Genomic DNA, 57,671 nt, shown 5'->3' with positions numbered 1-57,671 from the left:
ACCCGTGGAGCGCGACCTCGTTCCTCTCCGAGATGGCGATGGGCAACCACTACCTCGGCGCGTACCTGGCCGACGGCACGCTCATCGGCTACGGCGGGCTGGCCGTCACCGGCCGCGACCCGGACTTCGAGGCGAGCGTCCACACCCTGGCCGTCGACCTCGGCTACCAGCACTCGGGCATCGGCAAGCGCCTGCTCCGCGCGCTGCTGGAACGCGCGGACGAGGTCCACGCCCCGGTGTTCCTGGAGGTCCGCACGGACAACGTGCCCGCCATCAGCCTCTACGTCGCGCACGGCTTCGAGAAGATCGGCCTGCGCCGCCGCTACTACATGCCATCCGGTGCCGACGCCTACACGATGGCCCGACCCGCTGTTGTGAGGGAAAACCCGTGACCGACAGGCTCATCCTCGGCATCGAGAGCTCGTGCGACGAGACCGGTGTCGGCATCGTCCGCCTCGGGCCGGACGGGTCGCTCGAACTGCTGTCCGACGAGGTCGCGTCCAGCGTCGAGCAGCACGCCCGGTTCGGCGGCGTCGTCCCCGAGGTCGCCAGCCGCGCCCACCTGGAGGCGATGGTCCCGACCATGCGCCGCTCGTTGGAGATCGCGGGCGTCGAGCTGTCGGACATCGACTCCATCGCCGTCACCGCGGGCCCCGGCCTGGCGGGCGCCCTGCTGGTCGGCGTCTCCGCCGCCAAGGCCTACGCCGCCGCGCTCGGCAAGCCCCTCTACGGCGTCAACCACCTCGCGGGCCACGTCGCCGCGGACACCCTGGAGCACGGCCCGCTCCCCGAGCGCTGCCTCGCGCTGCTGGTCTCCGGCGGCCACTCGCAGCTCCTGCTGGTCGAGGGCCTGGCCCACAAGATCACCGAACTCGGCTCCACCGTCGACGACGCCGCGGGCGAGGCCTACGACAAGGTCGCCAGGCTCCTCGACCTCCCGTACCCCGGCGGCCCGCCGATCGACAAGCTGGCCAGGACGGGCAACGGCTGCGCCATCGCGTTCCCGCGCGGACTCACCGGCCCGCGCGACGCGAAGTACGACTTCTCCTTCTCCGGCCTGAAGACGTCCGTGGCCCGCTGGGTCGAGAAGGCCGAACGCGCGGGCGAGGAGATCCCGCTCGCCGACGTGGCCGCGTCGTTCCAGGAGGCGGTCGCCGACGTCCTCACCATGAAGGCCATCAGGGCCTGCGAGGACCTCCGCATCGACACCCTCGTCATCGCGGGCGGCGTGGCGGCCAACTCCCGCATCTCCGGCCTCGCCGCCGAACGCTGCGCCGAGGCGGGCATCACCCTCCGCGTCCCCCGCCCGAAGCTCTGCGGCGACAACGGCGCCATGATCGCCGCCATCGGCGCCCACCTGGTCGCGGCAGGCGCCAAACCGTCCCCCATCGACCTCAGCACCACCCCCGGCCTGCCGGTGAGCACGATCCAGGTGTTCTGAGGTCAACTCGCCTGGCGGTGGTTCGCCTGCTGCTTCGCCAGGGCTCGGAGCGCCGGGTTCGGCGGACGCCTGCCCGATCGCGGCCGTGCTCTCCGAACGGGTGCCGAGTGCTCGGCCACGGCCTCCTCGATCCTGGTGAGGCGCTGGTTGATCATGGCGAGTTCGTCGTACTCGGCCGCCCGTGTGCCGTTCACGGCTTCTTCGATGATCTCCCTGACGAACGCCGTGTACCTGAGACCACGGCCCTGGGCGAGGGTCTTCAAGGCGTCGACCACGTCCGACGGCAGCCGCAGCGAGGTCGTCCGCATCGGCCGCGGATCCACCCACTCGCCCTGTTCCATCTCCGACGACGTGTCGTGGGTGTCGTAGTACGCCGCCAACGCCTCCAGTTCCTCAACCGGGCGTGGCAGGTGTTCGTTCTGCTCGGTCATCGTCATCGCGCCTTCCTCTGGAAGGTCTTCTTCTCGCCGGGGGTCATGTCACGTGCGGTCACGATGAACGCCTCACCGTGGTTCTCGGTGGCCACCACCAGCAGGTAGCGGCCTCGGTAGGTGCGGCACGAGCGTATTGCGTTCGCATTATCATGCTACTTCGAGGGTCTTTTCGACAGCGTTCACCTGTCCTGTCACGCCTGCGCCGAACAGTCCAGCCGCCCCTCCGTTGAAGCGTTGGCACTCAAGTGGGTAGAGTGCTAATCACACGGCGCCAGTACCGCCCCGACCCCCGCGACGGCGGGGTGGCAGGTGCCGTACCCACCTGCCAACGCTTTCAATGACCGTGGAGGTCAGCCCGGTGAGCGTGAACATCAAGCCGCTCGAGGACAAGATCGTCGTCCAGGCCAGCGAGGCCGAGACCACGACCGCTTCCGGCCTCGTGATCCCGGACACCGCGAAGGAGAAGCCCCAGGAGGGCAAGGTCATCGCGGTCGGCCTGGGCCGAATCGACGACAAGGGCAACCGCGTCCCCGTGGACGTGGCCGTCGGCGACGTCGTCATCTACTCGAAGTACGGCGGCACCGAGGTCAAGTACAACGGCGAGGAGTACTTGATCCTCTCCGCCCGCGACGTGCTGGCCGTCATCAACTAGTCGTTCGGCTGACACGCAAGCGCCCCGGCGACCCCTACCCGGGGCTACCGGGGCGTTTCGCACAAGAGAGGCTAGGCAATGCCCAAGCAGATCAGCTTCGACGAGGACGCTCGTCGGGCACTCGAGCGCGGCGTGAACAAGCTGGCCGACACGGTCAAGGTCACCCTTGGACCGGCAGGTCGCCACGTCGTCCTCGACAAGAAGTTCGGTGGCCCCACGGTCACCAACGACGGTGTCACCATCGCTCGCGAGATCGAGCTTGACGACCCGTTCGAGAACCTCGGCGCGCAGCTCGCGAAGGCTGTCGCCACCAAGACCAACGACGTCGCCGGTGACGGCACGACCACCGCCACGGTGCTCGCGCAGGCCATGGTGCGCGTGGGTCTCCGCAACGTCGCCGCGGGTGCGAACCCGACCGCGCTCGGCCTCGGCATCCAGGCCGCGGCCGACGCCGTCGTGGACGCGCTCAAGGCGAAGGCCACCCCGGTGAAGGGCCGCGAGAACATCGCGCAGGTCGGCACCGTGTCCTCGCGCGACGAGTCCATCGGCGCCCTCCTCGGTGAAGCCATCGAGAAGGTCGGCGAGGACGGCGTGATCACCGTCGAGGAGTCCTCGACGATGCTCACCGAGTTGCAGATCACCGAGGGTGTCCAGTTCGACAAGGGCTACATCTCGGCGCACTTCGCCACGGACCTCGAGGCCCAGGAAGCGGTCTTCGAGGACGCCCTCATCCTGCTGCACCGCGAGAAGATCTCGGCGCTGGCCGACTTCCTGCCGCTGCTGGAGAAGGTCGCCGAGTCCGGCAAGTCGCTCGTCGTGATCGCCGAGGACGTCGAGGGCGAGGCGCTGTCCACCCTGGTGGTCAACGCCCTGCGCAAGACGCTCCGCGTCGTGGCCGTCAAGGCGCCGTTCTTCGGCGACCGCCGCAAGGCGTTCCTGGACGACCTCGCGACCGTCACCGGCGGCCAGGTCGTCGCCGCCGAGGTGGGCCTCAAGCTGTCCGAGGTCGGCCTTGACGTGCTGGGCTCCGCCCGTCGCATCGTGGTGTCCAAGGACAACACGACCATCGTCGACGGCGGCGGCTCGAAGGCCGACATCGCCGGTCGCGCGGAGCTGCTGCGCCGCGAGATCGAGTCGACCGACTCCGACTGGGACCGCGAGAAGCTCCAGGAGCGGCTCGCGAAGCTCTCCGGCGGCATCGCCGTGATCAAGGTCGGCGCCGCCACCGAGACCGAGCTCAAGGAGCGGAAGCACCGCATCGAGGACGCGGTCGCCGCCACCAAGGCAGCGGTCGAGGAGGGCATCGTCCCCGGCGGCGGCTCGGCCCTCGTCCACGCGGCGAAGGTGCTCGACGGCGGCCTGGACCACACGGGCGACGAGGCGACCGGTGTCGCGATCGTCCGCGAGGCCCTGTCGTCCGCCCTGTTCTGGATCGCGACGAACGCGGGCCTCGAAGGCGCCGTCGTCGTGAACTCCGTCCGCGAAGGCGAGTGGGGCTACGGCTTCAACGCCGCCAAGCTGGTCTACGAAGACCTGCTGGACGCGGGCATCATCGACCCGGTCAAGGTGACGCGCTCCGCGGTCACCAACGCCGCGTCGATCGCCCGCATGGTGCTCACCACGGAGAGCGCCATCGTGGAGAAGAAGGAGCAGGAACCCGCTGCCGCGGGTGGCCACGGCCACGGGCACGGCCACTAGCTCCACCTGTCAGCGAGAAGGGGCGGCACCAGATCCTGGTGCCGCCCCTTTCACGTGCCCGAACCGCCGTTCGGGGTCGACTCCCTCGACAAGTCGACCGCGTCCCGGCTCCCGGCGCCGAACGTTCCGGCGCCTCGGATCAGGTCAGCGCCAACTGCCGCTTCCTCGACTTGATGATGTTGTCCCGTTCCGATTCCGACAGGCCTCCCCAGATCCCGTAGGGCTCCTGCACGGCCAGCGCGTGCCGCCTGCACATCTCCAGCACCGGGCAGGCGAGGCACACCGCCTTGGCCCGTGCTTCCCTCCGGGCCCGAGCCGGGCCTCGTTCCCCGTCCGGGTGGAAGAAGAACGCGCTGTCCATTCCGCGACAAGACCCGGTCATCTGCCAGTCCCACACGTCGGCGTTGGGTCCGGGGAGCCTTCGGGTGTCCGCCATGTCGAGACCGCCTCCTTGGCCCACTTTGCTGTGGACTGCTCCATTCGGCTTAATGTTGATCCACCGTAGAACCGCGCCAAAACTTGTTCAAGAGGTCTGGCTCGAGAAAGCCCGTTATTCAACCGATGGGTGATCACCCCGTGCCTGGGCATTCACCCCCCGGAGTTGCCGCGCGGGCTCCGCGACCGGACGATGGCCGCGTGATGACGCATCCGGAACACCCCGCCGCGCCGACCGGCGGTGAACGGGAAACCGGCGCGGCAGAAGAGGATCCGGCCGCCCAACTGGTGCTGTCGGTGGCGGCGGTGGCTCGTCGGCTCGGAGTCGCGCCCGCCACCCTGCGCACCTGGGACCGCCGGTACGGCCTCGGCCCCAGCGATCACACGACCGGGCGACACCGCCGGTACGCGCCGGGTGACATCGCCCGCCTGGAGCTGATGCAGCGGGCGCTGCTGCGGGGCGCGTCGTCGGCGGAGGCCGCGAAGTACGCGCTGGCGTCGCGGGTGCCCGTGCCACGGGCCCTGCACCCGCCGTCGCCCGCGCCGCTCCCGGTGCTGACCGGCGGCGAGGTGGAGGCGGGCACCGGCGGTCGCGGGCTGAGCATGCCGGGGGCGAGCCGTCGGGCGAGGGGGCTCGGCCGGGCGGTGCTCGCGATGGACTCGGTCGCCGCGCAGCAGATCTTGGCCGACTCGCTCGGCGAGGACGGCGTGGTCGCGACGTGGGACGAGGTGGTCCGCCCGCTGCTGGGCGCGATGGCCGCGCGGTGGGAGCACTCGGGCGCCGGGGTCGAGGTCTCGCACCTGCTGAACGAGTGCGTGCTGGCCGCGATGATCCGCGTGACGCCGGTGGTGACCACTCCGCGTAACCACCGGCCGGTGCTGCTCGCGTGCATGCCGGACGAGCGCCACAACATCCCGCTGTACCCGTTGGCGGCTGTCCTGTCGCAGCGCGGAGTGGGGATTCGTCAACTGGGGGCGGCCCTGCCCGCGGAAGCGCTGCGGTCGGCCGTGCGCCGCGTCGCGCCCGCCGCCGTGGTGCTCTGGGCGCAGCTCCCGCGCTACGCCGATCCGGGGGCGCTCGCGGCGTTGCCACGAACGAGGCAGCGGGTGCGCCTGTTCGTGGGCGGTCCCGGCTGGGAGCGCGGTGTCGTCCCCTCGACGGCGGAGCGGATCGATGACCTGGGCACGGCCGCCGCGGCGGTCGAACAGGCCGTCTGCTGACTGAGTCGTCCGGGAGCGGCACGATGTAACCGTGGAAGACCAGTTGAGACGTGCGGCGTTCGGGGACGAGCCGGGGACACCCGTCTGGAGCACCCTCCGGGACGGCTCGGCGCGCGAGCGCTGGCTGGCCGCGGTGGTGCTCGGCGGGCAGGGCCACTACGCGGCCGCGGCGACCGTCCTGGGCGCCCTGCTGCACGACCGGGACCGGGTGGTCGCCTCACTGGCCGCCTCGGCGTTCGCGTCGCACAGGCGCCAACTGGGCGGCCACGCGGTGGCGAGGGGGCTGGACGCCCGAGCGCTGGCGACCGCTCCGACCTCCGGTGCGCCCGACCCGGACGGGGTCGACGCGGCCGGTGCCCGCGCGGACGCGCTGCTCGGGTTGGCGGCGGACGCCATCGGCGCTGGTAGGACGGGCGAGGCGCGGCGGCTGCTCGCCGCGGTCGAGCCCCGCTGCTGGCGGACGGAGGTGCGCCGGGGGTGGGTGGCGGCGGAGATCGAGCTGGCGGAGGGTCACGCCGAGGCGGCCGTCGCGCCCGCCGAGGCCGCCGTGGAGGTCGCCCGCGAGGCCGGGGCGGTCCGCCACGTCCTCAAGTCGGAGGTCGTCCTGGGGACCTCTCTGGTCGTGTGGGGGACCGCCGACGGGGTGGCTCGCGGGGTTGAGCTACTAGAGTGTGACCTAAATCACATTACCAAACGAGACCTGTGGTCGTTGATCTGGCCGACGGCACTCGTGCTCGTCGACCACGACCCATTTGCGGCGGGTAAACCTCCCGTACGGGCTACCGAGGCTCTGAGCTGCGTGTTGCGCAGGGCTGACCCGATCGGTCGACGGCTGGCGCGGGACTCCCCCTGGGTGCCGACCGCGCTGCTCCGTTCCGGGGAACCCCCGAACGCAGACCCCCTGTCGAAGTTCTTGACGGATTAAGCACCGGATCGTGTCAAGGTTGGGCCTCCAGCGTCCGATAGGGGAGATGAAACGTCACTCGGCTGCAGGAAGGAGTCCCCGTGACTACGGTCCTTATTTGCGACGACCGGCGCAGCGTGCGGGAGGGCCTCACCCGTGTCATGTCGGCCGTCCCCGGGGTTAGTCGCATTGACTGCGTAGCGCACGGTGACGAGTTGTTGGCTCGCTTTTCACGCCAGCCAGTCGACGTCGTGCTGGTCGGTACCCAGCGCGCCGTCCCGACCGGTGTCGAAGCGACCCGGCGACTCGTCTCGGCCAACCCGCAGGCCAACGTCATCGTGTTCGGTGCCCCGGACGACGCGGGCAGCATCGCCGCCGCGATCGCGGGTGGCGCCCGTGGTTACCTCCGCTGGGACGCCTCGCGCCCCGAGTTGGTGGCCGCGCTGGCCCACACCCTCGCGAGCACGTCGGTGCCTGCGCCCCGTCAACCCTCGGACCCCGGCGTCCAGCTCACGGAGCGCGAGCTCCAGGTGCTGCGCGGCATGAGCCAGGGCAAGAGCAACGGTCAGATCGGGCGCGAGCTCTACCTGTCCGAAGACACCGTGAAGACCCACGCGCGGAGGCTGTTCCGCAAGCTGGGTGTCCGCGACCGCGCACAGGCGGTCGCCCACGGCTTCCGTCGCGGTCTCGTGTCCTAGATCACGCCCGCGGGTATCCTCATCCAGCCCGGTGACTTGTCGCCGGGCTGGATTCGGTTGTGCGTGGAGCAGGTCAGAGGGGTCTTGGTGCCCCTCCCTCCTCCATTTGCCCACGTGGCCGGTACCGTGTGGGTCACCAGTACGAGTGACGTCGAACGTCGTGTGCTGTTTGCTGTCGAGACGCCGAGGCGTAACACCGGGACTGCTGTCCGCGATGACCAACTTGGGGGACGGACTGGACGCCGAAGTAGGCGCGGCCGTCGAGGGCGACAGGGCCGCCGTTGAGCGCCTGTTGGCCTCGATCCGTCCCCTGGTGGTGCGGTACTGCCGCGCCAGAGTCGGAAGGCAGGAGAGGTCTTTCGCTTCGGCGGACGACGTGGCCCAGGAGGTGTGTCTCGCGGTGTTGACGGCCTTGCCCAGCTACCGCGATCAAGGTCGCCCGTTCCTCGCCTTCGTGTACGGCATCGCCGCGCACAAGGTGGCCGACTCCCACCGGTCCTCTTCCAGGAACCGGTCCGAACCGGTCGCCGAGGTTCCGGACGGTCCCGAGACCGAGGCCGGTCCTGAGCAGCGGGCCATGCAGGGCGAACTCACCGGGCAGATGGCCCAGCTCTTGCGCGTCCTGCCCGAGAAGCAGCGGGAGATCCTGCTGCTCCGGGTGGTGGTCGGGTTGTCGGCCGAGGAGACCGCCGCGGCGGTCGGGTCGACCGCCGGAGCGGTCAGGGTGGCGCAGCACCGCGCGCTGTCCAGGCTCCGCAAGACGTTGGCAGCCGAGGAGGTGGTCTGAGTGGCCGACCAGCACGAGAAGGGCTACGGAGAAGTCGTGCGCGGACAGAAAGGGAGAGCCCAGCTCTCCTCCGACGACCAGTCGGCGGACAGCGGTGACGTGTTCCCCGGCGACCTGACCGGTATCCAGGCCGACGACGCGCTGCTCGACGCGCTGGGCGGCAAGGACCCGGACCGCGTTGGCGACCTCGTCCACGACGACCTCAACGCGCTGCTGCTCGCGTGGCGGCACGACGTCGACAGCCAGGCGATCTCGGACCTGGTCGACACGGACACCGCCGTGGCGACGATCGCGGCCGCGAGGCCGAAGGCCCCGTCCCGGCACCGCTTCCTCATCCCGCTCGCCAGCGCCGCCGCCATGATCGCCATCGCGTTCACCGGCGTGAGCCTGGTGGCCCGCGACGCCCAGCCCGGCGACGCGCTGTGGGGCCTCACCCGCGTCCTGTACGCCGACCACGCGCAGTCGATCGAGGCCGCCGTCGCCGTCAGCTCGGACCTGGAGAACGCCCGCGCCGCGCTGCGCGAGGGCAAGGTCAACGAGGCGAAAGACGCGCTGGAGAAGGCGGGGGTCGCACTCCCGAAGGTGTCCGCCGACGACGGCCACGTCGACCTGTCCCAGAAGCACACCCAGCTCCTGGACGAGCTGGTGAGCACGACGGCGACGACCGCGAACCCGTCGAACCCGACCTCGGACACCACGACGACGGTGAACAGCACCGGCACCGGCTCGTCGACCAGCAACCCGCAGACGACCTCGTCGACGGCCTCGTCGACGACGACGCCCGCGCCCACGACCAGTTCGTCGCAGCCGACGCAGAACTCGTCGAGCGTCGCTCCTCCGCCGCCCCCGCCGGAGGAGACCGACGAGCCGACCGAGGAACCCACCGGCGGCGTCTCGCCGAACTCCAGCGGGACGACGGCGACCTCCTAGATCAGCAGCAGGTGTGACGAAGCCCGCCCCCGATCGGGGGCGGGCTTCGTCACACCATCAGCGCGCGTCCTCGGTGGCGGTGACGCCGTCGGCGTACCCGCGGCAGTACTCCCACGTGACGTACGACGACGGGTCCGGGTCGTACGCGGGTTCGTGCGGACGCATCCGGCCGTCGTTCAGGAGCTGCTCCAGACTGGCCCGCAGCAGCGCCCAGTCGTGGAAGTGCGGCTCCTCGCACTCGCCGCAGTCCACCACGATTCCCCGTACACCACTGGGTTCCAGCAGCGCTTGGTACACCGCGAGGTCGCTGAGGTCACCCACGAGTTCGGCGCGTTCCTCATCGCCCATCTCGGGGTGCTCGTGGTCTTCTTCTGGCTCGACCATGGCCTTCGCGGGATCTTCCGGATCCTCGGCGAAGGGGTCTGGCGGCAAGGCGTCGTGCGGCACGACCCCGCACGGTACCGGGCGGAGGCCGGTGACCGCCCAGATACCATGACGTGAACGCCCCAGACCTGTCCGCGGGGTCGAGAATCAGATGCTGCCCCCAAGCGGAAACCCGATCCGCTCGCGGTGGGACCGCAGCACGACGGAAGGCTTGTCACCCGCTATGACCAGCGAGCTCAACGTTGACGGAGTCCCGAGCAAGTTCGCGATGCTGGGACTGACCTTCGATGACGTCCTGTTGCAGCCTGCGGAATCCGACGTCGTGCCCAGCAACGTCGACACCAGCACCAGGATCTCCCGCAACATCACGCTGCGCATCCCGCTGGCCTCCGCCGCGATGGACACCGTGACCGAGGCGCGGATGGCCATCTCGATGGCCCGCCAGGGCGGCATCGGCGTGCTGCACCGCAACCTGTCGATCGAGGACCAGGCCAGCCAGGCGGAGACGGTGAAGCGCTCCGAGGCGGGCATGGTGACCGACCCGGTGACCTGCACGCCCGAGGACACGATCGCGCACGTGGACGACCTGTGCGCCCGCTACCGGATCTCCGGCGTCCCCGTGACGGACCCGTCCGGCAAGCTCGTCGGCATCATCACCAACCGCGACATGCGCTTCGAGGTGGACCACAAGCGCAAGGTCAGCGAGGTCATGACCAAGGGCCCGCTGGTCACCGCGCAGGTCGGCGTGTCAGCCGAGGCCGCGCTGGGCCTGCTGCGCCGCCACAAGATCGAGAAGCTGCCGATCGTGGACGGCGACGGCAAGCTCCGCGGCCTCATCACGGTCAAGGACTTCGTCAAGACCGAGCAGTACCCGCTGGCCAGCAAGGACCCCGACGGCAGGCTGCTGTGCGCCGCCGCGGTGGGCGTCGGCGACGACGCGTTCGCGCGCTCGATGGCGCTGGCCGACGCGGGCATCGACGTGCTCATGGTCGACACCGCTCACGGCCACTCGCGCGGCGTGCTGGAGATGGTGGCGAAGCTCAAGAAGGAGCTGGGCGACTCGGTCGACGTCGTCGGCGGCAACATCGCCACCCGCCTCGGCGCGCAGGCGCTGGTCGACGCGGGCGCGGACGGCGTGAAGGTCGGCGTCGGACCGGGCTCGATCTGCACGACCCGCGTGGTCGCGGGCGTCGGCGTCCCGCAGATCACCGCGATCCACGAGGCGTACCTCGCGTGCCGCCCGGCCGGTGTGCCGGTGATCGGCGACGGCGGCATCCAGTACTCCGGCGACATCGCCAAGGCCATCGCCGCCGGCGCGAGCGCCGTGATGGTCGGCAGCCTGGTCGCGGGCACGGCCGAGGCCCCCGGTGACCTGATCCTGGTCAACGGGAAGCAGTTCAAGACCTACCGCGGCATGGGTTCCCTCGCCGCGATGTCCGGGCGGGGCGACACCAAGTCGTACTCGAAGGACCGCTACTTCCAGGACGACGTGCTGTCCGAGGACAAGCTCGTGCCGGAGGGCATCGAGGGCCGCACGCCGTTCCGCGGCCCGCTCGCGCAGGTGGCGTACCAGCTCGTCGGCGGTCTCCGCATGGCGATGGGCTACACCGGTTCCCGCACGATCCCGGAGCTCCAGAACGCGCAGCTCGTGCGGATCACGGCGGCCGGTCTGAAGGAAAGCCACCCGCACGACATCACGATGACCGTCGAAGCCCCCAACTACACCACCCGCTGAGAGGATCAAAAGTGCGCGATCTGGTCGAGATCGGCATGGGCCGGACCGCGAGGCGGGCCTACGAGCTGGACGACATCGAGATCATCCCCTCCCGGCGGACTCGTTCGTCGAAGGACGTCTCGACGGCGTGGCAGATCGATGCCTACCGCTTCGACATCCCGCTGATCACCCACCCGACCGACGCCATCGTGTCGCCGGGCACGGCGGTGGCGGTCGGTGAGCTGGGCGGTCTCGGGGTCCTCAACGCGGAGGGCCTGTGGGCCAGGCACGCCAACGTCGAGGAGGCCCTGTTCCGCCTCGTCGAGGCGACCGAGGACACGGACGACCCCGGCGCGCCCGTCAAGGTGCTCCAGGAGTTGCACTCGGCCCCGGTCCGGCTGGACCTGGTCGCGGCGGCCATCAAGGAGGTGCGCGACTCCGGCGTCACGGTCGCGGTCCGGGTGAGCCCGCAGCGCGCGGCCGAACTGACCCCGGACCTGCTGGCGGCGGGCGTGGAGATCCTGGTCGTGCAGGGCACGATCATCTCCGCCGAGCACGTCCTCCGCGACGGTGAGCCGCTGAACCTCAAGTCGTTCATCGCCGACCTGGAGGTCCCGGTGATCGCGGGCGGTGTCGGCGACTACCGCACCGCGATGCACCTCATGCGCACCGGCGCGGCGGGTGTCATCGTCGGCTACGGCTACACGCCGGGCGTCACCACCACGGACTCGGTGCTGGGCATCGGCGTCCCCATGGCCACCGCCATCGCCGACGCGGCGGCGGCCCGCCGCGACTACCTGGACGAGACCGGTGGCCGGTACGTCCACGTCATCGCCGACGGCGGCGCGCAGACGAGCGGCGACATCGCCAAGTCCATCGCCTGCGGCGCGGACGCCGTGATGCTGGGCGAGCCGCTGGCCTCCGCCACCGAAGCCCCCGGCCAGGGGCTGTACTGGACGGCGGCGAGCGCCCACCCGTCCGTGCCGCGCAGCTTCGTCTCGCCCGGCGTGGACCAGGAGGTGGACCTCCGCACGCTGCTCTTCGGCCCGTCCGTCGACCCGCGCGGTGTCACCAACCTGTTCGGCTCGCTCCGCAGGGCCATGGCCAAGTCCGGCTACTCGGACCTGAAGGAGTTCCAGAAGGTCGGCCTCACCATCCGCGGCTAGACCGGGGTGGACCTCTGTGGGCGCTTCCTCCGGGAGGCGCCCACAGCCGTGCCCGCTCACCTGGCCTGCCACACCCGACCGCGGCTCGGGGCGACCGACCGGTCGACGGTGGACACGCCCCCGGCGGCGAAGCCCTGAGGAACGAGGTCGGCCCGGTGAGCCGTGGCCGGGGCGGGTGTCACGCTGGTCGCCGCCGAACTGGGCGCAGAAGACCCGCCTGTCCCCTTCGGCGTGGAGCACGCGGCGACCAGCGCCAGTCCGACGGCGGCGAGGGCCCGGAGCGTCCGGGCGGTGGTGCGCGTGGGGTGGGGCATCGGCGGCCGTCCTGCGTGCTCGTCTGTCGATGGGGATCTCACGAGTCCACATCGGGCGCCCGCCGACGCCGTTACCCCGTTCACCCGGTGGGGTGAACCCCACCCGCGAAGGTCGCGGAGTCCTATTTCCGCTGCTCAGCGGCCCTTCGGCGGAGGTTCCCCTCGGCTTCGAGCAGTTCCGGGGTGAGGTTGTCGCCGAAGTCGGCGGCCTCGAACACCTGGCGGATCTCGATCTCGGACTCCTGCCCGTCCGGGTTGGGGACCTGCCGCACCCACTCGACCGCCTCGTCCCTCGACTTCACGTCGAGCATCCAGAACCCGGCGATCAGCTCCTTCGTCTCGGTGAACGGCCCGTCGACGACCGTCGTGCCCGACGCCGAGAACTTGACCCGCGCGCCCTTCGAGCTGTCGAGCAGGCCCTCTCCCGCCAGCAGCACACCGGCGTTGACCAGCTTCTCGTTGAACGCGCCCATCTCGGTGAGCAGCCGCTCGCTCGGCAGCACACCCGCTTCGGTCTCGGGCGTGGCCTTGATCAGAACCATGAAACGCATCTTCGAACTCCCTGGTGGTCCGGGTGGCTTTCACCGACGCGTCGAACGGGCACCGGCCGGATCGACACGGGGAGCAGAATATTTCCGCCGGACCCTTCCCACCCGGTAGCACGCCCGACCGCGCGGCCCACCACCCGCTAGATGATCTTGCGCCGCGCGCCCCTCGGTAGACTGCGCGGCGGGACTGGACCAAAACCGAGGAAGGGCTACGTGGACGACCTGGTCGAGCTGGGACTGGCTGAAGGCGACACCGACACCGAGGCGGACGCGGAGGCGGGGCACGACGAGCCGTCAGCGGCGAGGGACAGCCGCGCGGGCTTCGCCGGATCGGTGGTCGCGCTGGTCGTGGCGGCGGTGGCCGCCGTCGCGCTGCTGGCCTGGCTGGTGCTGTTCTGGCTGGCCCCGCCGCTGTTGGCGTGGCTCGACAGCCACGGGCTCTGAACCGGTTCGGATCTAGGCGTTACCGGAGGTAACCCCTACTCTCGGGTACATGGGTGAACTCGCCGGTAACAACGTGGACTTCGACGTCGTCGTGGTCGGCTCCGGGTTCGGCGGCAGCGTCGCGGCGCTGCGGCTGACGGAGAAGGGCTACCGGGTCGCCGTCGTGGAGGCCGGGCGGCGGTTCGCCGACGACGAGTTCGCCGAGACGTCGTGGGACCTGCGCAAGTACCTGTGGGCGCCGAAGCTCGGCTGCTTCGGGATCCAGCGCATCCACCTGCTCCGCAACGTCATGGTGCTCGCTGGCGCGGGTGTCGGCGGCGGGTCGCTGGTGTACGCGAACACGCTGTACCGGCCGCTCAAGCCGTTCTTCGCGGACCGGCAGTGGGCGCACATCACCGACTGGGAGGCCGAGCTCTCGCCGTTCTACGACCAGGCGAGCCGGATGCTGGGCGTCGTCACCAACCCGACCACGACGCCCGCCGACGTGGTCATGCGGCAGGTCGCGGCCGACATGGGCGTGGCCGACAGCTACCACCCGACGCCGGTCGGCGTGTACTTCGGCGAGCCGGGGGTGAAGGCCGCCGACCCGTACTTCGGCGGCGCCGGGCCGGAGCGGACGGGCTGCACGGAGTGCGGCTCCTGCATGTCCGGCTGCCGCGTCGGCGCGAAGAACACGCTGGTCAAGAACTACCTCCACCTCGCGGAACGCGGCGGCGCGAAGGTGCTGCCGATGACCACCGTCACCGGCGTCAAGCAGGTCGGCGACACCTGGGAGATCAGCACCCAGCGCACCGGGACGACCCTGCGCAAGGGGAAGCGCACGATCACCGCCGGCCGGGTCGTGCTCGCGGCGGGCACCTGGGGCACCCAGCAGTTGCTGCACCGGCTGCGCGCCGACGGGACGCTGCCCGCGCTGTCGCCGAGGCTGGGGGAGCTGACCAGGACGAACTCGGAGTCGATCGTCGGCGCCGCCCGGCCGACCGTCGACCCGGACCGCGACTTCACCAGCGGTGTGGCGATCACGTCGTCGTTCCACCCGGACGCGATCACCCACATCGAGCCGTGCCGGTACGGCAAGGGCAGCAACGCGATGGGCCTGCTCCAGACCCTCGCCACGGACGGCGCGTCCGGCACGCCCCGATTCCTCCAGTTCCTCGGCCAGGCCGTCCGCCACCCGCGCCGCCTGGTGCGGCTGCTGTCGGTGAAGCGGTGGAGCGAGCGGTCGCTGATCCTGCTGGTCATGCAGAGCCTCGACAACTCGATCACCACGTTCGCGAAGCGCGGCCTGTTCGGGCGGCACCGGCTCAGCTCCCGCCAGGGCCACGGCGAGCCGAACCCGACGTTCATCCCGGCGGGCCACCGCGCGAACGTGCTGACCGCCGAGCACATCGGCGGCACCCCCGGCGGCACGTGGGGCGAGCTGGTGAACATCCCGCTGACCGCGCACTTCATCGGCGGCTGCCCGATCGGCGAGGACGCCGAGCACGGCGTCATCGACCCGTACCACCGCGTCCACAACTACCCCGGCCTGTCCGTGGTCGACGGCGCGGCCATCTCGGCGAACCTGGGCGTCAACCCGAGCCTGACCATCACCGCCCAGGCGGAACGCGCGTTCGCGCTGTGGCCCAACAAGGGCGAGACCGACCAGCGGCCGGAGCAGGGGGCGGACTACCGGCGCCTCGCGCCTGTCGCACCGCGAACGCCCGCCGTTCCGGCGTCGGCGCCCGGCGCGCTCAGGTTGACCGTCGTGCGGGTCGATTCTCGCTAGCCTTGGCGCATGGGTACGAAGCCGTTCGCGTCCAGCACCGACCTGGCGCCGAAGGACGAGGAGTTCGTCACCCTCGCCGACGGCGTCCACGCGCTCACCGCCGAAGGCGACCCGAACGTGGGAGCGGTCGAGGCCGAGGACTTCCTGGTCTGCTTCGAGGCCCGAGCGACCCCGGCCGCGGCCCGGTCCTGGCTGGCCCGGTTGCGCGAGCGCACCGGCAAACCCGTGCGCTACCTGGTCCTCAGCCACTACCACGCCGTCCGGACGCTGGGCGCGAGCGCGTTCGACGCCGACGTGGTCATCGCCCACGAGCGCACCAGGGCGCTGATCGCCGAACGCGGCAGGCAGGACTGGGACAGCGAACTCGGCCGCATGCCGCGGCTGTTCCTCGAACCGGACACCATCCCCGGCCTCACCTGGCCCACCATGACCTTCTCCGACCGCCTCACGATCCCGCTGGGCGGCGACCGCGGCGACCTCGAACTGAGGTACCTCGGCCGCGGCCACACGGCGGGCGACATCGTCGGATGGCTTCCCCAGCAACGGATCCTGTTCGCGGGCGACCTGGTCGAGTCCCGCGCCGCCCTCTACACCGGTGACGCCTTCCACGACGACTGGGCGACGTCCACTTTGGACAACGTGGCCGCGCTCGGCGCCGAGGTGCTGGTCGGCGGCCGGGGCGCCGTGGCGCGCGGGCGGGCGGAGGTGGACGCCGCCATCGCCCAGAGCAGGCACTTCCTGAACGAGCTGCGCCGCACCGTCGGCACCGTCCACGGCCGCGGCGGCACCCTCCAGGAGGCGTTCCGGGCGGCCCACGCCGCTCTCGCCCCGCGCTTCGGCGGCTGGCCCATCTTCGAGCACTGCCTGCCGTTCGACGTGCAGCGCTACTGGGACGAGTGCGACGGCGTCGACTGGCCGAAGATCTGGACCGCGCAACGCGATCGTGAGGTCTGGGCGGCACTCCAATGACCCCGGTGGTCGTCGTCGGCGCGGGCCCGGTGGGTCTCACCGCGGCACTGCTGCTGGCCAGGGCGGGCGTTCCGAGCGTGGTGCTGGAAGCGGCCGAGGAGCGGACCGCCGCGGGCAGCAGGTCGATCTGCGTGCAGCGCGACGTCCTGGATGTCCTCGACCGCGTCGGCGCGGGCCGGGCCGTGGCGGCGGCGGGCGTCACCTGGTACCGGGGCCGCACCTTCCACCGCGACGAGGAAGTGCTGACCACCGAGTTCCCCGAGTCGACCGGTGACGACTTCCCCCCGTTCGTGAACACCCCGCAGACGGTCGTGGAGCGCCTGCTGGAGGAGCGGGTGCGCGCCCAGCCCCTGATCGACCTCCGCTACGGCGCGGAGGTGACGGCGCTGACCCAGGACGGCGCTGGCGTCCACGTGTCCACTGTGGACTGTACGGTCACCGGAACCCACTGCGTGGCAGCGGATGGCGCGCACTCGACCGTCCGGAAGCTGCTGGGCATCAGCTTCGACGGCTACTCCTTCGACGACCGCTTCCTCATCGCCGACGTGGCCGTCGACCTGTCGGACGGCCCTCCGGAACGCCGCTTCTACTTCGACCCGCCGTGGAACCCCGGCCGCCAGGTGCTCCTGCACCCGCAGCCGGGCGGTGTCTGGCGCATCGACTGGCAGGTGCCGCCGGGCGTCGACCTCACCGCGGACCACGTGGAGGCCATCGTCGGCACGCGCGAGTACGAGGTCGTGTGGCACTCCACCTACCGCTTCCACCAGCGCAGGGCGGGCACCCTCCGCCAGGGCCGGGTCCTGCTGGCGGGCGACGCGGCCCACGTCATGAGCCCGTTCGGCGCCAGGGGCCTCAACTCGGGCATCTGCGACGCCGACAACGCCGCCTGGAAGATCGCCTTCGACCGCAGGGGTGAGGCGGGCCCGGCCCTGCTGGCGTCCTACGACCGGGAACGCGGCGCCGCGGCGGACGAGAACCTGCGGGTCACCGGGAACACCATGCGCTTCCTGGCACCGAGGACACCGGAAGAACGCGCCCACCGCGCGAGAGCACTGGCGACGCGCAAGGACATCGACTCGGGCAAGCTCTTCACCCCGCACGAGTACCGGGACTCACCGCTGACCACCCCGGACTGCGACGGCGCGCTGCAACCGAACAGCCGCTGGTGCGGCCCGGACTTCACCGCACTCCCCGACGGCACCCTGCTCCGCCCGGACGGCCACCGCGCCGCCCGCACGGCCACCCCGGCAGCCCACCGCCGCGCCACCGGCTGGGCGTAGGACACCAGCCCGACCGGTCGCCGGAGCCGGCCGGGAAACCCGGCTTCCCGGCCCCGCCGGTGAAACCGGAGCGCCACCCGGCCCGCCCAACCCCGCCGCCGGAACCGGTGCGCCAACCCGGCCCGCCCAACCCCGGCACCTACAACTGGATCCCCGTCAGCACCATCGTCCGCTCCTCCGTGAAGTCCTCCATGGCCGACTTCACCCCTTCGCGCCCGGTCCCCGAGCCCTTCACCCCGCCGTACGGCATCTGGTCGGCCCGGTAGGACGGCACGTCCCCCACGATCACCCCGCCGACCTCCAGCTCGGCCGCCGCGGCGAAGGCCACCTTCACGTCCCGCGTGAACACCCCGGCCTGCAACCCGTACTCCGAGTCGTTGGCGGCGGCGAAGGCCTCGGTGGTCCCGTCGACCACCGACACGACCAGCACGGGCCCGAAGACCTCTTGGCGCCACACCGCGGCGTCGTCGGGGACGCCCTCCAGCACGGTCGGTTCCACGGTGGTCCCGGACCGCCCGCCGCCGACGTGCAGCTTCGCGCCGAGGGAGATCGCCTCGTCGATCCACTCCTTCACCCGCACGGCGTTGTCCTCGTCGATCAGCGGCCCGACCTCGACCTCGGGGTCGTGGGGGTCGCCGGTCTTCAACGCCGCCACGGCCGCCACCAGCTTCGGCACGAAGTCGTCCGCCACGGCCCGGTCCACGACCACCCGCTGCACGGCGATGCACGACTGCCCGGCCTGGTAGTTCCCGAAGGTGGCGATCCGCGAGGCCGCCTGGTCCAGGTCGTCCCAGTCGGCGCACACGATCGCCGCGCTGTTCGACCCCAGCTCCATCACCACGTGCTTGCGCGGCGCGGACTCCATCAACGACCACCCGACCCCGGTGGACCCGGTGAACGAGATCACCGGCAGCCGGGGATCGGTCACCAACGACTCCATGTCCCCGCCCTTGACCGGCAGGACCGAGAACACGCCGTCCGGCAGGTCCGTCTCGGCCAGCAGCTCACCCAGCAGCAGCGCGGACAGCGGCGTGGCCGAGGCGGGTTTCACGATCACCGGCGCCCCGACGGCCAGCGCGGGCGCGACCTTGTGCGCCACCAGGTTCAGCGGGAAGTTGAACGGCGCCACGGCCAGCACCGGCCCGCGGGGGACGCGGCGGACGAGCGCCATCCGCCCGACGCCGTTCGCGTCGGTGTCCAGCCGCTGGAGGTCACCACCACCGCGCCGGGCCTCCTCCGCGGCGAACTTGAACACGCTGACGGCTCGCCGGACCTCGATCTCGGCCCACTTCAGCGGCTTCCCGTTCTCCGCGGTGATCGTCTCGGCGATCTCCTCGATCCGCTCGCCCAACGCCCGCGACACGTGCTCCAGGGCGGTGGCCCGGACGTGCGCGGGTGTCTGCCGGAACTCCTTCGCCACGGCGGCGGCCGCCGCTACGGCGCGTTCGACCTGCTCGGGACCGGGAACGGCGACCGTCGCCACCTCCGTCCCGTCGTACGGGTGGTGCACGGTGATCTCCCGCACACCCTGTTCGGGGTGGCCTGCGATCCAGCAGGGCCGGGGCTGAGGAGTGATCGCGTCCATGCCGTCAACGGTATGCCAGTGCGGCCCGACTGGCGCGGACGTGCTCCGCGTGGGACAGGTAGTGCTCGTCGTGCCGTTCGGCGCGCTGGACGTGGAAAGCCGGGTCCTCCCTGATGGCCCGCACCATGTCCGCCAACCGCTCCAGCACGTGGTCGGCCAGGCCTTCACTCGAACAGCCGTACTCCGAGCAGAACAGCGAGGCCCGCCGCCACTGCTCCGCGGGCGTGCCCCACTCGGGTGAGAACGGTGCCAGGCAGTAGACCGCGTAGGCCACGTCCCACCACCGGGGCGCGGGGTGGGCGGTGTCCCAGTCGATCACCCCGACGGGCAGGCCGTCGGCGAACACCACGTTGTACGGCGCGAGGTCGCCGTGGCAGACGACCTCCGCGGGCTCCCGCGCGGGGAACTGCCAGCCCGAGGTGCCCACCAGCGGCACGGACGCGTCGTGCAGCCGCCGCAGCATCCGCGCGTAGGCGACCAGCGTCGCGTCGCCCCGCAACCCGACGGGGATCGGCGGGTGGCCAACCTCACCCGGCAGGTACGACAGCACCTCCCGACCCTGGGGGTCGATCCCGTGCACCTCCGGCACGAACCCCAGCGGTGCCAAGCGCCGCAACAGCTCGTGCACCCGCGGGGCCCACGGACCGGCGGGCCTGCGCACCGTCGAACCGATCCGCACGACCTCGTTCAGACCGCCTCCGGTCAGGAGTTCTCCGTCCACGTCTGACATCCTTGCGCCGTGTCCGAAACCAGCAACCGGCCGGTACTCGTCGTCGACTTCGGGGCGCAGTACGCGCAGTTGATCGCCCGTCGAGTGCGCGAGGCCCAGGTCTACTCCGAGGTCGTGCCGCACACCGCGAGCGTGGCGGAACTGCTCGAACGCGACCCGCTCGCGATCGTCCTGTCCGGCGGCCCCTCCAGCATCTACGAGGAGGGCGCTCCGCAGGTCGACCCGAAGCTGTTCGACGCGGGCGTGCCCGTGTTCGGCATCTGCTACGGCTTCCAGGCGATGGCCGTGGCGCTGGGCGGCACGGCCGAGCACACCGGCACCCGCGAGTACGGCCGCACCGAGCTGGGGGTGACGGAGGGCGGTGGCAGGCTGCACGACGACCTGCCCGGCCACCACCCGGTGTGGATGAGCCACGGCGACTGCGTGACGAAGGCCCCCGAGGGCTTCACCGTCACGGCCACCAGCGACGGCGCGCCGGTCGCCGCGTTCGAGGACACGACCCGCCGGTTCGCGGGCGTCCAGTACCACCCGGAGGTCGGCCACTCGCCGCACGGCCAGGAGGTGCTGCGCCGGTTCCTGCACGAGATCGCGGGCGTGAAGCCGCAGTGGACGACCTCGTCGATCGTGGACGAGCAGGTCGAGCGGATCCGCGAGCAGATCGGCGACGGCAAGGCCATCTGCGGCCTGTCCGGCGGCGTCGACTCCGCGGTCGCGGCGGCCATGGTGCAGCGCGCCATCGGTGACCGGCTGACCTGCGTGTTCGTCGACCACGGCCTGCTGAGGGCGGGGGAGCGGACCCAGGTCGAGCGCGACTTCGTGGCCGCGACCGGCGTGAAGCTGGTGACGGTCGACGAGCGCGAGCGGTTCCTGGAGGCGCTGAAGGGCGTCACCGACCCGGAGCAGAAGCGCAAGATCATCGGCCGCGAGTTCATCCGCGCGTTCGAGCAGGCGGCCCGCGACCTCCAGGCCGACGGCGACTACGACTTCCTCGTGCAGGGCACGCTCTACCCGGACGTGGTCGAGTCCGGCGGCGGCACCGGCGCGGCGAACATCAAGAGCCACCACAACGTCGGCGGCCTGCCGGACGACCTCCAGTTCAAGCTGGTCGAGCCGCTGCGGGCGCTGTTCAAGGACGAGGTGCGCCGGGTCGGCACGGAGCTGGGCCTGCCCGAGGTCATCGTGCAGCGCCAGCCGTTCCCCGGTCCCGGCCTCGGCATCCGGATCATCGGCGAGGTCACCGGCCCGCGGCTGGAGATCCTGCGCCAGGCCGACGCCATCGCCCGCGAGGAGCTGACCTCGGCGGGCCTGGACCGGACCATCTGGCAGTGCCCGGTCGTGCTGCTCGCGGACGTGCGCAGCGTCGGCGTCCAGGGCGACGGCCGCACGTACGGCCACCCGATCGTGCTGCGCCCGGTGTCCAGCGAGGACGCCATGACCGCGGACTGGACGCGCCTGCCGTACGAGGTGCTGGAGCGCATCTCCACCCGCATCACCAACGAGGTGGCGGACGTCAACCGGGTCGTGCTCGACGTGACGAGCAAGCCGCCGGGCACCATCGAGTGGGAGTGATCCCCCGCTGACCACGAAGGCCGTGACCCCCGAGGGGGTCACGGCCTTCCGCGTGAGTGGCGGGACTCCTAGCGGCGTTGGCGGAACACCGATCCGGCCAGCAGGGCCAGTCCGACGACGATCGCGCCACCGGCGATCACCCACCGCAGGTCGAAGAAGTCGGGCCAGTTGTTCCCGCCGGTCAGCACGAACGCCGACACCAGCGCGGCCCCGAGCCCGAACACGAGCGACACGACGTCGAAGCCGCCGCGCGACTCCACCTCCTGGTCAGCCACGGTTGACCACGACCTCTCCCAATCCGGCGTGCGCGTTGAGCACGATCTTGAGGCCTCCGTCGGCCTTGTCCTCGCCCTCGGAGGTGAACTCGAACGCGGGCGCCCGCCCGTCGCTCTGCTTGCCCAGGCATTGCACGGACCCGACCTCGGTCTCGCAGCGCACCTCGACGTCGGCGTTCTTCGGCACGGTCACCTGCACTGCGCCGACGGCCGCGTAGACCTCGGTCTCGACCGTGCCCGAGCTGGGCAGCGCGGTCAGGTCGATCTCGATGGTGCCCGCCCTGGTGTCGTACCGCTGCTGCACCTGCTCGATCGACGCGGGCTTGTCGGTGAAGTCGCCGATGCGGTCGCTGCCGCCGAAGTCGTCGAAGTTCGCGATCGTGCCGAACACCGCGACGAGGCTCAGCGGGATGACCAGGCCGATCAGGCCGCGCCCGCCGCGGCTGAACGCGCCGGCCACCAGCCCGAGCGCCATGACGCCGATGACCAGGCCCAGGGTGTGCAACGGGCTCAGCCAGTCGATGTAGGGGCCCGCGATGACGGCTCCGGCCACGACCAGCAGCGACACGCCCAGCGTGATGCCGGTGATGGGCGACCGGTGCCGTGACCTCCGCGCGGGAGGGGCCTCGGGCGGCTGAACCATCCCCTGGCCGGGTTCGGGCAGGTCCCACGCGAAGGGCGCGGCGCCCAGCGGGTCCCAGGCCGGAGGGGTGTCGGCCGTCTTCTCCTGGCCCGTGCCCATGGTGGTCACCTGATCCGTGGTCGAGGTGGTCGTGGTCATCGGGGCGGGCCGGTTCTGCGCGCCCCGGTTCTGGTGCAGGAGGTAGATGGCCCCGACGGACAGCAGCACCCCGGCCACCATCGTGAAACCACCGTCGAAGAAGAACCCGGTCGCCGGGAACAGCGCCAGGCAGAGCAGCACCGTCAGCGGGATCGGGGTCGAGCTGCGGCCCTTCCCGATCAACGCCTCGACGGGTGACACCTCGTCGTCCTCCTGGGGCAGCCCGAGCCAGCCCAGCAGGTAGATGAACACGCCGGCACCGTTGCACAACGCCATCGCGACGAAAGCGACCCGCACGATCACCGGGTCGATCCGGTACCGCTCCGCGATGCCCTCGGCCACACCGGCGATCTTCCGCCCGCGGTGCGGCCGTCTGGGCCTGCTGACCCAGAAGTCCTTCAACGTCTCCTCGACGTTGGCTGCTGTCACGTTCCCACTCACGTCACCGAGTTTGCGGCTTCGCGGCGCTCGGCACATCGGGGGTGCACCCTGAACACCGACTCGGGTGGAACCCTGATGATTCACGTCCGGGCACGTGTGACGATCGGGTGGTGAGTTCGCAGGTGGAGTTGGCAGCAGGGGCGGACCTCGCGGTCCGCAGACGCCGCAACGGGCGCGTGGTCGCGGGGGTGGCGGGCGGGATCGCCGACCACCTCGGCGTCGAGGTGTTCTGGGTGCGCGCGGTCTTCGCCGCGCTCACGGCGCTGAACGGCGTCGGCGTGATCGCGTACGGCCTGCTGTGGATCTTCGTGCCGCAGCGGGTCACCGGCGAGCCGGGGGAAGCGCCGCTGAAGCCGAGGGAACGCCAGCAGGCCGTCGGTCTGCTGGCGCTGGGGCTCGGCGCGGCGGTGCTGGTCACGCTGCTCACGGGGGCGGTCAGCGGGTGGATCGTCGGTCCGATGGCGGTGGCGCTGGTCGGCGCGGCCGTCGTGTGGCGGGAGGCGGACGAGGCGCAGCGCCGCCGCTGGCGCGACGGGGCGCGCAGCGGGGTGCTGGGCAAGAGCGGCCGGTCGACGCTGATCCGGATCGCCGCCGGGGTGGCGCTGGTCGCGCTCGGCATCGGGGTGCTGGTGGTCACCACCTACCAGCTCGACCAGATCCAGTTCACGCTGGTCGCGGTGCTCGCGACGCTGGCGGGCGTCGCCCTGCTCACCGTGCCGCTGTGGATCAAGCTGGTGAACGACCTCGGTGAGGAGCGCAGCGCGCGCATCCGGACCGAGGAGCGGGCGGAGATCGCCGCCCACCTGCACGACTCGGTGCTCCAGACGCTGGCGCTGATCCAGAAGCAGGCCGAGGCACCGCGCGAGGTCCGCAGGCTCGCGCGCGGCCAGGAACGCCAGTTGCGGGACTGGCTGTACGGCCGCGACGTCGGCGACACCGCGCGGCCGACCACGGTGTCCGCCGCCATCGCCCTGGCCTCGGGGGAGGTCGAGGACACGTTCGCCATCTCGGTGCAGCAGGTCGTCGTCGGCGACTGCGCGCTGGACCACAACCTGCTCGCGATGGTGCAGGCGGCGCGCGAGGCGATGGTCAACGCGGCCAAGCACGCCGGGGTGGCCGAGATCAGCGTCTACGGCGAGGTGGAGGAGGACGGCGTCACCGTCTTCGTGCGCGACCGCGGCAAGGGTTTCGACCCCGAGTCCGTTCCGGAGGACCGGCATGGCCTAGCTGACTCGATCCGGGGGAGAATGGTCCGGCACGGTGGGGAGGCCAAGTTGCGCACGAGCCCTGGAGAGGGCACGGAGGTGCACTTGGAGATGCCGAGGAAGCAGGAGGCCAGGTCGTGACCGAAGGCAAACGGGTCAGGGTGTTCCTGGTCGACGACCACGCGCTGTTCCGCGCGGGGGTTCGGGCCGAGCTCGATTCGATCAGCGACGAGATCGAGGTCGTCGGCGAGGCGGGCTCCGTCGGCGAGGCGGTCGCCGGGATCGGCCACCACCGGCCGGACGTGGTGCTGCTCGACGTCCACATGCCCGACGGCGGCGGTGCCGCGGTGCTCGCCCAGGTGCGGACCGCGCTGCCGGACGTCGTGTTCCTCGCGCTCTCGGTCTCCGACGCCGCCGAGGACGTCATCGCGGTCATCCGCGCGGGCGCCCGCGGCTACGTGACCAAGACGATCTCCAGCCAGGAGCTGGTGCGCGCGGTCGTGCGGGTGTCCGACGGCGACGCGGTGTTCTCGCCGCGGCTCGCGGGCTTCGTGCTGGACGCGTTCGCCGACCGGCCCGGCGCGGCCCCGATCCGGGACCCCGAGCTGGACCTGCTGACCCCGCGCGAGCGGGATGTGCTGCGGCTGCTGGCGCGCGGCTACGCGTACAAGGAGATCGCCTCGGAGCTGTTCATCTCGGTGAAGACGGTCGAGACGCACGTGTCGAGCGTGCTGCGCAAGACGCAGCTCTCCAACCGCTACGAGCTGTCCCGCTGGGCCTCCGACCGCAGGCTGGTCTGAGTTGACCCAGCGCACGTCACCACCGGTTCACCGCTTGGCCCGCTTCGCCACCGAGGTGCTCGCACCGTGGGTGTGGGTGCTCACGCTGCCGTTCGCCGTGGCCGCCGCCGCGACCCGCGAGCTGTGGCCGACGGTCGCGTGGGGGCTCGTCGTCGCCATCACGGCGTCGGTGATCCCGATGGTCGTCATCGTGAAGGGCGCCCGCAGCGGCCGCTGGGACGGCCACCACGTCACCAACCGCGAGGGCAGGCTGGTGCCGCTGGTCGCGGCGGGCGGCTCGCTCGCCGTCGGCACGGCCGTGCTCGTGGTGGGCGGCGCCCCGCACGAGATGCTCGCGCTGGCGGGCAGCATGTTCGCGTCGCTGGTCGTCAGCATGGCCATCACGTTCGGCCTGAAGTGGAAGGTGTCGCTGCACGCGGCCGTGGCGTTCGCCGCCGTGGTCGTGGGCGCGGTCGTCTACGGGCCGTGGTTGCTGGTGCTGGTCGTGCCCGCCGTGCTCGTGGCGTGGTCGCGGGTGGAGCTGGGCGACCACACGGCCGCGCAGGTGCTCGTCGGCTCGCTCATGGGCGTCGTCGTGGGCGGTGGCGGGTACGCGCTGCTGGAGCTGGCGCTCAGATCTTCGACGAGCTGACGATCTTCCGCGCGCCGTCGACGACCTCGACGCCGACCCGGTAGGTCTGGACGTCCAGGCTGCTGCCGAGCACGAAGGTGAGCTGGACGTCCACGGTGTAGGAGCCGTTCGGCCTGGCGGACACGGTCAGGATGTCCGGCTGGACCTCGTCGTACTTGGACCAGAAGCCCTCGTACTCCTCCAGCGTCGGCCGGAAGCTCTCGGTCAGGTTGTTCCACGCGGTCGTGGGGTCGGAGGCGGCCTGGCGGTAGTGGTCGCGGACGAAGTTCGCCGCCGCGTCCACCGGGCTGAGGGCGTCCACCGGGACGTTCGGGTCCTGCCCGGTCCCCGACTCCTGCACGGTCACGCTCTCGTCGAACGTGAAGACCAGGTGCTCGTCGACGAGGGGCAGCAACCACACCAGCCCACCCACCACGCCCCCGGCGATCAGCACCAGGGCCGCGACGACGGGCACGATCCACCGGGGAGCCCTCCTCGGCTCGACGGCGGGACGCCGGAAGACCGAGGTCGGCCCTTCGTCCGACGCCAGCAGGTCGACGGCCTGGGCGGCGGTCGGCCGCCTCGCCGGGTCGTTCGACAGCAGCCGCTTCAGCGGACCGGTCAGCGTTCCGGCCCGCGACGGCGGGTCGATCTTGCCGGTGGCCGCCCGGTAGATGAGGCCGAGGTTGTTGTCGGTCGCCCCGTACGGCGACCGGTCCTCGGTCATCGCGTACAGGGTCGCGCCGAGCGAGAACACGTCCGACCGCGCGTCCGGTGCGTCGCCGCGGGCGATCTCGGGCGCCAGGTAGGCGGGGGTGCCGGAGATCATGCCCGCCTCGGTGAGCGTGCCGTCGCCGACCGCGCGGGAGATGCCGAAGTCGGTGAGCTTCACGGTGCCGTCGTGGCCGATCAGGACGTTGCCGGGCTTCACGTCGCGGTGCGTGATGCCCGCCGCGTGCGCCGCGGCCAGCGCCGCCGCGATCTTGCCGCCGATCCGCGCCGCCTCGACCGGGTGCAGCGGCCCGTTCTCGGCCAGCAGCGCCGCGAGGCTGCGGGACGGCAGGTACTCCATGACCAGCCACGGCAGGTCGTCCTGGACGACCACGTCGAACACGCCGATGGCGTTCGGGTGCTGGAGCCGGGCCGCGATGCGCGCCTCGCGCATGGCGCGGGTCCGGGCCATGTCGGTCGCCACCGGGTCCAGGTCGGGCAGCTTGAGCTGCTTGACCGCCACCTCGCGGTGCAGCAGCTCGTCGTGGGCCCGCCAGACGACACCCATGGCGCCGGCACCGATCTGCTCCAGCAGGAGGTACCGCTCGCCCACCGCGTTCACCACGACGAGCAGGTTAGCTGGCTGCCGGGTCGCCGGTGGCGAGTCGGACGTCTCAGATGGCGGGTGTCCCGCTAGCCCTCCTGCTGGAGCCTCGGGCGACCCTCCACGAGCAGGACCCTGAACCGGTAGTCCTTGGTGGTCGGCACGCCCTTCGTGACGACCTTGACCTTCCCGATCACCAGGAAGTCGTCACCGCTGCGCACCACCTCGGGGTTCGCCAGCGGGATCAGCTCGTCGAACGCCGCCGTGCTCTCCTCGTAGTCGGCGTACGACTTCCGGGAGGCGTCGGTCAGCTTCTCCCACGAGCCGCGCGTCTCGTGCTTGACGGAGCGCAGGTAGCCGAGCACGAAGTTCGACGCCACCTGGTCGGTGAGCTGGACCGCCTTCGGCGTGGTGGTGGTCGAGCTGGACGAGGACGGGGCGTCGTGGTTCCGCCCGCCCAGCGGCAGGAACGCCCTGGCCGCCGCCGCGCCGCCGAGGAGCAGGCAGACGACGAGGACCGGCACGAGCCAGCGGGGCCGTGCTCGGGGGGCCGGGGTGCTCGGCGGCGGCGCCTGTGGGCGCGGGGGGAGGTGCTGGGTGGGCCGGGCCTGCGGGCGAGTCTGCTCGGACGGCGTCTGGGCGGGGGGAGGGGGCGCCTGTACCGGGATGCCCTTCGGAGTGGGGATGACCTCGGTCGGCAGCACCTGGAGGAGCGCGGTGGCCTGGGTGGCGGTGGGGCGCTGGGCCGGGTCGACGGCCAGCAGCAGTTCCAGGGGCCGGGACAGCGAGCCCGCGCGGACGGGGCGTTCCAGCTTGCCGGTGGCGGCCCGGTAGAGCAGGCCGAGGTTGTTGTCGCTGTCGCCGTACGGGGACCGGTTCTCGACGGCCGCGTACAGCGTCGCGCCGAGGGAGAACAGGTCCGACCTGGAGTCGGGCGCGTCGCCGCGCGCCACCTCGGGCGCCAGGTACGCGGGGGTCCCCGCGAGCGCGCCTGCTTCGGTGATGGTCACGTCGCCGGTCGCGCGGGAGATGCCGAAATCGGTGAGCTTCACGGTGCCGTCGTGGCCGATCAGGACGTTGCCGGGCTTCACGTCGCGGTGCACGATGCCCTTCGCGTGCGCCGCGGCCAGCGCCGCCGCCACCTTCTCGCCGATCCGGGCCGCCTCGGCCGGGGTCAGCGGACCCCGCTCCTCGACCAGTGCCGCGAGGCTGCGGGACGGCAGGTACTCCATGACGATCCACGGCAGGTCGTCCTCGACGACCACGTCGTAGACCACGATCGCGTTCGGGTGCTGGAGCCGGGCCGCGATGCGCGCCTCGCGCATGGCGCGGGTGCGGGCCACCTCGGACGCCGCCGGTGCCAGGTCTGGCAGCTTGAGCTGCTTGACCGCCACCTCGCGGTGCAGCAGCTCGTCGTGAGCCAGCCACACCACACCCATCCCGCCGCTGCCGATCTCCTCCTTGAGGACGTAACGGCCGCCGACAGCGTTCACGTCGAGCAGGCTAGCGGTCCGCTCAGCTCGAGGCGACGAGCTTGGCCAACTCCCGGTCGAAGTCGATCCACAGGTCCTCTTCACCGGGCTGCACGACGTCGTACGTGAGGTCGAGGAACTCGGCGATGTGCTCGGCCTCGGCCGACAGGATCGCGAAGCCGGTGGGGGCGTTCAGCTCCAGCAGGACGCGCTCCGGGTCATCCGCCGCGGGCCGCACCATGATGTCGCCCTCGCCGGACGGGGTCAGCAGTCCGTCGGCCAGCAGGTCGCGCGCGAACATCCACTCGACCTTGCCCTGCCCGGTGTGGAACAGGACGGCGACCGCGTACGGGTCTTCCGGGTTGTACTGGAGCTCCGCCTCCACCGGTGCCGGCGCGATGCCGGGGACCAGCAGATGGAACGTGGTGCCGGCGGTGATGATCGTGTTCTCGGACATCTTGTTCATCCCTTCCCTACCTGCGTTGTTCACGCTCTCATGGGAAGAGACGTCCGAGACAGCGCTCCGAGACGCTATTCGCCCGACAACCACGCTATCGGGGGAGACGTGGGTCTCATTCACGCCTGTTTGGCCTGTTGGCTCGTCTCAACTGGCTTTCCAGGCGTCGCACGCTCAGTAGTTGTTGATCACTTCAGAGTCACGGGCTGTACCGGTCGGGTGTCGACGGGCGCGACCGCCGTGACGGGGCGGCGGCGGGTCAGCGCGATGCCGAACAGCACCACGACCATGCCCGCGACGACCCGGACGCTCAGCGCCTCGCCCAGGAACGCGGCGCCCAGCAGCACCGACACGACGGGCAGCAGGTAGCCGACCGTGGTCGCGTTGGTGGGGCCCTCGTCCTCGATCAGCCGATAGTTGATGACGAACGCGACCCCGGTGCCGAAGACGCCCAGCACGACGACCGCGATCACCGCGGCGAGGTTCAGGTGCACCGGCTGGAGGCCCGCGACCGGCACGACCAGCGCCGTGAGACCGGTGCCGATGACCAACTGGGTCGAGGAGAGCTGCATCGACGTCAGGCCCTGCCCGGACAGCGTGCGGCCGATGTAGACGTACGCCACGGCGTAGCTGGCGGCCGCCGCGAGGCACGCCAGGGCACCCCAGCTCGCCAGTCCCGAGTGCTCCCACGGCGCGAAGATGAGCAGGGTCCCGACGAAGCCGAGCACCAGCCCCGCCAGCCGCGCCCCGCCGCGCTGCTTCTCGAACCCGAGGAGCAGGCCGATCGCGAGCGTCCACAGCGGGGTCGTCGAGTTGATGACGCCCGCCACACCGGAGTCCACGCTCTGCTCGCCGACGGCGAACAGGATGAACGGGATCACGTTGCCGAACAGCGCGGCGAACGTGAGGTGGCCCCACGCCTTGCGCGACCGCGGCAGCCGGTGGCCGCGTGCGTACACGAGCGCGACGATGACCGCCGCGCCCAGCGCCGTGCGCACGACCGCGATCTGGACCGGCGACAGGCCGGTCAGGGCGATCTTGATCCACAGGAAGCTCGAACCCCAGACGAGGGCGAGGACACCGAACCTGATCAACGTGCCGGGCTTGTTCACAGGTCTACGATCGTGCCGACGAAGCGTCAGCACAAGTGAAAAGAACTGCATGACCTTGTAGCAGGACTGAAAGGTTGGGCCATGCTCGACGTACGCCGGATGCAGGTCCTCAGAGCCGTCGTGACCAGCGGTTCCATCACCGCCGCCGCCACGAACCTCGGGTACACGCCGTCCGCCATCAGCCAGCAGGTGGCGGCGCTGGAGAAGCAGGTCGGCATGGCGCTGCTGGAACGCGTCGGCCGCGGCGTCCGGCCCACCGAGGCGGGCAAGCTCCTCACCGAGCACGCCGCGGGCATCACCGACCGCCTGGTCGAGGCCGAGTCGGCGCTGGCGGACCTCAGGGCGGGCCGCACCGGCAGGCTCCGCGTCCGCTACTTCGCCACGGCGGGCGCGGCGCTCGTGCCGCCCGCGGTGGCCCGGTTCCGCGCCGAGCACCCGTCGGTGAAGCTCGACCTCAAGCTGACCGAGCCGCTGGACCCGATGGTGGAGATCGTCGCGGGCCGCGCCGACGTGGCGATCGTGGTCCACCCCCGTGACGCCGAGGTGGCCCCCGGCGTCCAGTTGGTGCACCTGCTGGACGACCCGTACGTGGCCGTCCTGCCGCGCGGCCACGACCTGGGCCGCAAGCGCGTGCTCGACCTGAACGACCTGGCGGGAGACCCGTGGGTGGACTCGGCGATACCGCCGGGGGCGTGCCGCGACATCGTCCTCGACGCCTGCGCGGGCGCCGGGTTCGCGCCGAACTTCGTCGTCGAGTCCGACGACTACCCGACCGCGCAGGGCTTCGTCGCCGCTGGCCTGGGCGTCACGATCGTGCCGAAGCTCGGCCTCGGCGTGACCCACCCCGGTGTCGTCGTCCGCCGCCTGCGCAGGCCGGAGCCGCACCGGGCGATCTACGCCGCGTTCCGCGAGGCGGGCGCCGTCAACCCGGCCGCGGCGAGCCTCCTGGACGCGCTGAAGGACGCCGCGGCGGCGAGCTGACTAGTAGGTGCCGAGCCGCTGCTCGCGTTGCAGCAGCACCACGGAGCCGGACCAGTTCAGCACGATGAGCTTGCGCTCCTTGGTGACGGTCTTGTCCTTCTCCGTGTACTTCAGGTCCACCACGAACGCGAAGGGCTCGTTCATGGTGATGTTCTCGACCTCGGCGGACTTGATCGTGGACCAGAAGCTCTTGTAGACCGAGAGGCCGCCGCCCTGGGCCTGCATCTCCGGGAGGAGCCACTGGAACGCCGCGTCGGGGTCGCCCGGCGCGAGCGCGAAGTAGTCCTTGATCATCTTTTCCTGCGTGGCCTGGTCGGGACCGGACCCGCTGGTGATCTTGGGGGGCTGCTTCGAACCGCCGCCCGAGTCCGGCGCGTCGGTGGCCTCGCTCGGCTTGTTCTGCGGGTTCGACTGCGTGACGGACGAACCGGGCTCGGCGATCTTGTCCGTCGAGTCGTCGGTGTCCGACAGGAAGCTGGCCAGCATGATGCCGACGACGGCCGCGGCCACGATGGCGAGCGCGGTGACCATCGTCGACCGCTGCTTGCCCGAGCCGGGGCCGGTGCCCGCGGCCCCGAACGACCGCTTGGGCGGACGCTGCCGCGGCGGCGCGGCGGCCGGGCGCTGCTGCTGGTAGGGCTGTTGGTACGACTGCTGCTGCGGCGCGGGCTGGTGCTGCTGCGGCGGGCCGGGGCGGACGTCGATGCGGGTGCCGGGCGGCGGTGTGTTGACCGCCGCCTGCGGCGACATCGCGCGGGTCTGGAGGTCCGACGACACGGGCGTGCCGCGCCACGACGGCGGGCTCACCTGCGGGGCGGCCATGGGGAACTCGGGGGCGGCGCGGCCCGCGGCGACGGCGGCCAGCGCTTCGCGCGCCTCGGCCATCGTCGGGCGGTCCTCGGGCTCCGGGCGCAGCAGGCGCATCAGCAGCGCGGTCAGCGGACCGGCCTGCTTCGGCGGCGTGACCTTGCCGGACGCGACCTGGTGCAGCAGCGCGATCGTGTTCTCGTTCAGCCCGAACGGCGGCGCGCCCTCGATCGCGGCGTACAGCGTGGAGCCCAGCGAGAACACGTCCGACGGCGAACCGGGGTCGTAGCCCTTCGCCACCTCCGGCGCCAGGTACGCGGGGGTGCCCGCGAGCATCCCGGTCGCGGTGACCGTGACGTCGCCGGTGGCCCGCGAGATGCCGAAGTCCGTGATCTTCACGACGCCCTCGTCACCGAGCAGGATGTTGCCCGGCTTGATGTCGCGGTGCACGATCCCGGCGTTGTGCGCGGCGGTCAGCGCCGACGCCACCTGCTCGCCGATCGAGGCCACGTCGCGGGGCGACAGCGTGCCCCGCTCGGACAGCACGGTGGAGAGGCTCTTGGACGGCAGGTACTCCATGACCAGCCACGGCTGGCCGTCGTCCTCGGCCACGTCGTACACGGCGATGGCGTGCGGGTGCTGCAAGCGGGCGGCGATCCGCCCCTCGCGCATGGCCCTGCGCTTCGCCTCGTCCGTGTCCGCGGCGGCCAGGCCGGGCTGGAGCAAGAGCTGCTTGACCGCGACGATGCGGTGCAGGCGCTGGTCGTGCGCCTGCCAAACGACGCCCATCGCACCGCTACCGATTCGGGTTCCCAATCGGTAGCGGCCTGCGACCAGGCGACCATCGTCGGTCACGGCTGCTCCCATGAGTGATTGCGGTGTCTTCGTCAGTGGCGACCCAACTTCGGGTTACCGCCACTAGGGCACAAACGTAGCGACACGGGGTTGGGTTCGATTTAACCCGTCCGTGTGTGGGTCCACCTTACGAGCTACGACAACCGGCTACGCACTCACACGGTGGGTTCGGCGCTTGAACTCGGCACCGAGGGCTTCGTGGTCGTGGTGGTCGTTGTGGTGGTCGTGGTGGTCGTGGTGGTGGTCGGAGGGGGCTTCGTGGTGGTGGTCGTGGTCGTCGTTGTGGTCGTCGTCTCTTCCGTCGTTTCTTCCGTCGTCTCCTGGGTCGTAACCACTGGGGGCTTCGACGACGTGGTCGTCGGGACGACCTGTGAGGACGAGCTGGGCAGAGGAACGAGTGGCGTCTTCTCGTCCTTCTTGTTGAACACGCCGAGCACGATCATCAGACCACCGATCAGCAGCAGCCCGACCAGCACGGCCGCCGCGATGGCGAGGGGCTTGTTGCCCCCGCTCGGCGGCGGCGAGACCGGGCGGGACGGGCCCACGGTGCGCGGGTGCGCGTTCTGCCCGGTGCGGTACCCGGTGCCCGCGCCACCAGCCGACACCACGCGGGTGCGGTTGGGGTCGAGCACGGCGGTGGGACCGGCGACCGGCAGCACGCCGGGGGTGCTGGCGGCCCGCAGGCCGGTCAGGCTGGGGTTGCGACCGGCGGCCACGGCCGCCAGCAGGTCGCGGGCCTGCCCCATCGTCGGCCGGTCCGCCGGGTCGACGTTGAGCAGCCGCAGCAGCACGTCGGTGAGCGGGCCGTCCTGCGACGGCGGGTTGATCCGCCCCGCGGCGACCGCGTGCAGCACGCCGAGGGTGTTCTCGCTGAGTCCGAACGGGGGTTCGCCCTCGGCCGCCGCGTACAGCGTCGAGCCGAGCGAGAACACGTCCGACGCGGGCGTCGGGTCCGAGCCCCTGGCGATCTCCGGCGCCAGGTACGCCGGGGTGCCCGCGATCAGGCCGGTCTTGGTGACCGTGATGTCGTCGGTGGCGCGCGAGATGCCGAAGTCGGTGATCTTGACCAGGCCGCTGTCCGCGATCAGCACGTTGCCGGGCTTCACGTCGCGGTGGACGATGCCCGCCGCGTGGGCCGCGGCGAGCGCTGAGGCGGCCTGTGCGCCGATCCGGGCGACCTGGAGGGGGTCGAGGGCGCCGTACTCGGAAAGCGTGTCCGCGAGGCTGTAGGACGGCAGGTACTCCATGACGAGGCACGGCGCGCCGTTCTCCTCGACCACGTCGTAGACCGCGATGGCGTTCTGGTGGTGGAGCTTCGCCGCGATGCGGCCCTCGCGCATGGCGCGCTGGATCGCCTCGTCGTGCTCGCGCGTGTCCATGCCCGCCTGCAACAGCAGTTGCTTGACCGCGACGATCCGGCCGAGCCGCTCGTCCTGCGCTCGCCAGACGATGCCCATGGCGCCGCTGCCGATGCGGTCGAGGAACCGGTAGCGGTCGGCGATCAGTTGACCCTCGCCGCTCACCTGGCCACCTCGCGCGGGTGCTGCGGGACCGCGGCAGGTGCAGCAGGTCTCACGCTGGGGCTCCTCGTCATGCGCTCCGGTTGGCGGATAAGGGTAGGGCACCGCTCATCGCCGTGTCGGGCTGTCGTTGCCCGCAGAGCCTACCCCGGCCGTGACGGCGGCTTTCGGACCGTTGTGCAGGTCACGCGCCGTCGAGCACGGATCGCGAAGGGATACCCGATCCCGGTCCGCGCCGTCACCGGTTCACGCGAAAAGTCTTCCGAATTGGGCTGAACGGTCTAGCCGCGAGCCGCTAGGCCTCCGCGAAGAAGTCGAACCCGCCCAGCTTGACGCCGAGGTCGAGCCCGAGGCCGGTGCCGAGGTCGATGCCGGTGGACGGCGCCTCGGAGGACGGCGGGGTGCTCGACGAGGGCGGCGTGGTCGAGCCGGAGGCGGGCGGCGTCGAGGTCGAGGGCGACGTGCTGGTGCTCGGCGGCGGCGTCGTCGTGCTCGGCGCCGTGGTGGTGCCCTTGTCCGTGGTCGGCTGCTGCGTCGTCGACTCGGTCGTGGTGGTCGTCGTCTGCGTGCCGGGGGTCTGCGCCGCGGGAGCCTGCTGCTGGGTCTGGTTCTGGGCCGTGCGCTGCTGCGTCTGCTGCTGCGTGGCCTGCTGCTCCTGCGTCTGCTGCTGGGTGGTGCTGGTGTCCGTCGTGGACGGGCTGGTCGTGCCGGGGAGGGCGAGAGCGCCGATGCCGCCGGTGTTGTTCGAGTTGCGGGCCGCGGGACGGTCGTCGAAGCGCACGTCCGCGAGGGGGCGCTCGTCGGGGGAGCCGAGCCACGACGAGACGCCGAAGGCGACGGTGCCCGCGAGGACGACGCCGCCGCTGGCGATGGCGACGAGCTTGCTGATCTTCAGGCCGCCGCGTTCCTCGTCGGCGGGGCGGCCTTCGCGGCGCAGCAGCTCGGCGACGTGCAGCTCGCGGCCGGAGAGCGACTGGCGGGAGATCTGCGCGGTGGCGAGCGCGGCAGGAGGGGTGACCGGCTTGAAGCGGACGGTGTCCTCTTCGACCTCGCGGTAGACCGGGATCTCCTGTGTCTCGGCTTCACGCCGGGCGAGGAGCTCCGCTACCGAGAGCTGAGCGGTCGATCCATCTCGCCGACGACGTTTGTCCTCGTTCGACACCGCGTGTCACACCTTCCCGGCAACTGCACTGCGTTCACTGACCGGGAACATGGATACCGAATCGTGACCCCGCTTGTAACCCCTTTGGGGGATTTTCTCGGGTTAAACCTTATTTAAGGAAACTCTGAGTGAGCTTTTAGGGGGTGTCCACTACTCAAAGTCATCTTAGCTGTGCTGAGAGGAGCTCGGTGGCGATGATCTTCGGCGTGGACGTGTCGGCGAACCAGAACCGCTGGAGCACCCTCAGCCACCGCCCGTCGAGCTCCTGCATCGACACCTCGGCCAGCACGCTGCCCTCCGGCTGGAGCGTCGTGCTCTCGACCGTGATGGCCCTGATCGTGCTCCACGACCGGATGAAGTCGAGCGTGTTGCCACCGACGAGGTCGGCGGTCAGCAGCCGCGACGCCTCGGCCGGGTTCGCGGGCAGCAGGTCGTAGAACCCGCGGACGACGTCGATCTTGGGCTGCGAGGTGGAGGGCACCGTCGGCGGCGCCGCGGTCGTGGCGGGCGGCGTGCCGGGATCGCGCTTCGGGTCGGCGGCGAGCGGCGCGTTCGGCACCGGGACGGCCGACGGCGAGGTGCCGGGGGAGCCGGTCGCGGCCGCTCCGGGGACCGGCGCCGGGTCGTTGCCGAGCCGGGCGCTGAGCAGGTCGGGGCGGAGGGCGGTCGAGCCGCTCAGCTCGATGGGGGCCGCCACGGGCTGCTCCTCGGGCCCCTGCGGCCGCTTGCCCGCCAGGATCGACGCCGCCGCGACGGACGCGAACAGCACGAGCGCGCCGGTCATCAGCCCGGCGGCCTTGGCCGCCCGGTTCGGTCTGCGCCGGTGCGGCGACTCCTCCAGACCAAGCACGTCCACGACCAGGACGTCGGTCTCGGCCTCTTCCCGCGAAGGGATGCGGACCGGGCTCGGCTGCTTCCTGATCAGCTCTGCCACGGTGATCGATCCGACGCGGTTGTGCCGTCTGCCGGTCGTCGTAGGGCGCTGCACTGGCGGCTCCTCCGTACCTTCGTGGTCGCCAGAACTCGTACCGTGATTGACCTGCTCAAAGCCAGTTCGACTCGCGCATTCACCTTTTCGTGGCGTTCAGCGGTCGAACCGGGTCACTCGGATGGAGTAGTGGTTACCGCTTGGCGTCGGGCTGTGCGTTCGCTAATGACCGCTAGCCGATTGCTGCCAGCCGTTCGGCGTTGATCAACGGGTTGCCACTCAAGGTGAAGGTCAACTCGCGCTGCTCGGTGCTGGCCGTGCCGTCCTTCCTGGTGATCTGGAGCGTGCTGATGGTGATCCCCTTGCTCGGGTCCACGCTGATCTCCTTGACCTCGATCAGCGACACGTCGGCGAACCGCTGCTCCAGCAGCGCCTCGGTGTCCGACCGGAACGCCTCGGTCGTCAGCGCCATGGCCGTCTCGGTGTTGGCCGCCAGCTCCTCGTAGAACTTCTCCGTCCGGCCGGCTATCGCCGTCGAGTCGACCAGCGGCTGCTCCTGGCTCGGCACCGTCGTCACGGTCGGCGACGTGGTGCTCGGCGCGCCGGGGGACGTCGCGGTCGTCGGACCCGCGCCGCCGGACGTGCTGCCCGACGAGCTGGCGCTGCTGCTCGGCGCGGCACCGCTCGACGGCGCCGCCGCCGTCGTGGACGCCCTTCCGGGGGCCTGGGGCCTCGTGTCCGGGGCCGGGGAGCCCGCGGAGGGCGTGGACGTGCGGGTGCCGAAGTCGGTCACGATGGGCACGGCGGCGGGGTACTCCGGCATCCCGATCCGCTCGACCGGGCCGCTGCTGCCGACCAGCTTCGCCGCGGCGATGGCCAGCCCGACGAGGACGCACCCCGACGACGCGACCGCGAACCAGGCCGCGCGCTTCCACGTGCGGGGCGGTGTGACGGACGCCGGGACGAGGCCGATGTTGAACTTCCGCAGCCCGCTGCCGTCCGAGTCGACCAGCGGGTCGGGGACGGGCCTGCCGCCGCGCTGCGCGGGCACCTGGCCGGGGCCGGCGCTCGGCCGGGTGTGCGCGGTCGGCCGCGGCTCGCACTCGGGGTGCGGCCACCCCGCCACCCGCTCGTGCAGCCGGTGCTTGCCGCTGTCCGCTGATCCCGCCCAGTCGACCATGCTGTCCAGACCCCTCCCGCCCTAGCGCTGTGCGGGGGGACGGGGGCGAACGAGGTGCCCGTGAACACCCACACCTACCTGAGGGTAGGTGCAGGTCCGGGCCGTAGCTCTCCGGGTCCACCTTGTGACGCGGGGTGACACCCGTAAGTGTGAACTTGCTGGACTTGGCGGCTGTTTAGGTCATCCGCCGCTGTTCAGGCGCTTGCGGCTGCTCTGGAGCGCGCTCGTCGCGGCCAGGCCGCCGCCGCCCGCGATCAGCGCGCCGATGATGTCCGAGCCGGTCCCGTCGCCCGTGGTGATCAGCAGGCCGATCAGCGCGACCACGGTCGTGACGCCCGCGATGGTGTACCGGCTGCGGACGTACTGCGCGATCGGGGCGCCCGAGGCCGCCTTGTTCTTGGCCGCCGATCCGAGCATGGCGAGGTAGCCGTCGTGGGCCAGGGCGGCCAGCACCCCGACGATGGCGATGATGCCTGCGATGAGGCCGATGACTGTTCCCATGCGTCCAGTGTGCCTGGACATAACCGCTGGACCATCGGTGATCCCCCTGATATCCCCAGCGGGTGGAGATCTTCTGGCACGACGCCTGCCTGGAGCACGACGCGGGCGAAGGCCTGTGGGAGCTGCCGGGCGACCGGGCCTGGCTCGACGTCGCCGAGCCGCACCCCGAGAACGCCGCCCGCCTGCGCACCTTCCGCCACGCGCTGCGCCACGGCCCGGTCGCTGAGCACCTCACGTGGCGCACCGGCCGGTTCGCCACCGACGAGGAGCTCGAACGCGTCCACACCCCCGCGTACCTCGCTTCGCTCCGCGAGGCCTGCGCGGGCCCCGACAGGGTCGCCCTGGAGGTCAACACCGTGGTCGGCCCCGGATCGTGGGACGCGGCCCGAGCCGCGGCGGGCACCGCCCTGGCCGCGCTGGAGTCCGTCCGCGGGGGCACCCCGATCGCCTACGCGCTGGTCAGGCCCCCCGGTCACCACGCCCAGCCGACCATGGCCGACGGTTACTGCCTGGTCAACAACGCCGCACTGGTGGCGGAGACGGCCCGCCGCGCGGGCCTGAGGGTCGCCGTCCTCGACTGGGACGTCCACCACGGCAACGGCACCCAGGAGGTCTTCCTGTCCGAGCCCGACGTCCTGGCGGTGTCCCTGCACATGCGCCACGGCGCGTGGGGCACCAACCACCCGCAGACCGGTGCCCCCGACGAGACCGGCGTCGACGGCCGCAACATCAACGTCGAGCTGTCCCTCGGGGCTGGCGACCAGGCCTACCTGCGCGCACTGGACGAGATCGCCCTCCCGGCGCTCCAGGAGTTCGCCCCGGACCTGGTCGTGTGTGCCTCGGGGTTCGACGGCAGCGCCTTCGACCCCAACGGGCGGCACAACCTCACCGCCGACGGCTACCGGCGGATCGGTGGGCGCGTGGCCGACCTCGGCCTCCCGCTGGTGCTCACCCAGGAGGGCGGCTACCTGCGCGGGTACAGCGCCCTCTGCCTGCACGCCCTCGTGGAGGGCCTGCTCCGCCTCCCGGAACCGCTGCTCGACGACCCGCTGGCCTACGTGCCGGACGACGCGCAGTGCACGGACGCCGACCTCGACAAGGCCCGCGCTCCCCACGCGCGGTACTGGAAGGTGTTCGGCGGAGGTCTCGCGGACCCCTCCTGACCGGTGCTCCCGGCGGGGCCGCGGCCGTGCGGGGCTCGAACGACCCCGCAGGCCCGACCCGCCCCGGCGCGGTCCTCAGCGCCCCATCGCCCCGCGGCCCAGCCTGAGCAGGATCATCGCGAGGTCCTTGCCGTCCGGACCCAGTTCCCTGTAGCGGTTCAGCACGTCGATCTCGCGGTTGTGCACGATGCGCGTCCCGCCCGCCGCCATCCGCGCCGCGCCGATGGTCCTGGAGACCTCGGCGCGCCTCTTCACCAGCCGCAGCAGCTCCTGGTCCAGGAAGTCGATCTCCTGGCGCAACTCGTCGATGTCCGGTGCCGCCTCGGGAGCGGCGGCCGCGGGGGTTTCGGTGGTGCTCATGGTGTGACCTCTCGACTCTGCTTGAGTCCCGGACCCCCGAAGCGACGAAAGCCCCGGATGTCCGAGGACTCCGGGGCTTCAGTGGTTGTTCGCGCGCTAGGCGACCACGGGAGCCGGAGTCCGGATCCCGTAGAAAAACTCGAAGTGAGTCGCACGCACACCCACATAGTGCCACAGCGCCCGCTCGCGGTGCGACCACGTCCCAACGCGTGGGCGGTCCCGCCACACCAGCGCGCGGTGATCGTCTTCCGGACCGTTTCCGCTGTGAGCAACCGGTTCCGCCCACCGCGTTGCCCGGTGAGCGGAACCGACCGCCGCACGGGGCGGGTAACGTGGCCACACGATGAGCGCCTTGTTCGACTTGCCCGCGAGTCCCCCGTCCCCCCGGCCGTCCAGGTTGCTCGACGACCTGAACCCCGCCCAGCGGCGGGCGGTGGAGCACACCGGCTCGCCCTTGTTGGTCGTGGCGGGAGCGGGCTCCGGTAAAACGCGGGTCCTCGCCCGCCGCATCGCCTACCTGCTCGCCGAACGCCGGGTGCACCCCGGCGAGATCATGGCGATCACCTTCACCAACAAGGCCGCGGCCGAGATGAAGGAGCGCGTGGCCGACCTCGTCGGTCCCCGCGCGCGGTCGATGTGGGTGTCGACGTTCCACTCGATGTGCGTGCGGGTGCTGCGCCGCGAAGCCAAGACGCTCGGCATGTCGTCCAACTTCTCGATCTACGACTCGGACGACTCGCGCAGGCTGATCACGTTGGTGGCCAGGGATCTCGACCTCGACCCGAAGCGCTACCCCGCGCGGACGCTCGCGATCCACATCTCCAACCTGAAGAACGAACTGGTCGACGCGGAGACCGCGGCCGCGCAGGCGGCGAACGACCTGGAGCGCCGGGTCGCCGAGGTCTACACGTCGTACCAGCGGCGCCTCGGCGAGTCGAACTCGATGGACTTCGACGACCTGATCATGCGCACGGTCGAGCTGCTGCAGAACTTCCCGGCCGTCGCGGAGCACTACCGCAGGCGCTTCCGGCACGTCCTCGTCGACGAGTACCAGGACACGAACCACGCGCAGTACACGCTGGTGCGCGAGTTCGTCGGCACCGGCGCGGACGACGTCCCGCCCGGCGAGCTGTGCGTCGTGGGCGACGCGGACCAGTCGATCTACGCCTTCCGCGGCGCGACGATCCGCAACATCGTGGAGTTCGAGCGCGACTACCCGCAGGCGACGACCATCCTGCTGGAGCAGAACTACCGGTCCACGCAGAACATCCTGACGGCCGCGAACGCCGTCATCTCCCGCAACCCGGACCGCCGCGACAAGCGCCTGTGGAGCGATCTCGGCGAGGGCGAGAAGATCGTCGGCTACGTCGCCGACAACGAGCACGACGAAGCGGCGTTCGTCGCGGGCGAGATCGACAAGCTGGTCGACGGCGGCGACGCCACGAACGGCGAGATCGCCGTCTTCTACCGCACCAACAACCAGTCGCGCGTGTTCGAGGAGATCTTCATCCGCCTCGGCCTGCCGTACCGGGTCGTCGGCGGCGTCCGCTTCTACGAGCGCCGCGAGGTCCGCGACGCGCTCGCGTACCTGCGCGCGCTGGCGAACCCGGACGACACGGTTTCCATGCGCCGCATCATGAACGTCCCCAAGCGCGGCATCGGCGACCGCGCCGAGGTGTGCGTCTCGAACCACGCCGAGAAGTACCGGATGAGCTTCCACGCGGCGCTGCGCGACGCCGTGGCGGGCAAGGTCGCGTTCCTCAACCCGCGGTCGCAGCGGTCCATCGGCGGGTTCATCGACCTGATGGACGAGCTGGGCAAGCTGGTGGAGCGCGGCGACGACGTCGCGGACATCCTCGAAGCGGTGCTGGAGAAGACGGCCTACCGCGCGGAACTCGAGGCGAGCGAGGACCCGCAGGACCACACCCGCGTGGAGAACCTCAACGAGCTGGTCACCGTCGCCCGCGAGTTCGGCGACCTGACCGCGTCGGCGCCGGTCTCCTCGGACGCCGAGGCCATCGAGGTCGTCGACATCCCCGCGGAGGACGAGGGCCTGCCGACCGAGAGCTCGCTGGCCGCGTTCCTGGAACGCGTTTCCCTGGTGGCGGACGCGGATTCCATCCCGGACGCGGACTCCGACGGCATGGTCACCCTGATGACCCTCCACACCGCGAAGGGCCTGGAGTACCCGGTCGTCTTCAGCACCGGGTGGGAGGACGGCATCTTCCCGCACATGCGGGCGCTGGGTGACCCGCAGGAACTCGCGGAGGAACGCCGCCTCGCCTACGTCGGCATCACCCGCGCCCAGCAGCGCCTCTACCTCTCCCGCGCACTGGTCCGCTCGGCGTGGGGCCAGCCGAGCGCCAACCCGGCGTCCCGCTTCCTCGACGAGATCCCCGCGGACCTGATGGACTGGCGCCGGGTCGAACCGGAGCGCTCCAGCCCGGCCGCGGCCACCACTTGGCGCAGGGGTGGCGGCGACTCCGCCCAGGCGGGCCTGGCGGCCAGGGGCATGCGCACCTCGCAGTTCAAGGGCTGGAACGAGGCCCCCGCGATCACCCTGGACGTCGGCGACCGCGTCACCCACGACAAGTACGGCCTCGGCCGCGTCATCGCCGTGGACGGCTCCGGCCCCCGCGCGACGGCCACCATCGACTTCGGCGGCGCGGGCACGGTCCGCCTCATGCTCATCGGCGGAGTCCCCATCACCAAGCTCTGACAGCACGAACCACCCACGCCGAACGCCGCCGCCCACCAGGGCAGGCGGCGTTCGGCGTTGTGGCACAACGAACCGACGACCAGCCGCCACGAGGCAGGAGAAGGCCGTCCACGCCGTCGGGGGCACCCGCCGTCCATCCAGGACTCCCCAGCCGCTCCACAGCGCCCTGAGGCCACCACGCGGCGGTGCGGTGGCACGCGCCCGCTCGACCCGATTCATCGGTGCGTCGGGAAGCCCTCACGACCATTGGGCCCTCTATTTCCGGCGCTCGCCAGTTCCATTTATCTGCCCGCCGCCCTCCGCGCCCGCCCCCATTCCAAATGCCGTGAAAAAACTCCTCAACCCGTGTGCAACCTCCCCAACCGCCACGCGTCTTAGTGGTTGTCGGAAGCGGTCTGGACCCCCATTTCGGGGTGGGGGACCAGGGGGAACCCGCGACCGGCGGAGGGGATCAGAGCACTCCGCTCGGGGGCGGCGTGCTCGTCGCAAGGGGGAGAGGTACAACCGGGGGACCGGCCGGGTCGCGTCAGCGACCCGGCCTTTTCCGCAGGTCGAAGCCCATCCGACCAAAAATTGTCGGTGCTGCCTGCTTACCTGGCCCCTACGCGATCACGAGCCGCACGGGCTCGGAAGTGGGGGTGCTCGGTGTGGACGAGGTCTTGGCTCGGTTGCTTCACGAGCGTGTGGTCGGTTATCTCGACGCCGTTGACCGCCTGGCGGCGCTGGAGGAGTCGCGGACTACCGCCTTCGAGGCCCGCAGGCTGGCCGCCGCCTGGCGGGCCCTCCTCGCGCTGCACGACCTCACCAACGGCTGCAAGGCGTGCGCCAGGGGCCGTCGCCTGTGTTCGGTCTGGCGGGTGGCGTGCGGCTACTTCGTGCACCGGCTCCCGTGGGAGCGCCGCCGGTTCCGCGCCTGATCAAGCTCCGCCGCGCGTGGCGCACGGCGGAGCGGGCCCGCTAGAGGGTGACGCCGCGCTCGTTCAGCCAGGGCAGCGGGTTGATCTTCATGCCACCCGCGTTCCACACCTCGAAGTGGAGGTGGGGGCCGGTGGAGAAGCCGCGGTTGCCGACCTCGGCGATCTGCTCGCCCGCGCGGACCTTCTGGCCCTTCTGCACCGAGAAGCTGTTCATGTGGCCGTACACCGTGACGGTGCCGTCGGAGTGCTCGATCCGGACCCAGAGGCCAAATCCGCTTGCCGGACCGGCCTCGATCACGACACCATCGGCGACGGAGTAGATCGGGTCGCCGATCGGGCCCGCGATGTCGATGCCGTAGTGCATCTCGCCCCACCGGCCGCCGTAGCCGGAGGTGAAGATGCCGGGTGCGGGGCGGACGACCTTGGGTCGCTTGGCCTCGATCTCGTCGGCTTCGCGCTTCTCCGTGATCCGCTGGCTCTTGGCGAGCTTGCTGGCCTCGGCGGATGGGTCGACGAGCTTCGCGACGGGCAGCACCTGCGGGGCGGCGGCGGGGGCTGTGCCACCGACGCCGAACGCGGCCGCGCCGTCACTGGCGCTGGCCAGCGGCGTCACCTCGTCGGAGGAACTCGCGCCCACAGCTTGCAGTGTCTGACCCGCGCCAGCCGCGGCGAAAGCACCGACGGCGACAGCGGCGACGACGATCCGCCCGCGAAGGGCGGAGGGTGGCGGCGGCAGGCGGTGAGTGCTCACCACTCGGGTCGAGGCACGGGAAACAGCCTCGTCGAGCACATCGGTACCTGCTTGGCCGCCGGAGGAGCGGTGTTGAGACAAAGCCGGGCCTTCCGTGTTCCGGGGAGTCCAGTCGGACCCGGGCGGGGGATCCCGGAGAGCCGGTCGGGGGTTCCGACTCTGTGTCCTTGCATGTGACCAGACCGTGACAACGGACCGGGGGAACATAACGGGACGGGCGTCCCGTCGGCAATCCCCGCTGTCGATGTCTACCGAATAGCGGTTCGCGTGAAGGCTAGGAGCATGAGTCGTGACGCTCCGTCATGCCCGCGTCGGCAAACCCGGCGCGTCCAGGCGTGATGCGTCGAGGAGGGCTGTCATCCGATCGAGTGATTGCCGTGACAACCGTGTGCAGAGTGCGTGGGTCAACAGGGAGTGACAGGTGACCTGAATCACGTATCTGGTGCTCCTCGACGAGCAACCCCGGGTGGGTGATCCGGGCATTTCGCTGGGGCAGGATCACCTGGTCCATCTCGCTCCACACGACCACGAACCGGGTGCGGCAGGTCTTGCCCTGCTCGGCCAGCTCGGTCAGCAGGTCCGACCCCGGCCGCAGTTGCCGGGTGAGAGGGGTGGGCAGGAGGTAGGCGGCCAGCGTGCCGCCGTGGGGCGTGCCCAACGTGACCAGCGTGCGCACCCGCGCGTCCCCGTGCAGCCGCTGCACGTAGTACCGCGCGATCAGTCCGCCGAGCGAGTGCCCGACGACGTGCACCTGGTCGGACCCGGTCTGCTCGCAGATCCGCTCGATGTGAGCGCCCAGCAGCGCGGCGGACCGGCGGACGTCGCCGGTCAACGCCGTCAGCACGCTGTAGTTCACCGCGTGCACGACCCCGAAGCCGCGCCTCCGCAGAGCCCCCGACAGCACTGCGAAGGCGGACCTGTTGTCCCCGATACCGTGGACCAGCACGATGGGGGTGCCCGCCGCGTCCATGGCCGAAACCACCAAGCCGCGCTGCCGGGGCGGCAGGAGATCGGTCCGGTAGTGCCGCAGGTGCCCCTCGGGCCGGAACTGCTGCGCGACGGCTCCCCACGGGTAGAGCACCGCGTGCGCCGCCAACCAGGCGGTTTCCACCGCGACACCGCGCAGACCGCCGACGGTGGCGACGGCCTTCAGCGCGCTGACGGTCTGCTCGGACACCTCTCGAACCGCGTGCGCCCCGGAATCGGCGCGGCGCAACAGCTCATCCGTCAGCCGCCGCAGCCCGAGATTCCCCATAAGGGTGAAGGTAGGTCATCCCCCTGACGGAGAACGAGCGCCCACTTCGGTCATTCCAAGGTCGAGCGGACACGAAAACCGGCAACGCGGGAGCCGGGACGTCCACGAAGAAGCCCCGTCACGCGATCAGCACCGTCACGAATGCGCGTACTCGTCCGAACGGCCCACCGCGCCGCCCGGTTCGCCACGACAACCGGAACGAGAATCACGAACGAGTCCAGCTCGCCCACCAAATCCATTCCGAAAGCCGACCCGCCGTATCTCCGGGACGACTACGGCACGCCGTCCCAACCAGCCCGCGCCTGACCCGCGACATTCCCCTCGGCCGTTCTTCCCGCCTTTCCTCCATTCAGCCCAGCCGCCCTCCGCGCACCGCACGTGCCCGCACGCCCGTTCCCCGGACTTGCTAGCGTCGAGCCGATGACCCGAACCACCCGTGACACCGTCGTGGCCGGCGCTGATCCGGCGTTCCCGGCCTCCGTCCGGCTCCGAGTGGCCTTCGGGCTGGCCGTCGCGGGGGCGCTCCTCTCGGCCGCCGCCCCCCTCGCGGGCGTGGTTGGCGAGGACATCGCGCCCGCGTACACCGCGTGGCCGCTCCTCCTTCTCCTGGCGCTCCTCCCGGTGGCACTGGCGGCGACGTTCCTGCGCGCTCACCCGACCGTGGCGGCGGGGGTACTGGCCGTCACGGCGTTCTTCGCCCCCGGCCGCCTGCTCGTCGACCTCCAGATCACCGTCGACACCACGTACACCACCCGCCCGGAGCTGTTCCGCCCCACGAGCCTCACGCCGCTGACCCCCGGCACCGGCCTCTGGCTGCTGGTGGCGGGCCACCTGCTGGTCCTGGCGGCGGGCATCGCGGCGGCGACCACCCCGTCGGACGACGGCGAGGCCGACCAGGCGAGCACCCGCAGGTTCCTCGGCCTGGTGGTCACGGCGGGAGCGCTGGCCGCGGTCGGCCTGTTCATGGCCCCGATCACCTCCACGGACCCGCTGGTCCCCACCGGCGGGCCGTTCGACGCGCCCGCGCTGGCCATGGTCGGCGGTCTCCTCCTGGCCGCCGCGGCGCCCGCGGCGGGCGTGCTCGCCGCCAGCAACCCCGACCCGGAGAACCGCCGCGGCGGGCTACTGGCGGTCGCGGCGGCTCTCGCGGCTCTGGCCCTGCCCCCGCTGGTCGCGGGTCTGGTGGCGGAGGACCTGGGCGTTTCCGTCGGCTCGGTGCTCGTGCTGCTGGCCGCGGTGGCCCACGCCGTCCTGGCAGGCGTTCTCGGCCGGAGCCAGGCCCCCACCGAGCAGAAGGCCGTGGAACTCCCCGGCCTGCGCCGCCTGCACCTCATCGCGGGCGTCCTGGGCCTCCTGGCCGCCGCGGCGGCGCTGGGCGGCGCGCTCAGCCCCCAGCTCGAAGTCCCGGACGGCCTGCCGCTCCCGGTCGGCTACGCCGAACGCCTCCTCTGGCCCGCGCTGGTCGCCGTGGCGGTCCTCTCCGCCGCCGTGGTCGCGGGCCGGGCCCGTCCCGCGTTCACCGTCGCGCTGGCCGCGCTCCCGCTGGCCGCGGGCAGCGCGCTGGACTCCGTCTTCGCCGCCACCCAGATCGGGTCGGTCAAACCCGGCAACGGCATCTGGTTCACCGTCCTGGCCGTCGTCCTGGCCGTCGCCGCCGCGATCACCGCGGCGCTGGCGGGCGCACTCGAACGGGAGGAGGCGGAGCCGCACAAGGCGCAGACGCCGCTGCCCACGGTCGCGGTCACCCTGATCGGCGGCCTGCTGGCGCTCGGCGCGTTCGCCCTCCCGGTCCTGACCGGCCCGGACTTCCACCCGGTCGGCCTGCTGGACTTCCGCGTCGGCTCGTGGGGCCTGCTGGCCGGGCTGCTGGCCGTCGTGGCCGCCGCCGGGCTCGCGCTGGTGTCACGCTCGTCCCACGCGGCGGCGCTGCTGCTCGGCGCCGCGCTGGTGACGGCCGTGCGGGCGCTGGAGTACCCGCTCACGTCGGCGCGCGTCGAGGACGCGGCACCGGGCCCCGGACTGTGGCTCGCGGTCGCCTCCGTGGTGGCGCTGCTCGCGGGCGCGGCCCTGTCGGCTTCCCGCCGCTGAACCGCCGGCCTACTCTGCGGACGCGGGCGATCCCCGCGACGACGAACGGGAGACAGCCATGAGTGGTCGGATCCGCGTGGTGGTGGCCAAACCAGGACTGGACGGCCACGACCGCGGTGCCAAGGTCGTGGCGCGCGCGCTGCGCGACGCGGGCATGGAGGTCGTCTACACCGGACTCCACCAAACACCCGAACAGGTGGTGGAGACCGCTCTCCAGGAGGACGCCGACGCCGTCGGCCTGTCCGTGCTCTCCGGGGCGCACATGACCCTGTTCGCGCGGGTCATCGAGCTGCTCAAGGAGAAGGGCGCCGAGGACGTGGTCGTCTTCGGCGGCGGGATCGTCCCGGAGGAGGACCTGCCGGTGCTCACCGAGATGGGTGTCGCCAAGATCTTCACCCCCGGCGCGACGACGACGGAGATCGTCGACTGGGTCCGCGAGCACGTCTCGCAGCCCGTCTGAGCGGGCCCGGCGGTCCTGCCGGACGTGGCCGCGCAGGCGTGGTGACGACGTTGTCGTGATCGACCTCACCGCCGTTATGACGGACCTCACCGGGTACGGCGTGCGGACGGTCCACGCAGGTCGATAATCTCTTGCGCAGCCGCGTCCAGCCGGTCCTCATCACTGCTCAGCCGGCGTTCCAGGTGGTACCTGGTGCGTGTGAGCGCCTGAAGACCGTGCCCTGGGTTCCACCTGGAGCGCCGGACCTTTGAGGACCACCCCCCAGGACGCGGTGTCCGACACCGACGTCGCAGGAGACCCGAGTGGACCTGTACGAGTACCAGGCGAAGGATCTCTTCGCCGCCCACAACGTTCCGGTACTTCCGGGCGATGTGGCCAGCACCCCGGCCGAGGCCAAGGCGCTCGCCGAGCAGTACGGCACCACCGTGGTCGTGAAGGCCCAGGTCAAGACGGGCGGCCGCGGCAAGGCCGGTGGCGTCAAGCTCGCCGAGACCCCGGACGAGGCGGAGGCGAAGGCCGAGGCCATCCTCGGTCTGGACATCAAGGGGCACATCGTCCACCGCGTGCTGGTGACGACCGCGTCCGACATCGCGGAGGAGTACTACTTCTCCTTCCTGCTCGACCGCTCCAACCGCACCTTCCTGGCCATGGCGTCGGTCGAGGGCGGCATGGAGATCGAAGAGGTCGCGGCCACCAACCCCGACGCGCTGGCCAAGATCGCCATCGACGCCATCAAGGGCGTCGACCTGGCGAAGGCCCAGGAGATCGTCGCGGCCGCGAAGTTCCCGGCCGAGGTCGCCGACCAGGTCGCCGACGTCATCGTGAAGCTCTGGGAGACGTTCGTCTCCGAGGACGCCACGCTGGTCGAGGTCAACCCGCTCGTGCGCGACCCCGAGGGCAAGATCGTCGCCCTCGACGGCAAGGTCACGATCGACGAGAACGCCGCGTTCCGGCACCCGGAGCACGCCGCGCTGGTCGACGAGAAGACCGAGGACCCGCTCGAGGCGAAGGCCAAGGCCAAGGGCCTCAACTACGTGAAGCTCGACGGCCAGGTCGGCATCATCGGCAACGGCGCCGGTCTCGTGATGTCCACGCTCGACGTCGTCGCGTACGCCGGTGAGAAGCACAAGGGCGTCAAGCCCGCGAACTTCCTCGACATCGGCGGCGGCGCGTCCGCCGAGGTGATGTCGAACGGCCTGGACATCATCCTGAACGACCCGGACGTGCGCAGCGTCTTCGTGAACGTGTTCGGCGGCATCACCGCCTGCGACGCGGTCGCGAACGGCATCGTGCAGGCGCTGGAGATCATCGGCGACGCGGCGACCAAGCCGCTCGTCGTCCGCCTCGACGGCAACAACGTGGAGGAAGGCCGTCGGATCCTCGCCGACGCCAACCACCCGTTGGTCACCGTCGTCGACACCATGGACAACGCGGCCGACAAGGCCGCCGAGCTCGCAGCAGCGGGGGTCTGACCGATGGCCATCTTCATCAACCAGGACAGCAAGGTCATCGTCCAGGGCATGACCGGTGCCGAGGGCACGAAGCACACCAAGCGGATGCTCGCGTCCGGCACGAACATCGTCGGCGGCGTGAACCCCCGCAAGGCGGGCGAGAAGGTCGACTTCGACGGCAACGTGCTCCCGGTCTTCGCGACCGTGGCCGAGGCCATCGAGGCGACCGGCGCGAACGTCACGGTGATCTTCGTCCCGCCGAAGTTCGCCAAGGACGCCGTCATCGAGGCGATCGACTCGGGCATCGGCCTCGCCGTCGTGATCACCGAGGGCATCCCGGTGCACGACACCGCGAAGTTCTGGGCGCACGCCGTCGCGACCGGCAACAAGACCCGCATCATCGGCCCGAACTGCCCCGGCCTCATCAGCCCCGGCCTGTCGAACGCGGGCATCATCCCCGCGAACATCAGCGGCGCGGGCAAGGTCGGCCTGGTGTCGAAGTCCGGCACCCTGACCTACCAGATGATGTACGAGCTGCGCGACTTCGGCTTCTCCACCGCCATCGGCATCGGCGGCGACCCGATCATCGGCACCACGCACATCGACGCGCTGGAGGCCTTCGAGGCCGACCCGGAGACCGTCGCCATCGTCATGATCGGCGAGATCGGCGGCGACGCCGAGGAGCGCGCGGCGGCCTTCATCAAGGACAACGTCACCAAGCCGGTCGTCGGCTACGTGGCGGGCTTCACCGCCCCCGAGGGCAAGACGATGGGCCACGCGGGCGCCATCGTCTCGGGCTCGGCGGGCACCGCGCAGGCGAAGAAGGAGGCCCTCGAGGCCGCGGGCGTCAAGGTCGGCAAGACGCCGTCCGAGACCGCCGCCCTGATGCGGGAGATCATGCAGTCCATCGGCTGATAGAGCCGCTGCGCTGACGCGAGGGCCGGGCCCCGGTACGGGGGTCCGGCCCTTCCGCGTCCACGAATCCCCACCTCGCCTGTGGACGGGGTGACGGCCTGTGGACAACTTCCCCGAGCCTTGCCTCAATCGGGCGTACAGACCCCTGGTCCGCCACGGTCCGTGATCTACTGGCACCCTCAAGTGGCGGAACCAATCCGATCCGGTCATCGTCTGACTACTCGGATCGGCTAGCGTTTTGCTGCCGCTCGTCGTCCCTCGCTGGAGGAGGAACCTCACCATGTCCGTCCCGTACGGCGCCCCTCAGCAACAGCCGGGGGCACCCGGCCCGGCGCAGCCGGCGATGGGCCTGAACCTGGGCTTCGTCCTCCCGCTGGCCGCGGCCGGTCTCGGGTTGATCGCGTTCCTGCTCGCCTTCGCCGACGACGTCCCGCTGTTGAGCGCGGTCGAGTACATGTACGCGGTCGGCGTGCTCGCGGGCCTGTCGGTGCTGCCGAAGGCCCCTCGGCTGCTGTACGCGGCCGCGCCGCTCTCGATCGTGTCCACGCTGGCCATCCTCCAGGGGATGATCAAGAGCAGCGCGGACATCCAGGGCATGCAGATCGTGCTGTTCATCGTGTCGCTGCTCCAGACCGCCGCGGTCGTGGGCGGCATCCTGGTGGAGGCGGGCATCCTCAAGTTCGAGCCCAAGCCCGCGAACCCGTTCGCCCAGCAGCCGCAGCCCGGTACCTGGAACCCGCAGACCGGCGGCTTCCCGCCCCAGCAGCAGCCGCAGGCCCAGCAGCAGTACGGCCAGCAGCCCCAGCAGCAGCAGCCCCCGACCGGCGGTTTCGGCGCGCCGGTCCAGCCGCAGCAGCCCGGTGCGCAGGCCCCCGGCCCGACGTCGTACCTCTCGCAGCCCGGCCAGTTCGGCCAGCAGCAGAACCCCGGCACGCCGCCCGGCGGCTTCGGCGGTCCGCCGCAGCAGCAGGGCTGAGCCGACAGCTCAGAACGGAGGGGTGGTGCCGGGATCATCCGGGGCCACCCCTCCGGCACGTCCGGCGTGCCTCACCCGGTTGGCCGAGCGCGACTGACAGAGTGGAGCGGTGCCGGTGCTGCAACCCTCCACGCACGGCGGAACCGACGTGCGCCCACCCGAGTTCTCCCGTCCGGAACGCGTCCGGGTCCTGGTGATGACCGCGGCGGGGTCCGTCGTGATCGGCTACGCCGCCGTCGCCGCCCTGCTCGCCCTGATCGCCGCGACGGCCACGAACGCCGCGTTCTCCACGACCGGTGTGCTCACGGCCGCCGCTCCCGGCTGGCTGGTCGCGCACCACGTGCCGCTGCGCTTCGAGGGCTCCGCCCAACTGGGTGTGCTGCCGCTGCTGCCGACCGCCCTGCTGATGCTGCTGGCGGGCCGGGCCGCCGCGGGGGCCGCCGACCGGCTCGGGCTGTACGAACCGCTCCAGGCCCGCGGTGTGGTGTTCTGCATCGCCGGGGCGCACGCCATCACCGGCGGCACGATCGCGCTGCTGATGGGGGACGGGCCGGTGCGGGCGACGCCCGCGGTGGCGTTCTTCGGCTGCGCCGCGGTGTCCGGTGTCGCCGCGACGATCGGCGTCGCCCAGCGCTGCGGGCTGGTCGAGGTGCTGATCGACCGCATCGACCCGGTCGCGCGCCGCGGGATGCGGGCGGGGCTGCTGGCGCTGTTCGTGCTCGGCGGACTGGGGTCGCTGCTGGTGGCGCTCGGTCTGGCGTTCTCCTGGACCACCACGAGCGGCCTGTTCGCGGGCGCGGACTCCACGTTCGGCGTCGGACTCGGGCTGTTCCTGCTGTGCCTCGGCTACCTGCCGAACGCGGTGGTCGCCGCGCTGTCGTACGTGGTCGGCGCGGGCTTCTCGATCGGCCCGGTCTCGATGACGCCGACGCGCTTCGTCGGCGGCGACGTGCCCGCGGTGCCGCTGCTGGCCGCGCTGCCCGAGGCGCGACTGGGCTTCCTGTCCGGCCTGCTCCTGCTGCCGCTGGTCCTCGGCGGCGTGGTGGGCTGGTACTGCCGCAAGATCTCCGACCGGCCGTCGACCCGCCTGCGCGCGGTCCTCGTCGCGGGCGTGACGGTCGCGGTGGTCTCGCTCGTGCTCGCCGCGACCGCGGGCGGCAACCTCGGTGACGGCCCCTTCAACCCGGTGACGGTGCCCGCGGGCCTGCTCTCGGTGCTCGTGCTGGGCTGGATCGTGGTGCCGGGGTCGTTCGTCGCCTGGTTCGCCGGCCCGCGGCCGAAGCGCGCGCCCGCCGCGGAGGCCCCGGCGGTCGAGCAGATCCCGGACGAGGACGAGGCCGTCGCGGAGGACGCCGAAGAGGGCGAGGACTACGACGAGTACGAGGACTACGAGGACGCCGACGAGGAACTCGCCCTCGAGGACGAACTGGCGGAGGAGTTCGAGGAGTCCGAGGACGACTACGACGAACTCCTCGACGAGACCGACGAGGCGGCCGAGGACGAGCTGGACGAGGACTTCGACGACGACCCGGAGGACGCCGTCGACGAGACCCCCGCCGACGTCGAGGAGACCGGCGAACCGGACGTCGAGCCCGACGACGACCCGGACGACGGGTCCCCGGAACCGGACCTGACCGGCAAGGCCCGTTAGGCAACGCCTACGCTAGGTGCTGAGCTGCGGCGATGGTCTGAGTCCTCGCCCGGCTGACGTTCCCGCACCGGCCCGCCAGGAGACCACGCTGAACGCCGTTGAACCCAGCACCCTCAGGCTGCCCGTGCCCGCGAGGGTGGTCGTGCTCGTCTCGGGCTCCGGCACCCTCCTCCAGGCACTGCTGGACGCCGCGGAGGAACCCGGCTACCCCGTCGAGGTGGTCGCGGGCGCCGCCCGCGACGGCATCGAGGGCTTGGCCCGTGCCGAACGCGCGGGCGTGCCCGCGTTCTCGGTGAAGCTGCGCGACCACGCCGACCGCGCCGCGTGGGACGTGGCGCTGACCAAGGCGGTCGCCGAGCACGAACCGGACCTGGTGGTCTCCGCCGGGTTCATGAAGATCATCGGTGACGGCTTCCTGGCCCGCTTCGGCGGCCGGATGCTGAACACGCACCCCGCACTGCTCCCCGCCTTCCCCGGCGCGCACCCCGTGCGCGACGCGGTGGACTACGGCGTCCACGTCACCGGCGCGACCGTGCACCTGGTCGACGCGGGCGTGGACACCGGGCCGATCCTGGCCCAGGAGGCGGTGGCGGTCGAACCCGGCGACGACGCCGACAGCTTGCACGAGCGCATCAAGGTGGTGGAGCGGCGACTGCTCGTCGACGTGGTCGCCAGCCTGGCCCGCGAGGGCTGCACCGTGACCGGACGAAAGGTGAGCATTCCGTGACCACTCCTGCCGAGAGGCGACCGGTTCGCCGGGCCCTGATCGGGGTGTCCGACAAGTCGGGGCTGCTGGAACTGGCCACCGGCCTGCACGCGGCCGGAGTCGAGATCGTTTCGACCGGCGGCACCGCGAAGGCACTGGCGGACGCGGGCATCCCCGTCGTCCCGGTCGAGCAGGTGACCGGGTTCCCGGAGAGCCTGGACGGCCGCGTCAAGACGCTGCACCCCGGCGTGCACGCGGGCCTGCTCGCGGACACGCGGCGGCCCGAGCACCTGGCGCAGCTCGACGAACTGGGCATCAAGGCGTTCGACCTGCTCGTGGTGAACCTGTACCCGTTCGCGCAGACCGTCGCGTCCGGCGCGTCGGTCGACGAGTGCGTCGAGCAGATCGACATCGGCGGCCCCGCGATGGTCCGCGCGTCGGCGAAGAACCACGCCAGCGTCGCCGTCGTGGTCGACCCGAGCCGCTACGGGTGGGTGCTGGAGCAGGTCGCCGCGGGTGGTTTCACGCTCGCGGACCGGCAGTCGCTGGCGCTCGGCGCGTTCCGCCACACCGCTTCCTACGACGTCGCCGTCGCGTCCTGGCTGGGCTCCGCGCTCACCTCGGACGACGAGGGCACCGGCTTCCCCGGCTGGGTCGGCGCGACCTGGAACCGCTCGAACGTCCTGCGCTACGGCGAGAACCCGCACCAGAAGGCCGCGCTGTACACGCAGGGCGACGGCCGCACCGGGCTCGCGACCGCGCAGCAGTTGCACGGCAAGGAGATGTCGTACAACAACTACCTCGACGGTGACGCCGCCTGGCGGGCCGCGTGGGACCACGAGCTGCCGTGCGTCGCGATCATCAAGCACGCCAACCCGTGTGGCATCGCGGTGTCCACAGTGGAGGGTCCGGCCGCCATCGCCGAAGCGCACCGCAAGGCGCACGCGTGCGACCCGACCAGCGCGTTCGGCGGCATCATCGCGGCGAACCGCGAGGTCACCGTGGACATGGCCGAGCAGGTCGCGGAGATCTTCACCGAGGTCGTGATCGCCCCGTCGTACGCCGACGGCGCGGTGGACGTGCTGTCCCGCAAGAAGAACGTCCGCATCCTGGTCGCCGAGCCGCCCGTGCGGCAGGGCGTCGAGCTGCGCCCGGTGTCCGGCGGCCTGCTGTTGCAGGGCAAGGACGTCATCGACGCCGAGGGCGACGACCCCGCCAAGTGGACCCTCGCCTGCGGCACCCCGCTCTCCGAGCAGGAGCTGTCGGACCTGGCGTTCGCGTGGCGCTCCTGCCGCGCGGTCAAGTCGAACGCGATCCTGCTGGCCAAGGACGGCGCCACGGTCGGCGTCGGCATGGGCCAGGTCAACCGGGTCGACTCCGCGAAGCTCGCGGTGACCCGCGCGGGCGAGCGGGTCGAGGGCGCGATGGCCGCCTCCGACGCGTTCTTCCCGTTCCCGGACGGCCTCCAGGTCCTGCTCGACGCGGGCGTGCGCGCCGTCGTGCAGCCCGGCGGCTCCGTCCGCGACCCCGAGGTCATCGCCGCCGCCGAGGCGGCGGGCGTCACGATGTACCTGACGGGGACGCGCCACTTCGCGCACTAGCGGCGACCGGGGGCCGGTGGACGTCCACCGGCCCCCGGAACCGGTCAGCCGCCGAGGAACTCGTCGCCGCGGGTGACGGCGGCGAAGGCGTTGACGACGCCGTGGCCGTAGAACCCGTTGAAGGCCAGGTCCCCTTCGCACGTCGCGTTCCACTCGGGCGTGCGACCGGTGTGCTCGTAGGACACCGTTCTCGGTGTGGGGCACGGGATCTTGTCGGCCGTGCCCTTCAACACCCGCTCCACCACGTCCGGCGCCAGCGTGAGCGTGCCGGGGTGCGCCGGGTCCGCCTTGCCGTACTGGCTCACCACGAGCGCGGCGGTGCCGGAGACGTGGGGCGCCGCCATCGAGGTGCCGTCCAGGAAGATGTAGTACGCGCACCTGGTGCCCGCGCAGTGCTTGAGCATGTGGTTCCGCTCGCCCTCCGGCGTGATGTCGCCCGCCGCGTCGATGAAGCCCTTGGCCAGCGAGGCGCCGCGCGGGTACGCGGAGAGGACCCGGTTCTCCCTGGTCTCGTACCAGGGCGTGCCGAAGTAGTCCTTGAGGTACCCGCCCGGCGCGGACAGGTCGACCCGCTCGACCCCGTAGTCGGAGCGGTCGGACTTCGCCTGCGACGGGCCCAGCGCGGTGACGCCCAGCACGTGACCGGCCTCCGCGGGCATCTTGGAGCAGGTCGCGTTGTCCACCGGCCGCGAGTACTCCCCGCTCTCCGGGAAGTTCGGGCTGGTGGTGTCGGGCCGGGGCCTGCCGAGGTCCTCGTGGTTGTTGCCCATCGAGCTGACCAGCGTCACGCCCTTGCCGTGCGCGTAGTCCAGCGCGCGCTGGAAGGCGGCGACGATCGTGCGCTGCTCCGTCCGGAACTCCGGGCTGTCGTTGGGGTTCGCCGCGCAGTTGTACCGCCACGGGTCGACGAAGAACGACATGTTGATCACGTCGAGGCCGATGTCGGCGCCGTAGGTCAACCCGTCCACGACGGGCTGGAGGAACGCCGACCCGCTGTCCTGGGTCGCGCGGAGGTTGACGAGCGTGACGTTCGGCGCGACGCCCGCCGTGCCGAACCCGTTGGCGGCGGCCGCGATGATCCCCGCGACGTGCGTGCCGTGCCCGTCGTCGTCGGCGTCGACCGGGTCGACGCAGCTCGCGACCTCGCACGGCCCGTCCACGGCCGGGACGTCGCGGGTGAAGTTGCGGGACAGCCCGCGGTCGAGGCGCGCCGCCAGGTCCGGGTGGCTGCCGTCGATCCCGCTGTCCAGCACGCCGACGCGCACCCGCGGGTCACCGAGCTGCTTGTCCCTGGCCAGGTCCGCGCGCACCATCCGCAGCCCCCACTGCTCCTCCTCCAACGGGTCGGCCGCCTGGGCGGGCGGGTCGGCGGGCGGGTCGGCGGCCGGGCCCTGCGCGGCGGTCGGTGCCGCGGTGGTCTCCGCGACCGTGAAGTCGCGGGCCGCGCCGAACACCGCGTCCGACGCCGAGACCTGCTGGATGAACCCCGCCTTCGGGGCCATCGCGCTCATGGTCCCGACCGCGGTGTTCTCCTTGATCACGGTGCCGCCCGCCGAGCGGATCGCGGCGATGGCCGCGTCGCGGCTCGCGCCGGTCTCGACGAGCACGGTGTAGCCGCTCAACACCTCCGCTCGCGCCACCGCGACACCTGACGACAGCAGCAGCGGCGCCAACAGCACCGCCGGTATCCACCTGTTCCCCATGGTCCCCCCTCGGGTTCGATCCTTCGAGGTCGAAGACCTACCGGGATCCGGATGTTCACGGTCGGGGCCGGGTGGGTTTTCAAACAACCGCGAAGAACGGGCACGGGTTCCCGTCACCCGAATGGTCCCCCGGCATTGACACCGGGCAGGCCGAACCCGATAGGATCGACCACGTCGTTCGAACACCTGTTCGATAGACAGGCAAGCCGCCGACTTCCCACGGCGGTCCGTGTTCAGGGGTGCTCACGGACGGTGGGAGGAGGCTGGGTGTCCAGGTCGGCAACGGCGATGTCGGTCGCGCTCGGGGTAGACGCGACCGGCGGGCTGACCATTCCAGCCACCGAGATCACGGGGCGGGTCCTGCCGGTTCGCGGGGAACTCGCGGACCTGCTCCCGTGGGGCGGCTTGAGGCGCGGCAGCACGGTGTCGGTGCGCGGATCGACATCGTTGCTGCTCGCGCTGCTCTCGACGGCGACGGCCGAGGGCTGCTGGGCGGCCGTGGTCGGTTTGCCAAACCTGGGCGTGCTCGCGGCGGCGGAACTGGGGGTCGCCGTGGGCCGCCTGGCACTGGTTCCCAAGCCGGGCAGCGATCCGGCGGTGGTCGAGCGCACGGTCGCCGCCCTGCTGGACGGCATCGACCTCGTCTCGGTGGCCGTGCCCGTCGCACCGCACACCGCCCGCAGGCTCTCCGCCCGCGCCAGGCAGCGCAAAGCGGTCCTCGTCCCGTTCGGCACGTGGCCGGGGGCGGACGTGGAACTGCGCGTCGGCGAAGGCCGCTGGACCGGCCTCGGCACCGGCCACGGCGTTCTCGCGGAACGCGAGGTGACCGTCCACGCGGGCGGCAGGGGCGCCGCGTCCCGACCGGTCCGCACCGACCTCCTG

Annotated in this window: 54 protein-coding genes and 1 pseudogene (1 of these 55 running past the window's edge); 32 read left to right on the top strand and 23 right to left on the bottom strand. The window is 71.4% G+C overall.

The window, feature by feature from the left end; genetic code table 11:
- Both rimI and tsaD read left to right on the top strand, forming a co-directional pair.
- Positions 1-392, top strand: partial view of a ribosomal protein S18-alanine N-acetyltransferase gene (gene rimI / locus NZH93_RS36025; protein WP_276024725.1) — the 3' portion only. Its footprint begins 94 nt before the window's first position; only the last 392 of its 486 coding nucleotides appear in the window; its start codon lies beyond the left edge, outside the window; the stop codon is at positions 390-392.
- Positions 389-1,441: a tRNA (adenosine(37)-N6)-threonylcarbamoyltransferase complex transferase subunit TsaD gene (gene tsaD, locus NZH93_RS36020; protein ID WP_259627768.1), complete on the top strand. Its 1,053-nt coding sequence runs from the start codon at positions 389-391 to the stop codon at positions 1,439-1,441. The genes rimI and tsaD overlap by 4 nt, the downstream gene beginning before the upstream one ends.
- Positions 1,442-1,443: 2 nt before the next feature.
- Here tsaD and NZH93_RS36015 read toward each other — a convergent pair whose 3' ends face one another.
- Positions 1,444-1,878, bottom strand: coding sequence for a CopG family antitoxin (locus tag NZH93_RS36015; protein ID WP_259627767.1), 435 nt, complete (start codon positions 1,876-1,878; stop codon positions 1,444-1,446).
- A gap of 355 nt (positions 1,879-2,233) precedes the next feature.
- On the opposite strand from NZH93_RS36015, the gene groES reads away from it, so the two are divergent.
- Positions 2,234-2,527: a co-chaperone GroES gene (gene groES / locus NZH93_RS36010; protein ID WP_106187556.1), complete on the top strand. Its 294-nt coding sequence runs from the start codon at positions 2,234-2,236 to the stop codon at positions 2,525-2,527.
- Positions 2,528-2,605: 78 nt separating this feature from the next.
- Positions 2,606-4,225 (top strand): chaperonin GroEL, encoded by a 1,620-nt coding sequence (groL, locus tag NZH93_RS36005; protein ID WP_259627766.1) that lies wholly within the window; start codon positions 2,606-2,608, stop codon positions 4,223-4,225.
- 139 nt (positions 4,226-4,364) lie between these two features.
- Here groL and NZH93_RS36000 read toward each other — a convergent pair whose 3' ends face one another.
- On the bottom strand, positions 4,365-4,661 hold the full coding sequence (locus tag NZH93_RS36000) for a WhiB family transcriptional regulator (RefSeq protein ID WP_259627765.1): 297 nt from the start codon (positions 4,659-4,661) through the stop codon (positions 4,365-4,367).
- Between the two features lie 203 nt (positions 4,662-4,864).
- On the opposite strand from NZH93_RS36000, the gene NZH93_RS35995 reads away from it, so the two are divergent.
- From NZH93_RS35995 to NZH93_RS35975, 5 genes are all read left to right on the top strand, one after another.
- Positions 4,865-5,881, top strand: coding sequence for a MerR family transcriptional regulator (locus NZH93_RS35995; protein WP_259627764.1), 1,017 nt, complete (start codon positions 4,865-4,867; stop codon positions 5,879-5,881).
- Positions 5,882-5,912: 31 nt separating this feature from the next.
- Complete coding sequence (locus NZH93_RS35990) at positions 5,913-6,806, top strand: hypothetical protein (protein WP_259627763.1); 894 nt, start codon at positions 5,913-5,915, stop codon at positions 6,804-6,806.
- 80 nt (positions 6,807-6,886) lie between these two features.
- Entirely contained in the window at positions 6,887-7,483 is a 597-nt protein-coding gene (locus NZH93_RS35985; protein ID WP_015805222.1) for a response regulator transcription factor, read from the top strand.
- 214 nt (positions 7,484-7,697) lie between these two features.
- Complete coding sequence (locus tag NZH93_RS35980) at positions 7,698-8,270, top strand: sigma-70 family RNA polymerase sigma factor (RefSeq protein ID WP_259627762.1); 573 nt, start codon at positions 7,698-7,700, stop codon at positions 8,268-8,270.
- Positions 8,271-8,306: 36 nt separating this feature from the next.
- Positions 8,307-9,200, top strand: a complete 894-nt coding sequence (locus tag NZH93_RS35975) for an anti-sigma-D factor RsdA (protein ID WP_259627761.1) — start codon at positions 8,307-8,309, stop codon at positions 9,198-9,200.
- 57 nt (positions 9,201-9,257) lie between these two features.
- Here the strand turns inward: NZH93_RS35975 and NZH93_RS35970 are convergent, their stop codons facing one another.
- Complete coding sequence (locus NZH93_RS35970) at positions 9,258-9,647, bottom strand: DUF5319 domain-containing protein (protein WP_259627760.1); 390 nt, start codon at positions 9,645-9,647, stop codon at positions 9,258-9,260.
- A 160-nt stretch (positions 9,648-9,807) separates the two neighbouring features.
- Between NZH93_RS35970 and guaB the strand changes: the two genes are divergently transcribed.
- Positions 9,808-11,319, top strand: coding sequence for an IMP dehydrogenase (gene guaB, locus NZH93_RS35965; protein ID WP_259627759.1), 1,512 nt, complete (start codon positions 9,808-9,810; stop codon positions 11,317-11,319).
- An 11-nt stretch (positions 11,320-11,330) separates the two neighbouring features.
- Positions 11,331-12,464: a GuaB3 family IMP dehydrogenase-related protein gene (locus tag NZH93_RS35960; protein WP_259627758.1), complete on the top strand. Its 1,134-nt coding sequence runs from the start codon at positions 11,331-11,333 to the stop codon at positions 12,462-12,464.
- A 56-nt stretch (positions 12,465-12,520) separates the two neighbouring features.
- Here NZH93_RS35960 and NZH93_RS35955 read toward each other — a convergent pair whose 3' ends face one another.
- Positions 12,521-12,778 carry a hypothetical protein gene (locus tag NZH93_RS35955; protein ID WP_259627757.1) on the bottom strand — a complete coding sequence of 86 codons (258 nt, stop codon included), beginning with the start codon at positions 12,776-12,778 and terminating at the stop codon, positions 12,521-12,523.
- Between the two features lie 122 nt (positions 12,779-12,900).
- Positions 12,901-13,329, bottom strand: coding sequence for a YciI family protein (locus NZH93_RS35950; RefSeq protein WP_259627756.1), 429 nt, complete (start codon positions 13,327-13,329; stop codon positions 12,901-12,903).
- Between the two features lie 210 nt (positions 13,330-13,539).
- On the opposite strand from NZH93_RS35950, the gene NZH93_RS35945 reads away from it, so the two are divergent.
- Genes NZH93_RS35945 through NZH93_RS35930 form a run of 4 tightly spaced genes read left to right on the top strand, consistent with a single transcriptional unit; the run spans position 13,540 to position 17,787 of the window.
- Positions 13,540-13,770 (top strand): hypothetical protein, encoded by a 231-nt coding sequence (locus NZH93_RS35945; RefSeq protein ID WP_259627755.1) that lies wholly within the window; start codon positions 13,540-13,542, stop codon positions 13,768-13,770.
- 49 nt (positions 13,771-13,819) lie between these two features.
- Entirely contained in the window at positions 13,820-15,538 is a 1,719-nt protein-coding gene (locus NZH93_RS35940) for a GMC family oxidoreductase (RefSeq protein ID WP_259627754.1), read from the top strand.
- 9 nt (positions 15,539-15,547) lie between these two features.
- Complete coding sequence (locus tag NZH93_RS35935; RefSeq protein ID WP_259627753.1) at positions 15,548-16,507, top strand: MBL fold metallo-hydrolase; 960 nt, start codon at positions 15,548-15,550, stop codon at positions 16,505-16,507.
- Positions 16,504-17,787: an FAD-dependent monooxygenase gene (locus NZH93_RS35930; RefSeq protein ID WP_259627752.1), complete on the top strand. Its 1,284-nt coding sequence runs from the start codon at positions 16,504-16,506 to the stop codon at positions 17,785-17,787. The genes NZH93_RS35935 and NZH93_RS35930 overlap by 4 nt, the downstream gene beginning before the upstream one ends.
- 139 nt (positions 17,788-17,926) lie before the next feature.
- On the opposite strand, the gene NZH93_RS35925 is transcribed toward NZH93_RS35930, so the two are convergent.
- Both NZH93_RS35925 and NZH93_RS50945 read right to left on the bottom strand, forming a co-directional pair.
- On the bottom strand, positions 17,927-19,372 hold the full coding sequence (locus NZH93_RS35925; protein ID WP_259627751.1) for an aldehyde dehydrogenase family protein: 1,446 nt from the start codon (positions 19,370-19,372) through the stop codon (positions 17,927-17,929).
- A gap of 4 nt (positions 19,373-19,376) precedes the next feature.
- Complete coding sequence (locus NZH93_RS50945) at positions 19,377-20,093, bottom strand: aminoglycoside phosphotransferase family protein (protein ID WP_259627750.1); 717 nt, start codon at positions 20,091-20,093, stop codon at positions 19,377-19,379.
- Between the two features lie 18 nt (positions 20,094-20,111).
- Between NZH93_RS50945 and guaA the strand changes: the two genes are divergently transcribed.
- Positions 20,112-21,671, top strand: a complete 1,560-nt coding sequence (gene guaA / locus NZH93_RS35915; RefSeq protein ID WP_259627749.1) for a glutamine-hydrolyzing GMP synthase — start codon at positions 20,112-20,114, stop codon at positions 21,669-21,671.
- 68 nt (positions 21,672-21,739) lie between these two features.
- On the opposite strand, the gene NZH93_RS35910 is transcribed toward guaA, so the two are convergent.
- Both NZH93_RS35910 and NZH93_RS35905 read right to left on the bottom strand, forming a co-directional pair.
- A complete protein-coding gene (locus NZH93_RS35910; protein WP_259627748.1) occupies positions 21,740-21,946 on the bottom strand; it encodes a hypothetical protein in 207 nt (68 codons plus the stop codon).
- Positions 21,939-23,168, bottom strand: a complete 1,230-nt coding sequence (locus NZH93_RS35905) for a PspC domain-containing protein (protein WP_259627747.1) — start codon at positions 23,166-23,168, stop codon at positions 21,939-21,941. The genes NZH93_RS35910 and NZH93_RS35905 overlap by 8 nt, the downstream gene beginning before the upstream one ends.
- Positions 23,169-23,278: 110 nt before the next feature.
- Here NZH93_RS35905 and NZH93_RS35900 point away from each other — a divergent pair, with 110 nt between their 5' ends.
- From NZH93_RS35900 to NZH93_RS35890, 3 genes are read left to right on the top strand one after another with little or no spacing between them, the layout of a single operon-like run.
- Complete coding sequence (locus NZH93_RS35900) at positions 23,279-24,514, top strand: ATP-binding protein (RefSeq protein ID WP_259627746.1); 1,236 nt, start codon at positions 23,279-23,281, stop codon at positions 24,512-24,514.
- The gene (locus NZH93_RS35895) at positions 24,511-25,173 is read left to right on the top strand and encodes a response regulator (protein ID WP_259627745.1); all 663 of its coding nucleotides are present in this window, start codon (positions 24,511-24,513) and stop codon (positions 25,171-25,173) included. Before NZH93_RS35900 ends, NZH93_RS35895 begins: the two co-directional genes overlap by 4 nt.
- Before the next feature lie 34 nt (positions 25,174-25,207).
- On the top strand, positions 25,208-25,804 hold the full coding sequence (locus tag NZH93_RS35890) for a hypothetical protein (protein ID WP_259627744.1): 597 nt from the start codon (positions 25,208-25,210) through the stop codon (positions 25,802-25,804).
- On the opposite strand, the gene NZH93_RS35885 is transcribed toward NZH93_RS35890, so the two are convergent.
- The 4 genes from NZH93_RS35885 to NZH93_RS35870 all read right to left on the bottom strand — a co-directional run bounded on the left by NZH93_RS35885 (position 25,785) and on the right by NZH93_RS35870 (position 30,139).
- Positions 25,785-27,119, bottom strand: coding sequence for a serine/threonine-protein kinase (locus NZH93_RS35885; protein ID WP_372506967.1), 1,335 nt, complete (start codon positions 27,117-27,119; stop codon positions 25,785-25,787). The genes NZH93_RS35890 and NZH93_RS35885 overlap by 20 nt on opposite strands.
- Positions 27,120-27,187: 68 nt before the next feature.
- On the bottom strand, positions 27,188-28,591 hold the full coding sequence (locus NZH93_RS35880) for a serine/threonine-protein kinase (protein ID WP_259627743.1): 1,404 nt from the start codon (positions 28,589-28,591) through the stop codon (positions 27,188-27,190).
- A 22-nt stretch (positions 28,592-28,613) separates the two neighbouring features.
- The gene (locus tag NZH93_RS35875; RefSeq protein WP_259627742.1) at positions 28,614-29,036 is read right to left on the bottom strand and encodes an SsgA family sporulation/cell division regulator; all 423 of its coding nucleotides are present in this window, start codon (positions 29,034-29,036) and stop codon (positions 28,614-28,616) included.
- 179 nt (positions 29,037-29,215) lie between these two features.
- Positions 29,216-30,139, bottom strand: a complete 924-nt coding sequence (locus NZH93_RS35870) for a DMT family transporter (protein ID WP_259627741.1) — start codon at positions 30,137-30,139, stop codon at positions 29,216-29,218.
- 81 nt (positions 30,140-30,220) lie between these two features.
- Between NZH93_RS35870 and NZH93_RS35865 the strand changes: the two genes are divergently transcribed.
- A complete protein-coding gene (locus NZH93_RS35865; RefSeq protein WP_259627740.1) occupies positions 30,221-31,120 on the top strand; it encodes a LysR family transcriptional regulator in 900 nt (299 codons plus the stop codon).
- Here NZH93_RS35865 and NZH93_RS35860 read toward each other — a convergent pair whose 3' ends face one another.
- From NZH93_RS35860 to NZH93_RS35835, 6 genes are all read right to left on the bottom strand, one after another.
- Positions 31,121-32,782: a serine/threonine-protein kinase gene (locus NZH93_RS35860; protein ID WP_259627739.1), complete on the bottom strand. Its 1,662-nt coding sequence runs from the start codon at positions 32,780-32,782 to the stop codon at positions 31,121-31,123. It abuts the gene before it with no gap.
- 155 nt (positions 32,783-32,937) lie between these two features.
- Positions 32,938-34,305 carry a serine/threonine-protein kinase gene (locus NZH93_RS35855; RefSeq protein ID WP_259627738.1) on the bottom strand — a complete coding sequence of 456 codons (1,368 nt, stop codon included), beginning with the start codon at positions 34,303-34,305 and terminating at the stop codon, positions 32,938-32,940.
- A 292-nt stretch (positions 34,306-34,597) separates the two neighbouring features.
- Entirely contained in the window at positions 34,598-35,464 is an 867-nt protein-coding gene (locus NZH93_RS35850) for a hypothetical protein (RefSeq protein ID WP_259627737.1), read from the bottom strand.
- A 160-nt stretch (positions 35,465-35,624) separates the two neighbouring features.
- Positions 35,625-36,452 (bottom strand): hypothetical protein, encoded by an 828-nt coding sequence (locus tag NZH93_RS35845; RefSeq protein WP_259627736.1) that lies wholly within the window; start codon positions 36,450-36,452, stop codon positions 35,625-35,627.
- 172 nt (positions 36,453-36,624) lie between these two features.
- The gene (locus NZH93_RS35840; protein ID WP_259627735.1) at positions 36,625-37,572 is read right to left on the bottom strand and encodes a hypothetical protein; all 948 of its coding nucleotides are present in this window, start codon (positions 37,570-37,572) and stop codon (positions 36,625-36,627) included.
- Between the two features lie 180 nt (positions 37,573-37,752).
- Positions 37,753-38,073: a hypothetical protein gene (locus NZH93_RS35835; protein ID WP_259627734.1), complete on the bottom strand. Its 321-nt coding sequence runs from the start codon at positions 38,071-38,073 to the stop codon at positions 37,753-37,755.
- A 62-nt stretch (positions 38,074-38,135) separates the two neighbouring features.
- On the opposite strand from NZH93_RS35835, the gene NZH93_RS35830 reads away from it, so the two are divergent.
- Positions 38,136-39,236, top strand: coding sequence for an arginase family protein (locus NZH93_RS35830; RefSeq protein WP_259627733.1), 1,101 nt, complete (start codon positions 38,136-38,138; stop codon positions 39,234-39,236).
- Between the two features lie 75 nt (positions 39,237-39,311).
- On the opposite strand, the pseudogene NZH93_RS35825 reads toward NZH93_RS35830, so the two are convergent.
- Positions 39,312-39,599 (bottom strand): annotated as a pseudogene (locus NZH93_RS35825) (chorismate mutase); the annotation flags it as partial.
- A gap of 340 nt (positions 39,600-39,939) precedes the next feature.
- On the opposite strand from NZH93_RS35825, the gene pcrA reads away from it, so the two are divergent.
- Together pcrA and NZH93_RS35815 are read left to right on the top strand one after the other, a co-directional pair.
- Positions 39,940-42,315: a DNA helicase PcrA gene (pcrA, locus tag NZH93_RS35820; protein WP_259627732.1), complete on the top strand. Its 2,376-nt coding sequence runs from the start codon at positions 39,940-39,942 to the stop codon at positions 42,313-42,315.
- A 659-nt stretch (positions 42,316-42,974) separates the two neighbouring features.
- Complete coding sequence (locus tag NZH93_RS35815; RefSeq protein ID WP_259627731.1) at positions 42,975-43,232, top strand: hypothetical protein; 258 nt, start codon at positions 42,975-42,977, stop codon at positions 43,230-43,232.
- 40 nt (positions 43,233-43,272) lie between these two features.
- Here NZH93_RS35815 and NZH93_RS35810 read toward each other — a convergent pair whose 3' ends face one another.
- Positions 43,273-43,869 (bottom strand): M23 family metallopeptidase, encoded by a 597-nt coding sequence (locus tag NZH93_RS35810; RefSeq protein WP_308214282.1) that lies wholly within the window; start codon positions 43,867-43,869, stop codon positions 43,273-43,275.
- A 388-nt stretch (positions 43,870-44,257) separates the two neighbouring features.
- Positions 44,258-45,238, bottom strand: coding sequence for an esterase/lipase family protein (locus NZH93_RS35805; protein ID WP_259627730.1), 981 nt, complete (start codon positions 45,236-45,238; stop codon positions 44,258-44,260).
- Positions 45,239-45,658: 420 nt separating this feature from the next.
- On the opposite strand from NZH93_RS35805, the gene NZH93_RS35800 reads away from it, so the two are divergent.
- The 8 genes from NZH93_RS35800 (at position 45,659) to purH (ending at position 55,086) form a co-directional block, all read left to right on the top strand.
- On the top strand, positions 45,659-47,326 hold the full coding sequence (locus NZH93_RS35800; RefSeq protein ID WP_259627729.1) for a hypothetical protein: 1,668 nt from the start codon (positions 45,659-45,661) through the stop codon (positions 47,324-47,326).
- A 58-nt stretch (positions 47,327-47,384) separates the two neighbouring features.
- Positions 47,385-47,786: a coenzyme B12-dependent isobutyryl CoA mutase small subunit gene (gene icmB / locus NZH93_RS35795; protein ID WP_259627728.1), complete on the top strand. Its 402-nt coding sequence runs from the start codon at positions 47,385-47,387 to the stop codon at positions 47,784-47,786.
- Positions 47,787-48,088: 302 nt separating this feature from the next.
- Complete coding sequence (gene sucC, locus NZH93_RS35790) at positions 48,089-49,258, top strand: ADP-forming succinate--CoA ligase subunit beta (protein WP_259627727.1); 1,170 nt, start codon at positions 48,089-48,091, stop codon at positions 49,256-49,258.
- A gap of 3 nt (positions 49,259-49,261) precedes the next feature.
- Entirely contained in the window at positions 49,262-50,152 is an 891-nt protein-coding gene (gene sucD / locus NZH93_RS35785; RefSeq protein WP_259627726.1) for a succinate--CoA ligase subunit alpha, read from the top strand.
- Positions 50,153-50,432: 280 nt separating this feature from the next.
- Positions 50,433-51,128 carry a DUF5336 domain-containing protein gene (locus NZH93_RS35780; protein WP_259627725.1) on the top strand — a complete coding sequence of 232 codons (696 nt, stop codon included), beginning with the start codon at positions 50,433-50,435 and terminating at the stop codon, positions 51,126-51,128.
- A 115-nt stretch (positions 51,129-51,243) separates the two neighbouring features.
- A complete protein-coding gene (locus NZH93_RS35775) occupies positions 51,244-52,779 on the top strand; it encodes a cell division protein PerM (RefSeq protein ID WP_259627724.1) in 1,536 nt (511 codons plus the stop codon).
- Positions 52,780-52,903: 124 nt separating this feature from the next.
- Positions 52,904-53,506 (top strand): phosphoribosylglycinamide formyltransferase, encoded by a 603-nt coding sequence (gene purN, locus NZH93_RS35770; protein WP_259627723.1) that lies wholly within the window; start codon positions 52,904-52,906, stop codon positions 53,504-53,506.
- A complete protein-coding gene (purH, locus tag NZH93_RS35765; protein WP_259627722.1) occupies positions 53,503-55,086 on the top strand; it encodes a bifunctional phosphoribosylaminoimidazolecarboxamide formyltransferase/IMP cyclohydrolase in 1,584 nt (527 codons plus the stop codon). Before purN ends, purH begins: the two co-directional genes overlap by 4 nt.
- Positions 55,087-55,130: 44 nt before the next feature.
- On the opposite strand, the gene NZH93_RS35760 is transcribed toward purH, so the two are convergent.
- A complete protein-coding gene (locus tag NZH93_RS35760; protein WP_259627721.1) occupies positions 55,131-56,789 on the bottom strand; it encodes a S8 family peptidase in 1,659 nt (552 codons plus the stop codon).
- A 267-nt stretch (positions 56,790-57,056) separates the two neighbouring features.
- Here NZH93_RS35760 and imuA' point away from each other — a divergent pair.
- A partial coding sequence (gene imuA', locus NZH93_RS35755; protein ID WP_505011383.1) for a DnaE2-dependent mutagenesis accessory factor ImuA' occupies positions 57,057-57,671 on the top strand: 615 nt, incomplete at its 3' end.

Source organism: Umezawaea endophytica, from assembly GCF_025061645.1.
GTDB lineage: Bacteria > Actinomycetota > Actinomycetes > Mycobacteriales > Pseudonocardiaceae > Umezawaea > Umezawaea endophytica.
Note: the sequence above shows the minus strand (reverse complement) of the source record. Positions and strands in the feature narration are given on the sequence as shown.

What these genes read in the sequence shown, in the direction of transcription:
- NZH93_RS36015 (WP_259627767.1), bottom strand. Translation starts at nt 1,878, where the DNA reads ATGACGATGACCGAGCAGAACGAACACCTGCCACGCCCGGTTGAGGAA.
- groL (WP_259627766.1), top strand. Translation starts at nt 2,606, where the DNA reads ATGCCCAAGCAGATCAGCTTCGACGAGGACGCTCGTCGGGCACTCGAG.
- NZH93_RS36000 (WP_259627765.1), bottom strand. Translation starts at nt 4,661, where the DNA reads ATGGCGGACACCCGAAGGCTCCCCGGACCCAACGCCGACGTGTGGGAC.
- NZH93_RS35995 (WP_259627764.1), top strand. Translation starts at nt 4,865, where the DNA reads ATGACGCATCCGGAACACCCCGCCGCGCCGACCGGCGGTGAACGGGAA.
- NZH93_RS35980 (WP_259627762.1), top strand. Translation starts at nt 7,698, where the DNA reads ATGACCAACTTGGGGGACGGACTGGACGCCGAAGTAGGCGCGGCCGTC.
- guaB (WP_259627759.1), top strand. Translation starts at nt 9,808, where the DNA reads ATGACCAGCGAGCTCAACGTTGACGGAGTCCCGAGCAAGTTCGCGATG.
- NZH93_RS35955 (WP_259627757.1), bottom strand. Translation starts at nt 12,778, where the DNA reads ATGCCCCACCCCACGCGCACCACCGCCCGGACGCTCCGGGCCCTCGCC.
- NZH93_RS35950 (WP_259627756.1), bottom strand. Translation starts at nt 13,329, where the DNA reads ATGCGTTTCATGGTTCTGATCAAGGCCACGCCCGAGACCGAAGCGGGT.
- NZH93_RS35940 (WP_259627754.1), top strand. Translation starts at nt 13,820, where the DNA reads ATGGGTGAACTCGCCGGTAACAACGTGGACTTCGACGTCGTCGTGGTC.
- NZH93_RS35935 (WP_259627753.1), top strand. Translation starts at nt 15,548, where the DNA reads ATGGGTACGAAGCCGTTCGCGTCCAGCACCGACCTGGCGCCGAAGGAC.
- NZH93_RS35930 (WP_259627752.1), top strand. Translation starts at nt 16,504, where the DNA reads ATGACCCCGGTGGTCGTCGTCGGCGCGGGCCCGGTGGGTCTCACCGCG.
- NZH93_RS35925 (WP_259627751.1), bottom strand. Translation starts at nt 19,372, where the DNA reads ATGGACGCGATCACTCCTCAGCCCCGGCCCTGCTGGATCGCAGGCCAC.
- NZH93_RS35875 (WP_259627742.1), bottom strand. Translation starts at nt 29,036, where the DNA reads ATGAACAAGATGTCCGAGAACACGATCATCACCGCCGGCACCACGTTC.
- NZH93_RS35865 (WP_259627740.1), top strand. Translation starts at nt 30,221, where the DNA reads ATGCTCGACGTACGCCGGATGCAGGTCCTCAGAGCCGTCGTGACCAGC.
- NZH93_RS35840 (WP_259627735.1), bottom strand. Translation starts at nt 37,572, where the DNA reads ATGGTCGACTGGGCGGGATCAGCGGACAGCGGCAAGCACCGGCTGCAC.
- NZH93_RS35835 (WP_259627734.1), bottom strand. Translation starts at nt 38,073, where the DNA reads ATGGGAACAGTCATCGGCCTCATCGCAGGCATCATCGCCATCGTCGGG.
- pcrA (WP_259627732.1), top strand. Translation starts at nt 39,940, where the DNA reads ATGAGCGCCTTGTTCGACTTGCCCGCGAGTCCCCCGTCCCCCCGGCCG.
- NZH93_RS35805 (WP_259627730.1), bottom strand. Translation starts at nt 45,238, where the DNA reads ATGGGGAATCTCGGGCTGCGGCGGCTGACGGATGAGCTGTTGCGCCGC.
- NZH93_RS35800 (WP_259627729.1), top strand. Translation starts at nt 45,659, where the DNA reads ATGACCCGAACCACCCGTGACACCGTCGTGGCCGGCGCTGATCCGGCG.
- icmB (WP_259627728.1), top strand. Translation starts at nt 47,385, where the DNA reads ATGAGTGGTCGGATCCGCGTGGTGGTGGCCAAACCAGGACTGGACGGC.
- sucD (WP_259627726.1), top strand. Translation starts at nt 49,262, where the DNA reads ATGGCCATCTTCATCAACCAGGACAGCAAGGTCATCGTCCAGGGCATG.
- NZH93_RS35780 (WP_259627725.1), top strand. Translation starts at nt 50,433, where the DNA reads ATGTCCGTCCCGTACGGCGCCCCTCAGCAACAGCCGGGGGCACCCGGC.
- NZH93_RS35760 (WP_259627721.1), bottom strand. Translation starts at nt 56,789, where the DNA reads ATGGGGAACAGGTGGATACCGGCGGTGCTGTTGGCGCCGCTGCTGCTG.